This is a genomic window from Serratia grimesii NBRC 13537 (genome assembly GCF_001590905.1).
In the GTDB taxonomy this organism is placed as follows: Bacteria; Pseudomonadota; Gammaproteobacteria; order Enterobacterales; family Enterobacteriaceae; genus Serratia; species Serratia grimesii.
This window is the reverse complement of the sequence record NZ_BCTT01000016.1, coordinates 1-56,448: the sequence shown is the minus strand read 5'-3', so window position 1 is coordinate 56,448 and position 56,448 is coordinate 1. Positions and strand designations below refer to the sequence as shown.

The window sequence follows — 56,448 nt, the reverse complement described above, 5'->3', positions numbered from 1 at the left end:
GGTGATTACACTCGATTTTTCACTGTTTGATGGGCGACATGCCGGTTGGATTGCCACCATCGTTAATTTGCTGGTGGCGTTAAGCCTCTGTTTGGTGCTGGCCAGCAGCCGGCCATCGGAAAGCCCGGTGGATGCGCTGCCAGAACCGACGGAGGATATCACCGAGGATGAAGAGCGGCTGGCCGAGTGGTTTGCACTGGTGCAGCAACGGCTGCGACAGGATGATCTTTATCTGGAACCAGAGCTGAATCTGGCGCGGTTGGCGCGAAAAGTTGGCTTACCGGCACGCCGAGTGTCGCAAGCCATCAATCGGCATACGGGCATGAATGTGTCGCAATATGTTAATCAACTGCGTATCTGCCAAGCGGCGCAGTGGTTGCTTGCCGATGACCGTTCGGTAACCGAGATCATGCAGGCGGCGGGTTTTACCACCAAGTCGAACTTTAACCGCGAGTTTTTACGTATTTATGGTGTAAATCCGAGCGAATGGCGCAGGCAACAAACGCGTAGTTAAATAATAATTCGTTATAACTCTCACATTTATCATCGGATCTCATCGGGGTAAGCTGAGTACTGTTGCCTACCCCGTTCGATGCGAGCCACCTTCGATGACCGCAATCAGCTCCAAAGAAAACAATCTCCAACTGAATAAACGTATTTTATCGGTCGTGATGTTCACCTTCGTTTGTTACCTGACCATCGGCTTGCCGTTGGCGGTGCTGCCAGGGTTTGTCCATAACGACCTGGGCTACAACTCGGTGTTGGCCGGTTTGATCATTAGTGCCCAGTATTTCGCTACCTTGTTTAGCCGACCGCATGCCGGTCGCTATGCCGATCAGCTCGGACCGAAAAAAGTGGTTTTATTCGGGCTGGCTTGTTGCGGTGTGAGCGGTCTGTTTTATGCCATGGCTTTTTGGTTCACTGGTCTGCCGTTGCTGAGTTTAATTCTGCTGTGCATTGGCAGGGTGTTTCTCGGCGTCGGCGAAAGCTTTGCCAGTACGGGGTCTACCCTATGGGGGATTGGCCTGGTGGGGCCGTTGCATACCGCCCGAGTTATCTCATGGAATGGGGTGGCGACTTACGGTGCGATGGCTGCCGGGGCACCGCTCGGTGTTTACCTCAATCAGCACTGGGGGTTGGCCGGGGTGGCGGCGTTGATCGTGCTGGCGGTGGCGGTTTCGCTGTGGCTGGCGAGTGCGAAGCCCAACGTGACGATCGCCGCCGGTAAGCGCATTGCCTTTAGCGCAGTGTTGGGGCGTATTTGGACTTACGGTCTGGGACTGGCAATGGGTACCGTGGGGTTTGGGGTCATCGCCACGTTTATCACCCTCTACTATGCTGATAAAGGCTGGAGCGGGGCCGCGTTCTCACTGACGCTGTTCAGTGTTGCCTTTGTCGGTATCCGCCTGATATTTAGCCAGACGATTAATCGCCACGGTGGCTTAAAAGTCACCCTAGTGTCGTTCCTGATTGAGATTATCGGGTTGTTGTTGATTTGGCTGGCTACGGACCCGCTAATGGTGCAGGCCGGAGCGTTGTTGGCAGGTGCCGGTTTCTCGTTGGTGTTCCCGGCGCTGGGCGTGGAGGCGGTGAAGCAAGTGCCACAGCAAAATCAGGGCACAGCACTGGGCACATACTCGGCATTTCTCGATCTGGCGTTAGGGATCACGGGGCCGTTGGCTGGTTTGTTAATGAGCCACATGGGGGTGCCTTCGATCTATCTGGCGGCTGCGTTGATGGTGCTTATGGGCGCTTTGCTGACGCTGCGTTTACTGCTGCAAAACCGGCAAAATTTATGATTAAGGATTATTCCTAAACCCACATTCATACCGAAAAATTTATTGTTTCATCTCATGATTGCGGTAAGGTCGCTCAGCGGTCCAGAACGAGAGGAGAAATCGATGTATTTACGGCCGGATGAAGTGGCTAGAGTGTTGGAGAATACTGGCTTTGAGCGTGATTATGTCACCGACCAGTCTTATGGTTACCGCAAGGGTGAGCACTACGTGTATGTGAATCGTGAAGCGCGGATGGGCAGAACCGCGTTGGTGATCCACCCTGCACTGAAAGAGAAAAGCGTGCATTTTGCCACGCCGACCTCACCGGTGCGCACCAGCGATCAGTACCTTGAGTTTCCCCTGGATTTAAGCAGTGATGCCCCGAGTGCGCGTTACGGCATTCCACACGGCTTCAGCTCGCGTGATGCGCTTTCACGCTATATCTACAGCATGTTTCAGTAATGCCTCCCCCGCCTGCGGGGGACACCTTCACCAATTTGCGATAGCTTCCTGATTAAAACGCTCATTGTAAGCGCGGCGAAACTGCGCCAATTCAAAGGCATCTATATCCAGATCGGCAAAGTAGAACAGGGCAGCTTCAGTGTGTTCGGCATGCAGTTCCGGCGACAGCCCGGCGCGTACCAGCGTTTCCCGCCACAGCGCTATCTGGTGGTCATCCGCCTGTTTGATAAAGGTCAGATAAATAAACAGCAAATAGGCCGCCTGGTGCATCTCTTCGGTGTAACCGTTATTCAGCACGCGGATAAAAGTCTGGCTGTTGCGGCTGCCCATCTCCTGAATCATCGATTCAATCAACATCGGTTTTACTTTCAGCAAGTGGGCCAGAGAGTCGATGGCTTTGCGCGTATCGGAAGTCAAAATGCGGTAACCAATAATAAATACAACGATCAGGGCAGCGATGATGATCCAGGTCATTTATGATTTATTACACTCTCAGAACGCCAGTATTTGGCAGGAGGCGCTGCGTGACAGCGCCCGGTGTCAACGCTGTTCGCCGCTGAAGTTATCGGCTGCCCGCTGTTGATTGCGCAGGTGGTGGTTGAAAGTGGCAGCATCCTTGGCCAACGCGTCCAGATGGGCGCCCAGCATTTTGATTTGCTTCACTAACGCGTGCTGTTCCGGCACTGAGCTGGCGGTGCTCAGCTTGCGCACCAGTTGCTCATTTTGCATACGCAATGCGACTTCGCGCTGTTTAGCTTCTTCCAGCAACTGCTGCAGTGCCTGATAGCTGTGCTGCCATTCACGGTGCTGCCTTTCGAAGCTGGCCTGCAGCTCGCTCATGGCATTTTGAAACTGGGCTTCCAGCTCGCGCATTTTCATGGGATCGATCCTTTGCGGCACTCAATAATGGTTTGGCAGTATAACGAAAACTGCACAGAACCTCACCCGTTGACGACAATTGCGGAAAATTCCCGGCTTGCAACCGGGGCAAGCCGTCTTACAATCAGGTTCATCCCCGGCATTAAAGGCCCAGTCTAAGAGTGGCAGAAAGATGAGCAACCAGGACAAAGACTTTTTTGAACAGGCGATGGCGGATGTCATCCCGTTATCCAGCGCCCCCGAGACCCTGTACCTTAAACCGCAGGAGACGATGGATAAAAGTGCGCGGCGTGAGGCGCAGGCACTGCGGCAGGAAAACTTCCTCAGCACCGGCTTTCTCGAACTGATCCCTTGTGAAGTTCCGCTGGAATACAAAGGCGAGGGGATCCAGCAGGGGGTACTGGACAAGCTGAGCCATGGCCGCTATCCGTCGCAGGCCAGTCTGAACTTGCTGAAACAATCAGTGGAGGCTTCGCGACAAGCGCTGTTCCGCTTTATTTTGCAGGCAGAAAAGCAAAACCTGCGCTCGCTGCTGATTGTCCACGGGCGTGGGCGGGAAGAAGAGAGCCATGCCAATATCATTCGCAGCTATCTCGCCAAATGGCTGGCGCAGTTTGAACAGGTGCAGGCTTTTTGTCGGGCGTTGCCGCGTGATGGCGGCGAAGGTGCTTGTTATGTCACGCTGCGCAAATCGGCGCAGGCCAAGATTGATAACTTCGAGCGCCACGCCAAGCGCAGCCGTTAGGAAATAACAGCCGGCAGCGCTGCCGCCGGCTGGAGGAGGTTATTTATTGAAGAATTTGTAGTCCAGCGAATAACGCCCGGCACCGGTGACCGCCAACAGCAGCAGCCCGCCGATAATGCTGATATTTTTAAAGAAGTTTATTTCGTTGCCCATCATTTCCATGCCGGTCATTTTCCAGAATGGGTGACCGATAAAAGCGGTGCCGAGAACATAGACGGCAAAAATAACCGCGATAGGGCGGGTAAATAACCCGAGAATAAGCGCGATGCCAAAAAAGAACTCAACCACCACGGCGATAATCGCCGCCAAATACGGCATTGGCGTACCATAACCCTCCATTGCCGTCACGGTTGCACCAAAGCTGGTCAGTTTCATCCAGCCAAAAATGATAAACAGGATCATCAACAAGATTCGAGATAACAGAATAACGCCGTCTTTTGAGCTTTCACCCATTTTGAACTCCTCAGCCACTGTCACAATTATGTTGTGTTACTGATTAAATAATAGACTAATATCAGCATTGTTCTAGACCCGTCATCTTTCAAGCTGCAGCGTTGTTACCTGCACTAGCTCACCCCAGTTACTTACTAAAGTAAGCGCCTGGGGATGAGCGAGCTGGGCGCCTAGCTGCAGCTTGAAAGCTATAGGGTATAAATTTATGTATTTTTAAAATGGGATAAATTTATGGATCTTGAAATTCTGGCAGACGAGAAACGTTTTTATATAAACGATCGGCAGGGAAAAATGATCGCCGAGATATCCTTTGTACCGAGCGGAGACAAATTAACCATTATCGATCACACGTGGGTGGATGAGGTATTGAAAGGTCAGGGCGTCGGTAAAAAGCTGGTGGCGCTGGTGGTGGCGAAAATGCGGGCTGAAAACCGTAAAATTATTCCGTTGTGTCCATTTGCCAAACATGAGTTTGATACAACACCTGAATACCAGGATATCCGCGCGTAAAGGCCTTGCAGGCGTGAACGTGCATTAGGCGTTGTGGTGGTTGGCAGAATAATCGTTATATATTATTGTATATATCGATTATTAAAACAGAGAGATAACACCATAATGCCGGGACTATTGATGTTCTATGTGGGTGGTACGGCGCCGGGCGCCAATATCGAACTGCACGATGTACAGTTTGTTGCAGCAGAACAGCCTGAAGAGGCTTACCCTTTGCTGCGTGAGAAATGGTTTGGGGATAAGAGTAAGGTGCATATTGATGGCTATGCGCGCATTGAATGGGCGGATGGTTACGACGTAATGTTGTGTGCAGCACCCTTTCACGGTCCGGAAAAGCTGTTCTTTGTCAATGTGGGGGGCTACCGCAGTGACGAGCTGGCTGAACTGCATCAGTTTGGTTTGTTTGTGGCACACAGTGCCGATGAGGCCAAAGAGAAAGCCAAGCAGGTGCTGCTGACCGGCAGTTTCCAGCAGCATAAGGATGACTTGGCCGAAGTCGACGACTGCCTGCTGCTACATTCATTGCAGGGATATCATATCCATCTGAAGGCAAATGCGCTGGGGGAACCGGCACGACCGTTGTGGCAGGGATATTTGCCTATCGGTGAATAAGACGTCTATTACACGGCAAGTGCCTGCAACTGTTGCATAAGCCACTGACAAGCATCTGGTCGGCCATTTCTCTGGTGCAGGTAAATCTTGATTTTGTAATTGGGTACCGGGAACGGCAGAGGATGAATATCCAATTCCACTGACTGGCGTAATTTCTGCGCGGCGTAATGTGGGATGCTCATCATCAGTTCGCTATCGGCGATAATAAAAGGCGCACCCAACAGTGAGGGCGTGCGGATAGCGACATCGCGATGCAGCCCCAGCTTTTCCAACTGATAGTCGATCACACCGTGCTGTTCGTTCCAAGGCGTGACCACCAAATGGCGTGCCTGAAGGTAGTTCTCCAGTGTCAGTTTGCCGTGTTTTTTGCTCAAGGCCGGGGAACAGATCGCCACATATTTATCTTCCAGCCAGTCGACTTCGTCGATCTCCTGATAATTTTCGTCACCTGCCTCGGTAAAGCCCAGTGCAAAGTCTATTTTCCCGGCCAGTAAATCATTGAGCGCGACCTTACGTTCCGAGTAGCACAGCTGGAATGATAACTTTGGCGCTAACCGCTGCATCTGTGCCATTAGCGCAGGAAAAACGGCGAAGGCGGTGTAGTCGGTGATGGCGAAGGTGAAGCTTTCCTGGCTGTCGGCGGCGATAAAGCGTGGTCTGGGATGAAGACCTTTAGACAGTAGTGCCAGGCTTTCACTAATGGTCGGAGCCAGGCTTTCTGCATACACCGTCGGATGCATGTCGTTGCCGACGCGATAAAACAGTTCGTCTGCCATCGTTTTGCGCAGGCGAATTAGGGCATGGCTCAAAGCCGATGAACTGATAGCCAGCTCCGCAGCAGCGCGCGTGACGGAACGTAGACGATACACAGCTTCGAAAACCAACAGAAGGTTGAGATCCAGGCGTCTCAAATCCAGATGCATAATGTTCATTACCTGTTGATGAAAATGCAGTTCATACAGTATTTGTAACGCTATATGCTGGCAAGTAATACAAACAACAACTTTCAGGATGACCCATGACCATTGAGATTCACCCGGCGACAAAAAACGATGCCAAATTGATTCTGGATATGATTGTTGAGCTGGCCGTGTACGAAAAAGCACGTGATCAAGTGCTTGCCAGTGCGGCAGATATTGAACAAAGCCTGTTCGGTCCGGACGCCTGTTCTGAGGCTCTGATCTGTACCGTTGATGGTGAGCCCGCCGGTTATGCGGTGTTCTTTATGAGTTATTCCACCTGGTTGGGTAAAAACGGTATTTATTTAGAGGATCTGTACGTTGCACCGAAATTTCGCGGTGCCGGCGCGGGCAAAAAGTTACTGCGGCATATTGCCCAATTGGCCTGCGAGCGTCGCTGTGGTCGTCTGGAGTGGAGTGTGCTGGACTGGAATCAACCGGCTATCGATTTTTACCTGAGTATAGGTGCAGAGCCGCAGGGAGAGTGGGTCAGATATCGAATGGAAGGTGACGTATTGACGCAATTTGCGGCGCAAGGCACCGGCTTGGGGGCTAAATAAGCTCTGGGGGGAGGTGACCTCCCCAATATTGGATGCATAAAGATTTACAGCTGTGCGGGATCATGACATGGGTTTATGGGCCGCGAGAATAAAAATCATCGGGCGTTCTTTCTCTTCGTCGAGCGCCGGGTTTTCTGCGATTTGCTGCGCTGAAGGACCCCATTCATTGAGGTAGGTAACGACAAAACCTTTTTGTACCAACAGATTAATGTAGCTGCCGAGCATACGGTGCTGTTTGATCACGCCTTTCGCCAACCAGTTGGAGATCCGTTGGCCTTCTTTCTGATAACCATTGACCGGCCAGGATTTCTGTTCGTTCTGATCAACCAACCAACCCTGATGCTGCGGTGCGGTATAAATGGGATGTTCGGCGGTGAAGATAAACTGCCCGCCCGGTACCAGCGCCTGATAAACCGTAGCAAACAATCGCGCCAGATCGTCTATATAGTGCAGCGTCAGTGAACTATACGCAAAATCATAGGAAACAGGGGGAAGTTGAAGCTGCTCCAAATCCTGCTGGCAGTATTCAATGCCGTCATCTTGCGTCAATGCCCGCGCTTTATTGAGCATTTTTTCCGATAGGTCCAAGCCCAGGACGCTGGCAGCATTCTGTTCCCGTGCACTACGGCAAAACCAACCATAGCCACAGCCCAGATCGACCACTTTCTTTCCGTGTAAATCCGGCAATATGCTACGGATGGTCGGCCATTCCGGTGCGCCGTCCAGCCCATGCACCGAGCGGCTGAGCTGGGCATAACCGTCGAAAAACGCCTGATTGTCATAAATATTTTGTGTCATTACGATTCCTGTATGAGTAAACCACTTACCGCACTAGACCAAGCGATGCTCGTGTAGCTTGAAGGTCTCCATGATGCTGTCCATTAATACTTGTACCCGGTGAGGTAGCACACCACGCTGGCGGTAAATGAGATAAGCCTGCATATCAATGCACCGTTCACGTTCAATACAAGGCAGCAATGAGCCGGATTCCAATGCCGAGGCCACTGAGTAGTAGGGGGCATAGATAATGCCCAATCCTTGTTTGGCTAACTCGACGGCCGGTAAAATATTGTCACAGATGCTGGCACCATTGACCGCCACTTGTACTAACTGGCCTTGCGAATCATAGCTGCTCCAGGTGTTACGGCTGCCGCCTAACACTCGCAAGGTGATACAGCGATGCTGCGTCAGTTCCATCGGTTCGATAAGCGGTGAATGAGCAATGTAATCCGGTGATGCAAACAGCCCGACGCGGAAACGGGTCAACGGCCGGGCGATCAAACTCTCGTTTTGCGGCTGGAAGAGACTAATTAGCAGGTCACAGTCGCTGTCGAAAACCGTGCCATATTTCTTCTCCCGCTCGTCCGGATTACGAGTCACTAAATCAACGATCAGTTCAGGAGATTCACGTAGCAGGGGCGGCAACAGATAACGCGTCAAGAATGAATGAATGCCAATGGGCGCGCCGAGCGTCACCATGCCGTTCAGGCTGCGTTTATAGGTGCCGGACATGTCGAGCAAGTCGTTATGTTCATCAAGTAAAAAGGCGGCACGACGTAGAAATTGTTCACCGAACTCGGTTAAAGACAGAGTTCGCGGGCTGCGCAAAAAGATTTCCAGACCAAGCCGTCGCTCAAGTGCCGTCAGTGTGCGTGACACATTGGATTGCGGCATATCCAACAGCTGTGCCGCTTTGCTGACGCTGGCGGTTTCGGCGATGGTGCGAACGATCCTGAGTTCGTCGATCCTGAAGTCTTTTGCTTTCACGCGGTAAGCCATTCTGAGTTTGTATATCAAAAATGATATACATTTTTGCCGGTATTGTCATATGACTTATCACTGACCGGCGGGTATTCTTTTGGTCAATTATTTGCTATGCATTAAAATTGACATGGAAGATTATAATGAAAATAACCTGCGCGACCGTTTTACCTTTGACGTTAATGTTGACGGCTTGCTCGTCAGGGGTAACCGAAAAAGAAAAATATTCGACGTTCCTGCCTAGTTACAGTGATATTACCAAGAGCAAGTCAGCCTCTGGTAAAGATGTTTTATATTGGAAAGACAGTCACGTTGATTTCTCTAAATATAAATATTTAGTTTATCAGCCGATGATCTATTTCCCACGGCCAAAACCTAGCGAGATGGTGAGTCAGCAGGCGCTTGATAATATCCTCAGTTACACCAACAGACAGTTCAAGCTGGCAATGGGGTCGCATTTTACCCTGGAGGATGTGCCGCGTGAAAATACGCTGATTTTCCGTGGGGCTATCACGGCGATCGACATGCAGAAAAAGGGGCTACAAGTGTATGAGGTACTGCCGATTACGCTGCTGGTTGCCGCAACGCAAAGCGTGACCGGCCACCGTACCATGGAAAGCGCCGTTTATATGGAAGGTGAGTTTATCGACGCTTCAACCAACCAGCCGGTAATCAAAGTGGTGAGAAAGGCGTCCGGAGGGAATCTGAATAATGAAAAATCGCAGCTGAAAGTAACCGATGTCAAAAATGCCATCGATACCATTGCCAATGATATTAAAGACTATAAGACGTCATAGGCGTCACTCAATAAATTAGCATAATTAACCAGGGTGTTGCATGTTTCTAAATTACTTCGCTTTAGGCGTATTGATCGCCGTATTTTTAATTCTATTTTACGGTGTGATCATTATTCACGATATTCCTTATTTACTGGCTAAGAAACGGCAGCACCCTCATCAGGATGCCATTCATGTTGCAGGCTGGGTTAGCCTGTTTACCTTGCATGCCATTTGGCCACTGTTATGGATTTGGGCGACATTATACCGGCCGGAACGGGGCTGGGGAATGAGCGAAAAAGCTGAGCAACCTGATGTGTTGCAGGCACGAATTAATCAGCTCGAAAGTGAATTGCAGCGTATGCAGACGCAGGTTGCAGCTCAAAGCTCGTCGTCCAATAAAGGTTAAGCAAACAGTATGGATCTCTTAATTATTCTCAGCTACGTTGCGCTGAGCTACGGCGTATTCAAACTGTTCCGTATCCCGGTCAATAAATGGACGGTGCCGACGGCGGTGCTCGGCGGTATCTTCATTGTGGGTGCCTTAATCCTGGGGATGAATTACAACCATCCTTATACCTATCGGGCGCAGAAGATCGCGATATCCGTGCCAATTGTCCCGCAGGTCTCGGGGATGATTGTTGAAGTCACCGATAAAACCAACGTGTTACTGCGCAAAGGGGAAATTCTGTTTCGCCTTGATGATACCCGCTACCGCGCCCGACTGAACAAGCTGCAAGCGGAACTTGCTGGCGCACAAGCAGATGTGCGAGCACGGCAGGCTACATTGAATGAGTCCGCAGCGAATGTTCAGCGTGTAAATGCCGAGTATGAGCGTGCTCGTAAGGATTATCAGCGCTATGCCAAAGGCGCGACCATGACGGTCAATCCTTTTTCTGAGCAAGATATTAGCCATGCGCAGCAACAATATCAGGCACAATCTGCCGCATTGCAGGCCGCCAAAGCGCAGCACCAACAGGCGCAGGAGCAGCTTTCGGGCCACTACAATGGTGAAGATGCCCACATCGCCAGCCTGAAATCACAGATTGCAGAGGCAACGTATAATCTGGAACAAGCCACGGTACGTGCGCCAAGCGACGGTTATGTGACGCAAGTGTTGGCCAGACCGGGCACGACGGCGGTGCGGCTGCCTTTCAAGCCGGTGATGATTTTTATTCCACAGCAAAAGCGGCAGGTGGTGGCGGTATTCCGCCAGAACTCGATCCTGCGTTTAACCGAGGGCGATAAGGCCGAGGTGGTATTCAACGGCTTGCCGGGCAAAGTCTATGGCGGCTCGGTGACGCGGGTGTTGCCGGTGGTACCGGACGGCAGCTATCAGGCCAGTGGTGCATTGCAGGGATTAAATGTGGGTGCCCAGCAGGAAGGGGTTTACGTAATGATCGACCTGGCTCCCAGCCCAGAACTCGACAAACTGCCCGATGGCGTGACGGCGCAGACTGCGGTGTATACCGAGCACTTCGAGCATCTTTCCATCATGCGCAAGGTTCTGCTACGCATGACCAGTTGGCTGCACTACCTGTATTTGGATCACTAGCGGCTAGCTGTTTGGAAGGTTAGCGCCGCAGAAGCCAAAACCCGCAACCCAGGTTGCGGGTTTTTCGTTATTGCCGCCAGGCCTATTATCACTTTCAGTGATGCAGCATATCGTCGACAACCTGTTCCGTTGTCAGTTGGAATGGATAGTAAGTCGGCCAGTTATCCATTTCCGCCAGCAACGCTTCTTGGGATGTGCTTCCCATAAATATATGGAAATGAGCCGATTTGCGTGGAGCGATAGTGTGATCGCTGAATTGAACATATTTCGGCGCTTGGCTGCCGGCATCCTTACATTCAAACAGGTAGCGAACCCCTTTTTTGCCTGAGGTGTAGGTCAAGATTTTATATCCCACATAGTCGTACTTGCAGGAATTCTCTTCGTTGCCTTTATGGAACGCCATAACGCCGTTTTCAATCCCGATAGTATCTATATCGCTAGCGTATCCCTTGCGGTAATACTCTTTAATCTGCTCGAAGGTTTTACCCGGATCTTTTTCCGCCTTCTTCTTGAACACCGGGTCAAGGTCCCCATTCTGCAAATAAGGATAAACCGACTGCCATACACCATCCCAATCTGACAGGGTTCTATCCTTGACGTTCTTATCATCGAAAACGCCAGCAGCGGCCTTTTGCTCGATTTCCGTCATAGGTTTGCCATGCGAATGATGGCCATGGGCTGACGCGTAGCCACAAACCAAAAACGCGCCCAGCACCAATGAAAGCTTGCCAATATAGCTCCTCAAAATATCCTTCTCCTTAAGATCACTAAAAATAAAAAGTTACGATATAACATAACAATTAACAGTTCAATGTCTTCATCAGCATCGTGAGGTATTCGCCATTCATAAAGAGGCGTTTTCCAACGAACAAGTTATCAGGATTCTCTGTAAGACGAAGCAGGAGGCCTGGCATCAACCAGAGGCAAGGCTGTGTAAGTGCTGAGGCAGATCATGGCGCGTTTTTTACTGTTGGGAAGTTGGTAGTGGAAGCGCCACAGTTTCTTGCCGGTTGCTGGCTTTGACTAACAGCAACAGGCTGCCACCGTCATGCAAGGTGAGTTATTTTTTTGTACTTCGGAATGGGGGAGGGCGTGTAGTCCGCGCCATGCGGAGGGGCTTCCATAATTGGTATACCTAAACGTATACCAATAACTCACTGATTTAGCTGTGTATTTTCGGATTGCTACAGATACAAAAAAGCCCGCAACGTGAATTGCGGGCTTTTCCGTTATTGTCACCAGATCTATCTGGGGTCACCGGTGACCTATTTGGTGGAGCTGGGGGGATTTGAACCCCCGTCCGAAATTACTACACCGTCGGCACTACATGCTTAGTCCAATCTTTACATTCGCCGGTCAGCTGCGGATGGACACGCCACTAACAAACTAGCCTGATTGGATTTAACGCTTCAGCCCCAGGCAGGACATCCACGCGATCTCTTTTGGGTTTGACCTCTCTTGATCCCCGTCCTAAGAGCGGAGGCTAGGGAGAGAGGGCTCTTAGCAGGGTATTAAGCTGCTAGGGCGTAGTTTTCGTCGTTTGCGACTATTTTTTTGCGGCTTTTTACGAGGCCAACCGCCCCTCGGCATGCTCCTAGGGCTTCGCAAATCCCGTCGAATCCAGAATCAGCCCCAAGTAACTTTGTGCAGTATACCAGAAGTTTAGCCCGTTAAGCCAGAGGCTTATCGGTTTGCGTGCTTCATGATACGGGCTTTCGCCGTCTGCCATTCACGATCTTTGATGTCATCGCGCTTATCGTGTTCTTTCTTGCCTTTGGCTACGCCGATTTTGACTTTGACCCAGGCATTTTTCCAATACATGGACAAGGCAACCACGGTATAGCCTTCGCGGTTAACACGGCCGAATAAGGAATCCAGCTCGCGTTTGTTCAACAGCAGTTTACGGGTACGTATCGGATCGCAAACCACATGCGACGAAGCCACGCTAAGGGGCGTGATAGTGGCGCCAAACAGATAGGCTTCACCATCGCGGAATGTCACGTAGCTGTCGCTGAGGTTGGCTTTGCCGGCACGCAGCGATTTTACTTCCCACCCTTGCAGGGACAGGCCCGCTTCGATTTCTTCTTCAATGAAGTATTCGAAACGTGCTCGCTTGTTTTGCGCAATGGTGGCAGAACCGGGTTTGTGTGCTTTTTTCTTTGTCATAGTGTGTTCATTATACTGGATGCGCGAGCGAAAGAAATCCTTTACCGCTCAGCACCTGCGCAATTTTTCGCATTTTTGGCCCCTTCGTTGCATAGCAGATTTTTTGTTTGCTGATAGATAAATGGTATGATTTGTATGTTTTGTGTCTCACAGGAAATGTTATGCCCCAGATCAGTCGGTCTGCGTTGGTGCCGTTCAGCGCTGAGCAGATGTATCAGTTGGTTAACGATGTTCATTCTTATCCCGATTTTCTGCCAGGTTGCACCGGTAGCCGGGTGATTGACGCGTCCAACAATGAAATGACCGCCGCAGTAGATGTTGCCAAAGCCGGTATCAGCAAAACGTTTACTACGCGTAATACGCTGCTGGATAACCAGAGCATCAATATGCAACTGGTGGATGGTCCCTTCCGTAAGCTGATGGGGGGCTGGCATTTTACGCCGCTCAGTCCGGAAGCCTGCAAGGTTGAGCTGCACCTGGATTTCGAATTTACCAACAAACTGATCGAGTTGGCGTTCGGAAAGGTGTTTAAAGAACTGGCCGGCAACATGGTGCAAGCATTCACCCAGCGGGCAAAAGAGGTTTACAGTGTCAGATATACGGGTTGAGGTGGTTTACGCCCTGCCGGAACGTCAGTATCTGCGCAAAGTCACGCTGGCCGAAGGCAGCAGTGTTGAACAGGCAATTGTGGCCTCTGGTCTGCTTGAACTGCGTAGTGACATTGACCTGCAAAGTAACAAGGTGGGCATCTATAGCCGACCGGCCAAGTTGGGTGATGTACTCAACGATGGCGACCGGGTGGAAATTTACCGCCCCTTGATTGCCGATCCTAAAGAACTGCGCCGGCAACGGGCAGAAAAGGCAAAAAAATAAGGCGCTGAATGCGCCTTGTTTTTTATCAGAATTTTACCTTCCGAGTTGCAGCCTGTTACTGTCATGAAGAACGTGACGTATCCCTCATGGGCCGGACGATAATTCCTTCGCTGATTATTTGGTCAGCGCAGGTTTGTTCTGAATATCGGTCAACACGCCAGCGCTGTTGAAGGTCAACGTCAGGGTTTGCTGAGTGATATCTTCATGGCCTGGTTGCTGACGGAATACATAGAACCACGTCTGAGTACCGAACGGGTCTTGCAGCATTGGGGTGCCCAATGTGTACGCGACCTGTTGCTGGGTCATACCTTTCTGAATTTTAGCTACGTCGGTTGACGTCAGGTAGTTCCCTTGGTTGATGTCAGGCCGGTAAACCACCTTCTCAAAGGTAGAACAGCCTGCAGTCAGCATCACAAGAACTACAGCGGCGGCAGTCAGCGTTTTACAGCGCATAGTAATCACATTCCTTTAGGGCATAGGATGCCGATGATAATAGACCTTGCTGCTGTTGGAAACCCTTATACCCTTCATCTTTCAAGTTGTAGCTGTGTTGGCTGCCCTCGTTCACCCCAGTCACTTAGTTAACTAAGCTCCCGGGGATTCCCTTGGTTGCCGCCTTGCTACAACTTGAAATCTATTGGGTATACCCGTCATCCTTCAAATTGAAGCCGTATTGGCAGCCTTCGTTTATCCCTGTTACTGAGGAGACTAAGCTCCCGGGGAATCCCTTGGTTGCCGCCTTGCTACAACTTGAAATCTATTGGGTATACCCGTCATCCTTCAAGTTGAAGCCGTATTGGCACCTTTGTTCATCCCAATCGCTGAGTTGACGAAGTTTCCCGGAGGGTCTTAATTGTGGCCTGGCTACAGCTTGAGGTCTGTCGGGCAAACAGCGCCAAAGTCAGACCTCAGGAAAGTAAAAAAGTTGAGCTTTTTTATGCAGCAAGCAGTTCTTTTGCATTTGCCAGCGTGTTCCGAGTGACTTCACTACCACCAAGAAGGCGTGCCAACTCTTGCAAACGAGCTCGTTTATCCAATGGCGACATCTGTGTTTCGGTTTCTGTGCCGTCGGTCTGTTTACTGACGAACAGATGTTGATGCCCACAGCCCGCGACTTGCGGCAGGTGAGTGACGCACATAACTTGTGTGGATTCGCCTAATTGGCGAAGCAGGCGGCCAACAATGGCGGCAGTTGGGCCACTGATACCGACGTCCACTTCGTCGAAAATCAGTGCTGGTGTTTCCATTTTGCGGGCGGTAATCACCTGGATCGCCAGCGCGATACGGGACAATTCGCCGCCAGAGGCAACCTTCGCCAATGCCTGTAGCGGTTGGCCCGGGTTGGTGGACACACAAAACTCGGTGCGGGTCGCGCCTTCCGCACTCAAATATTGCGGTTCGAAGCGTACGTCGATATTGAATTTACCATGCGGCATGGAGAGTGCCTGCATGCTGTCGGTAATCAACGTGGTCAACTCAGCGGCATAATGCTGGCGTTTCTGATGCAGTTGCTCTGCCAACAACAGCGCTTGCTGATGATGCAGCGTAACCGCCTCGGTCAGGTGTTCGTGGTCGTTTTCTTGTTGTGACAGCAACTGTTGTTCATCCAGCATTTGCTGGTGCAACTGCGGCAGTTCTTCTGGCGCGACATGGTGTTTACGCGCCAGGTTAATTTGCCGCGACAGGCGCTGCTCGAGTTCTTGCAGGCGGTTGGGATCCAAATCCATGCGGTCGGCATAATGGCGCAGTTCATCGCTGGCTTCACTGATTTGGATTGACGCCTCTTCCAGCATATCCAGCAGGCCACTGAGTTTCTCATCCATGCCGATCAGCTCAACCAGCAGATGCTTAGCGGTATAAAGCTGGCTTAGCATGTTGTTTTCTTCGTCATCAGCCAACAATTGCAAGGTTTGTTGGCTGATCGTCAATAACTGGCCACTATTGGCCAGGCGTTTGAACTCAGTGTCGATTTGTTCAAATTCGCCAGCCTGAGGCGCAAACTCGTTCAGCTCTTTTAATTGATATTGCAGTAGCTGTTTGCGCGCGTCGCGCTCAATGGATTGCTGCTGATGGTGAGCCAGTTCGCGGCAGCTTTGGTGCCAGCGCTGGTAAGCTTGTTGCATTTGCGTCAGTAGAGCGGGTTCGTCTGCATAAGCGTCGAGCAGTTGTTTTTGGTGCTCTGGCTTGAGCAACAACTGGTGGGCATGCTGGCCGTGGATTTGAATCAGCCGCTGGCCGAGCTCACGCAACTGCGAAAGCGGTACAGCAGTGCCATTGATAAAACCGCGTGAGCGGCCATCTGCGTTGATCACCCGGCGCAGCAGGCACTCATTGCTGTCGTCTAATTGATTTTGCTCTAACCATTGGCGCGCAGACGGGGTGTCTGCCAGCGAAAAGCGAGCACAGATATCGGCACGGGCGGCTCCCAAGCGAACGACATTACCGTCGGCACGGTTACCGAGGCATAACCCCAGAGCGTCGATAGCGATCGATTTACCGGCGCCGGTTTCACCGGTAATCGCCGTCATACCCGGTTGAAAATCTATTTCCAACTCACGAACGATAGCAAAATTGCTGATGGTCAATTGCGCCAGCATGGGAACCTTCCTGTGTATAAACACATAACTGTAGTTTCATACAGTATAAACTGGTTTTATATACAGTAAAGGGGCTGGCGCAGTTTTTAGAATAATTTTTTTGACCAGCCCAGCTTGGTACTTAAGGTATTGAAATAGCTGTAGTCCTTTGGGTGAATAAGATTCAAATGGAAATCACTACGGCGTATCAAAACCTCTTCGCCTTCCTGGATAGGTAGCGCGATTTGGCTGTCGCAGCTGATTTCCAGATCGCTACCAATCTGCGAAAACTTCAGCCGAATGGTGCTGTTGCCGTTGATCACCAACGGGCGGGCTGAAAGGGTGTGCGGGAACATAGGCACCAGTGCAATGGCTTCCAGCGATGGCGTCAGGATCGGCCCACCGGCGGAAAGAGAGTAGGCGGTCGAACCGGTCGGGGTAGCGATTATCAGGCCGTCAGAGCGTTGTGAGAAGGCGAAGCGATCGTCGATATACACTTCGAACTCAATCATGTGCGCCACTTTACCAGGGTGCAATACCACTTCATTGATAGCGGTACTGATGCGGCACTGTTGGTTCTCTTTGTGCACGATGGTTTCCAGCAGGAAGCGCTGTTCATCGATGTACTCGCCTTCTAACACGTCGGCCAGTTGCTGTAATGCGTTATCGGGGTCTAGATCGGTGAGGAAACCGAGATTGCCGCGGTTAACACCGATCACTTTAATGTCGTAACGGGCCAACACGCGCGCAGCGCCAAGCATATTGCCGTCGCCGCCAACGACTACGGCCAAATCGGCCTTTTGGCCAATCTCTGCCAAGCTACCGGTTACGGCGTCTTTCAACCCTAAATCCTGGGCAATCTGCCGTTCAACCATCACTGAATAGCCTCGGGCGACCAACCAGTGAAATAACATCTCATGCGTTGCCAGCGCCGAAGGGTGACGCGGGTGGCCAACAATGCCAATACAGGCGAATTTTTTATTCATTGTTGTGATTTTCCTCACCGGGACCAGTTTATGCCCCACATTGTGACCGGTTGACTTGAAACCCCGGTTTTGATCCCCATAATAAGCCAAGTTGCGAGATTAATGCTAAAACGCGGAGATATTCATGAGTAGTAAAGAACAGAAGACGCCAAACGAGCAAGTCTCGGAAGAAATGGAACAGCAGGAAGCCCTGCCGGAAGCGGCTGAGGGCGTCGATCTGCGGGATGAGCGCATTGCTGAGCTGGAAGCTCAACTGGCCGAATCTCAGCAGCATGAACGCGACAGCCTGCTGCGTGCCAAAGCGGAGATGGAAAATGTCCGTCGCCGTACTGAACTGGATATCGAAAAAGCGCACAAATTTGCGCTGGAGAAATTCTCTGGCGATCTGTTGCCGGTGCTTGATAACCTGGAACGCGCGTTGGAAATGGCGGATAAAAACAATCCGGAATTGACAGCAATGATTGAAGGTATCGAACTGACGCTGAAGTCCCTGCAGGACGTTGTGCGTAAGTACGGGATCGAAATCGTTGGCGACATTAACGTGCCGTTCAACCCGGATGTGCACCAGGCGATGAGCCTGATGGAATCCGCCGATCACCAGCCGAACCATGTCATGATGGTGATGCAGAAAGGCTATACGCTGAATGGCCGCCTGTTGCGCCCAGCGATGGTTGCAGTTTCCAAAGCCAAGGCTTAAGCGAAATTAAGTAAAGAAAAGGCACCCTCGGGTGCCTTTTTTGCGTCTGGTGCTATGTCTGTGGTAGTCGAGGCATCCAGTCGATAGGTTTTAGTCCCTGTTGCTCCAACAATTGGTTGGTTTGCGAGAAATGGTGGCAACCGAGGAAGCCGCGATGGGCGGAGAGCGGCGAAGGGTGCGGCGCTTTCAACACGTGGTGGCGGTTACGATCGATAAAGTTGCCTTTCTTCTGAGCATGCGCACCCCACAGCAGGAATACCACGCCTTCGCGGTTTTCGTTTAGCGCAGCGATCACTCTGTCGGTAAAGGTTTCCCAGCCAAGCTTGGCGTGGGAGTGTGCCTGGCCGCCTTCCACGGTTAATACCGTATTCAGCAGCAGCACACCCTGTTCTGCCCAGCTTTGCAGGCAACCGTGGTTAGGGCGTTCAAAACCAGGGATATCCGTCGCCAGCTCTTTATACATATTAACCAACGACGGGGGAGCAGGGACGCCGGGCAGCACGGAGAACGATAAACCGTGGGCCTGGTTCGGACCGTGATAAGGATCCTGACCGAGAATCACCACCTTCACGTCCGCCAGTTCGGTAAAACGGAACGCGTTGAACACGTCTTTTTGCGGTGGGTAAATGGTCTTACCAGCCTGGCGTTCAGCGGCAACAAAGGCAAGCGTTTCATGAAAATAGGGCTGCTCTTTCTCCTTGCCGATGACGTCATGCCAGGTGAGGGAGGTGGACATAAACGCTCTCCTTTGTTTTCGTTAACAATTCACTGGGCATAGCTTACCGTTTAGCTTCACGCAGTGAAACCCGCTTTTATGTTTACGTTATCGTTGCGAATACAAATATTTTTGAAAATTTACAAAAATAATTGCTATGCACTTTATGGGGAAAATTGACATAAAACATAAACTTGCCCCTTTGCGCTGTGTGGGTACCCCGTGAAAATTGACTTTAATCAAAGAATTGCCCTGGCCAGACTGGTATACAGAACAACAAGACAACAATGGTTTTACCAAATGGCCGAAACCAACATTGGATTTTTTCGACGTAGAATTTTTCGCCCTTGTACGGAGGCAACAAAATGATTACTGGTATTCAAATTACTAAAGCAAACGACCAGGCGCTGGTGAACTCTTTCTGGCTGCTGGACGATGAAACATCAGAAGCTCGCTGTGTTTGCGCTAAAGCAAACTATACAGAAGACCAAGTTGTACCGGTCAGCGAACTGGGCCAGATCGAGTACCGTGAAGTACCGCTGGAAATGCAATCTACCGTGCGTGTTGAAGGTGGTCAGCACCTGAACGTGAACGTACTGCGCCGTGAGACGCTGGAAGATGCGGTGAAGCACCCAGAAAAATATCCGCAATTGACCATTCGTGTGTCCGGCTATGCAGTGCGTTTCAACTCGTTGACGCCAGAACAGCAGCGTGACGTGATTACACGTACCTTTACAGAAAGCCTGTAATTACTGTGTTATTAACAAGGGAGCCTCGGCTCCCTTTTTTTATTTCATTGCCTAACCGGACAGAAAGTGAATCCGGATCACATTCTTTGCAAAGATAGCCGCCTGCATTACAGAACTGCTCCGACCTGCCGATAGCTACAACAGCACACATTAGATGTGCTAATTAATCAGTCTATCGACAAGGAGTCGGCATGAGTATGTCTTTGAGCTTTACCTCTGCGGTCAGTCCTTCGGCCATTCAGCCTCCACTAACGCGTGCGGTGCAGGAACCGCTGAACTCCCCCCAGCCTGTTGAACCTACGTCTGTAAACGCCCCCACGGCTACACTGTCGTCGCACACTGTAAATGCACAGAACCTGCTGAATACGCTGGTGAGCGACATGTCGGCAACTGCACCGGTTGCTGCGCATTCGGGTGTGACGCGCGGTCAGCAATCGCAACAAGGGGATTACACGTTAGCGCTGTTGGCCAAAGACGTTTACAGCACCAATAGCCAGGGTGTTGATGGGTTCAGTCGATTGAGCGACAGCGCCTTGCTCGGCGCAGGTATTGATCCTGCCAGCCTGCATGACACAGCATCGGGTTTTCAGGCCGGGATCTACAGTGATAATCAACAGTACGTGCTGGCCTTCGCGGGCACCAATGACATGCGCGACTGGTTGAGCAATGTCCGTCAGGCGACGGGGTATGATGATGTGCAGTACAATCAGGCTGTCGCGGTCGCTAAAGGTGCCAAAGCGGCCTTCGGTGATGCTTTGGTGATCGCCGGCCATTCGCTGGGTGGGGGCTTGGCGGCAACGGCAGCACTGGCGACTGGCACGGTGGCGGTTACTTTCAATGCTGCGGGGGTTTCTGATTACACATTGAACCGTATGGGGATTGATCCTGCGGCAGCAAAACAGGATGCGCAAGCGGGTGGGATTCGTCGGTACAGCGAACAATATGACATGCTGACCGGTGCACAGGAATCCACTTCGTTAATTCCAGACGCCATCGGGCATAAAATCACGCTGGCCAATAACGACACGTTGAGCGGTATTGACGACTGGCGGCCGAGCAAACATGTCGATCGCAGTCTGACGGCGCACGGTATTGATAAGGTAATCAGTTCGATGGCGGAGCAAAAGCCATGGGAGACCAAAGCCAATGCCTGACAGGCGGCGGGCATGGCATACGGTGATTATTGCCATGCTGGCGCTGATCGCGATCGCCGGTTTGCTGATTATGGCTAAGGGACAACAGATGAATCAGGATATTACCCCGTTCAACGGGCGCAGTAATGTGGTGCTGGCTCAGGCGGTAGCACGTGGCGATGTAAAGGGTATTGCTGAACAGGCAACGCAGGCGCATTTGCGTGAGCAGGGCGATCATCAGATCACCTTATTGCAGTGGGCAATACTGTCACAACAACCGCAAAGCCTAAGCGCATTGCTGGAGCAGGGGGCCGATGTTTCTACTCCGGGGTTGGATGGAAACAGCGCGTTGCATACCGCCTCGGCGGTGCAGGACCCGCAGTATCTGCGCTTGCTGTTGTCTTATGGTGTGCCGATCAACCCGCGTAATGCGGTAACTGGAGCCACACCACTGTCCGTTGCGGTACTGGCGGGCCGAGAGGAGCAATTGCGGCTGTTGCTGGTGTCTGGTGCAGATGTCACGCTGAGCGATAGGTTAGGGGATACCCCTTTGCATGTCGCGGCAAAAATCAATGCACCGCAATTGGCGTTGATGTTGTTGCAGGCCGGGGCCGATGCTAAAGCCCGTAACCAGCAAGGGGTGACCTTCCAGTTCTATTTCTCTCAGACGCCAACAGCATTGCAGAGCGAAGAAATGCGCGATCGTTATCGTCAACTGAACGCCTGGCTGAAAGCTCATCAGCAGGCAACGCATTACGTACAGCAATAACAGGCATAAAAAAACCGCCTTCAGGTAAGTGGAGGCGGTTTTTATTTACAGCGGCAACATTACTTCGCGCCGTTGTCTTCAGGTTTGGCCTTTGGTTGGCGGCGTTTGCCCACGTTCTTCGCATCGCGATGACGTACTTTCACCTTGGCTTTTTCTTTGTTCTTTTCTTTGTCGGCTGCGCGTTTGGCAATCACTTTCTTCGAAGGCTTACCGTTGCTTTTCTCGCTTGGCACTTTGGTTGAAGGTCGCAGTTCTTCGATTACCCGCGCTTTCAATGGCTCGTTCAGGTAACGTCCGACTTTGCCCAACAACAGGTGGTCATGTGCTTCAACCAGCGAGATTGCAGTCCCCTTGCGCCCAGCACGACCGGTACGGCCAATACGGTGCAGATAGGTGTCCGCGGTGCGCGGCATATCAAAGTTGAACACGTGGGTGATATCCAGGATATCCAGACCACGGGCAGCAACGTCGGTGGCGACCAGTACGTTGACACGGCCATCCATCATGCGTTTTACCGCTTCGTTACGCTTGGCCTGCACCATTTCGCCTTCGAGGTAACAGATATTGATACCGGCCTCGCGCAGCCAGGCTGCCAGCTCATGCACGCGCTCACGTTTACGCACGAAGATGACGGATTTCTGTACGTCCGGTTGTTGCAGCAAGTGCACCAACAGAGCGGTTTTATGCTGCACGTCGTCGGCGCGGTAATACCACTGCAGGATCTTTTTGCGTTCACGGCGTGATGGATCTGCTTCGACTTCTACCGGTTCTTTCAGAATGCGTTCTGCGAATTCGCGGATAGCATCGCCTTCCAACGTTGCGGAGAACAGCAACGTCTGGTTGCGCCAGCGAGTCTCAGCAGAGATCGTTTCGATGTCCTGTGCAAAGCCCATGTCGAGCATACGGTCGGCTTCATCGAGGATCAGTGTCTCTACTGCGCGGCAGTCGAAGTTTTCTTCTTTAATGTATTGCAGCAGACGGCCAGTGGTGGCGACGACCACGTCCTGGTTTTCGCTGAAGACTTCCGCGTGGTTCATATACGCGACGCCGCCAGTGATGGTGGCGATATCCAGCGAAGTATGAGCAGCCAGTTCACGTGCCTGATCGGCTACCTGCATCGCCAGCTCGCGCGTCGGGGTGAGGATCAGTACGCGCGGTGGGCCGGACTTCTTGCGTGGGAAGTCGAGCAGATGCTGCAATACCGGCAGCAAAAATGCAGCGGTCTTGCCGGTGCCGGTCGGCGCCGAACCCAATACGTCGCGCCCATCCATCGCAGGCGGGATCGCCTCGGCTTGAATGGCGGTTGGGCGTTCGTAGCCTTTATCGCGCAGGGCGTTTATCAGGCGTTCATCGAGTTCGAGCTCGGAAAAATTGGTTACTGTCATGGTCTACCTCTACTTGGGGCGCCGATTATAGACGGGTTGGCCGCTTTCTTCACCTATTTAAGCGGAAAGCATCTCTTTTCCCAAAAATCAGATTGCCTTATGCTACGCCAGTTTTGTATCCAGGTGGTTATTGTGAGCACTCAATCGAAAGCGAATTTTACGCCACGTCGCGGTGGTTTTACCTTTAAACAATTTTTTGTTGCTCATGATCGCTGTGCAATGAAAGTGGGCACGGACGGTGTCCTGCTGGGGGCATGGGCACCCTTAGCACAGGCACAGAGAGTGCTGGATATCGGCAGCGGCAGCGGATTAATTGCGCTGATGTTGGCACAACGTTCAACCGACAGCGTACTGATCGACGCGGTAGAGCTCGATGAGGCCGCCGCTGCACAGGCGCGTGATAATGTTCTGGAGTCACCTTGGTCGCAGCGCATTCAGGTGCATGCGCAGGACATTCACGATTTCGCGCAGCATCATGCCGGTGAATACGAGTTGATCGTCAGCAACCCGCCGTACTTTGAGCCGGCGGTCGCCTGCCGCGATCAGGCACGCCACAATGCGCGTTATACGGAAACCCTGACCCACGATGCATTGCTGGCAAGTGCAGAGCAGTTGCTCGCTCCGAACGGTACTTTTTGCGTAGTGTTGCCGCATGATATCGGTGAAGCTTTCGAAAGCAATGCGCATGGGCGTGGTTGGCACACTGCGCAGCGGCTGAATGTCAGCGATCGCGCTGATACGCCATTGCACCGGGTATTGTTGGCTTTGACGCGTCAGCCGACAGACGCAAATGTAGAGCGGAAGCTGGCGATTAAGCTGGCCGATGGCGGTTATACGGATGATTTCCGCCGCCTGATTACTGATTTTTATCTGTTCTACTGAAATGAAAAGGGCGCCATTCCTGACGCCCTGGTAAAGCCATTATGGCTGCAGGATTGTCGGTAGTGCTTCCGGCAGTAGATCCGGGTAGTCCAACGTATAGTGCAGCCCGCGGCTTTCTTTACGTTCCATGGCACTGCGGACGATCAATTCCGCCACCTGCACCAAATTACGCAGTTCCAGCAAATTGTTAGAGATGCGGAAATTAGCGTAGTACTCGTCAATTTCAGCCTGCAAGGTATTGATGCGGCGCAGTGCGCGCTCCAGCCGTTTGGTGGTGCGCACGATCCCCACGTAGTCCCACATAAACAATCGCAGCTCATGCCAGTTGTGTTGGATCACGACCCGTTCATCGGCATCGTCTACGCGGCTTTCATCCCACTGCGGCAGCTGTTTCGCCAGTTTGATAAACGGCAGGCGCATTTTGATGTCCTCCGCTGCTGACCACCCGTAGACCAGACATTCCAGCAGTGAGTTGGATGCCATGCGGTTAGCGCCGTGCAGGCCGGTATAGCTGACTTCGCCAATGGCATACAGCCCGTCAAGGTCGGTACGGCCATGCTGATCGACCATTACGCCGCCGCAGGTATAGTGCGCGGCAGGGACGATAGGGATCGGCTGGCTGGTCAGGTCAAAGCCCAGCGTCAGCAGTTTTTCATGGATCATCGGGAAATGCTGGGTAATGAATTCAGCTGGTTTATGGCTGATGTCCAGATACATGCAGTCCGCACCCAAGCGCTTCATTTCGTGGTCGATGGCGCGCGCAACGATGTCACGGGGTGCCAGTTCGCCGCGCGGGTCAAAATCGGGCATAAAGCGGCTGCCATCCGGGCGTTTCAGATAGGCACCTTCACCGCGCAACGCTTCGGTTAGCAGGAAGTTACGCGCCTGCGGATGGAACAGGCAGGTCGGGTGGAACTGATTGAATTCCAGGTTGGCGACCCGGCAACCTGCGCGCCAGGCCATGGCGATACCGTCGCCGGATGAGATATCCGGGTTGGTGGTGTATTGATACACCTTGGCTGCGCCGCCGGTAGCCAGCACCACTGTTTTGGCACGGTAGGTTTCTACCTGCTCCAGCTCGCGGTTCCACACATAGGCGCCGACCACCCGACGAGTGCCCGGCAGGCCGATTTTGTTCGAGGTGATCAGATCGACCGCATTACGGCGTTCCATCACGCAAATATTCGGGTGGTTGCTTGCTTTCCCCACCAGGGTAGTCTCTACTTCTTTACCTGTAGCATCAGCGGCATGCAGGATACGGCGGTGGCTGTGCCCCCCTTCCCGCGTCAGGTGGTAATGTGCTTCGCCCTGAGCGTTGACCTCGGTGTCGAACAATACCCCCTGATCGATCAACCACTGTACGCAGTGGCGCGCATTGCCGGCGATAAATTCAACGGCGTCTTTGTCACACAGGCCGGCTCCGGCAATCAAAGTGTCATCAACGTGTGAGGCAATGCTGTCCGTTTCATCGAAAACCGCGGCGATCCCGCCTTGGGCATAAAATGTGGCGCCTTCGTTGAGAGGCCCCTTGCTGAGTACGGTAACCTTGCAATGCTGCGCTAGACGCAACGCCAATGACAGGCCTGCAGCGCCGCTGCCGACAATCAGTACATCGCTAACATGTTCAGATGATGGTTGCATAACGTATGATGTGTGCAGAAGAAGAGTGAAATTCATGTTAGCCTAATTGTCCGGGCAAAAGCCACGGATGGGTGACATCAACATAAAAAACAATGGCAATACGGAACTTCGTGTTCTGTATGAACTCCAAGCGAGTGCTTGCTCAGGAAAATAATGTATGGCTGGCAGTACAATTTTACGCGTGGAGACGGATTTGGGGAGAGTTTACCTCGGATGAGCGAGCAGTTAACGGATCAAGTTCTGGTTGAGCGGGTCCAAAAGGGCGATCAGAAGTCGTTTAACTTACTGGTAATTCGTTACCAGCACAAAGTTGCGAGCCTCGTTTCCCGGTATGTACCGCAGGGCGATGTGCCGGATGTGGTGCAGGAGTCGTTTATTAAAGCCTATCGCGCACTGGAATCATTCCGTGGGGATAGCGCTTTCTATACCTGGTTGTATCGAATTGCTGTGAATACGGCAAAGAATTATTTGGTGGCTCAAGGTCGTCGTCCGCCATCCAGCGATGTGGATGCCAACGACGCCGAAAATTACGAAAGTGCGGGCGCACTAAAAGAAATTTCGAACCCTGAGAACTTAATGTTGTCAGAAGAGCTGAGACAGATAGTTTTCCGTACCATTGAGTCTCTCCCTGAGGATCTTCGCATGGCGATTACCCTGAGGGAGCTGGATGGTCTAAGCTACGAAGAGATAGCTGCCATCATGGATTGCCCGGTCGGAACCGTACGTTCGCGTATTTTCCGCGCCAGGGAGGCTATCGATAATAAAGTTCAACCGCTGATTCAACGTTAGCAATGGCGGACACAGGAAGGGTACTTAGGCATGCAGAAAGAAAAGCTTTCCGCTCTGATGGATGGAGAATCGCTCGACAATGAGCTACTGAGTTCATTGTCTAAAGACAGAGCGCTTCAACAAAGCTGGCAGAGCTATCACCTGATACGTGACACACTACGGGGTGATATCGGACAAGTGATGCATTTCGATATCGCAGATCGTGTTGCTGCTGCGCTAGAGAAAGAACCGGCACGTCTGGTTCCTTCTGCAGTTCCGGAATCTCAGCCGCAGCCACATACCTGGCAGAAAATGCCGTTCTGGGACAAAGTCCGTCCTTGGGCCAGCCAGATCACACAGATTGGCATGGCGGCCTGCGTGTCGCTGGCAGTGATTGTAGGCGTACAGCAATACAATCAACCGGCTGCCCAATCTGGTGCTGCTGAATCACCGGCGTTCAATACCCTGCCGATCATGGGGCAGGCGTCACCGGTTAGCCTTGGCGTACCGGCAGACAGTTTCTCAACCGGCAGCGGGCAACAGCAGCAGGTGCAGGAACAACGTAAACGCATTAACGCTATGCTGCAAGATTATGAGTTGCAACGCCGTTTGCATTCTGATCAACTGCAGCTTGAGCAAAGCACACCACAACAGGCTGCCGTCCAGGTTCCCGGAACTCAGTCTTTAGGAATGCAACAGCAGTAATGAAGCAACTTTGGTTCTCCGTCTGTCTATTGACGGGCAGCCTGCTCTACTCAAACATCGCCCCGGCGCAGCCCACTGCGTCCGGGGCGTTGTTACAACAGATGAGCAGTGCTAGCCGTTCGCTCAATTATGAACTCGCCTATATCAGCATTAGCAAGCAGGGGATTGAGTCGCTGCGTTATCGCCATGCGGTGATTGATCAGCAGCCTCTTGGCCAACTGCTGCATATGGACGGCCCACGTCGCGAAGTGCTGCAGCGTGGTGGTGGGATCAGCTATTTTGAACCCGGTCTGGAACCCTTTACGTTATCCGGCGATCATATCGTCGATGCGTTACCGGCCATTGTTTATGCTGATTTTAACCGTCTGGCGAAATACTACGATTTCATCTCCGTTGGCAGCACACGCATTTCCGATCGTCCTTGTGAAGTGCTCCGCGTGGTTGCACGCGATGGTTCTCGCTACAGCTATATTGTCTGGATGGACGAAGATACCAAGCTGCCGCTGCGGGTGGATCTGATCGATCGCGACGGCGAAACGCTGGAGCAATATCGGGTGATTTCGTTCGTAGTCGGGCCGCAAGTGCAAAGTGCCATGCAGGGGCTCATCAAGGCCAACCTGCCGCCGTTGCTATCACTCCCAGCGGTAGAGAATATCAAGTTGGGATGGAGCACTGGCTGGTTACCGGCGGGTGTCGATGAAGTCGCGCGCAACCGCCGTAAACTGCCGAATGTGTCAGAACCGGTTGAGTCACGGCTATACAGCGATGGCCTGTTTAGCTTCTCGGTCAATGTCAGCCCCGCGGGGAGTGGTGCTGGCCAGCAGTATTATCGCCAGGGGCGGCGCACTATCCAGACCGAAGTGCGTAGCGGCAACGAGATCACCATCGTTGGCGAACTGCCGCCAGCGACGGCTAAACGCATTGCTGACAGTATTTCCTTCAAGGTATCACCATAATGATGAAAGAGTGGGCCACGGTGGTTTCGTGGCAACAGGGCGTGGCGCTGCTGCGCTGTGAACCGAAAGCAGGGTGTGGCAGTTGTACTGCCCGCTCTGGTTGCGGCGCACGTGCGTTGAATGAGCTGGTGCCGGAACCCGAACACCAGCTGCAAGTGCGTATCGAGCAACCACTCGAGCCGGGCCAGCGGGTTGAGGTGGGGATTGCCGAAGGCAGTCTGTTGCGTTCGGCAATGCTGGTTTATCTGACGCCGTTGCTGGGCATGATGCTCGGTGGCAGTTTGCTGCAATATTGGCTGGGCACCGACGCTTCAGCCGCGCTTGGCGCACTGCTTGGTGGTGGCGCAGCCTTTATGCTGGCGCGCAGCTTGGCGCATCGCCTCGGCGAGCAAGCGAATTACCAACCCATCGTTCTGCAAATTGGTTTGCCGCCAGGGGCTATGCGCCTGCAAGCGGACAGCGAACCTCTGCGTTAAAACTGCTGCCGCGTCATCGCCGGGTTATGGTAGGCGGGGATGCGGTTGTAGATCATATGCTCCAGCAGTGCCATAAACAGATCGGCACTGAGCAGCGAAAAATAGCCTATCGTTAACAATGCATTGCCCTGGTTATCCAGCAGGCGAATGGTGCCGCGTTGCGGGTTGTTTTCCATTTCGCGTATCTGCTCCATCGGAATAGCCCCCTGTGATGTGATTAGCGCCGTAGCACTCAGCCTTAGCGTTTGGGCTGATTGCCCTTTTCGGTAACCAGGAAACATGTGATTTAACCAACGAGCGCCGCAACGGAGATAGTGAAAGGACAGTACTTCCCCCTGATACAGTGCATTTAACGCCTGTGGCCCACGTTGCTGGATCTGCTGATTGATAATGGTATCTGCCAGCCGCCAGGAGTGAGACAGGTTGCTGAATACCGGACACCAAGGCTGATCGGCTGAGGTGCGAAATGCCATCACGTCGAACAATCCGCCAAACAGACGCCCTCCCCGGAAACGATAAATATCCCCAACTTTTTCAAAGGGGATAAACCGTTCTTTGTGACTATGGTCATTAATCACCCGAACACCATGTTCGTACAGGCGATAGGTTAGCGCTGGCCGCAGATAGTGGCGCAGCGCCAGCAGAATACAGCCGAGTAAAATAGTGACTGCGCCGGTTTGCAGTAAGGTCAGTACCGCACTTTCATCCATATTGCTCAGTAACGGCAACAAAATCAGTGCCGCACCGATGGTTAACAGCAGCGCTGCGGCTGCGAGAATGCCCCAATTGACCTTTGAAAAATCGTGCCGGCTCAGCATTTGCCCTTTATCGATCATTGTGCACCTTCCAATCAACATGCAGAGATATGCTGGTGAACCCCGGTGGGCGTGCCGATGTAGTGCCCTGAATTATGTTTTATCGCGGTGTTCACCCCCATTTCTATAGAAGGCGCTGGGAAGCGTATATGGGTTTTTTCCTAAACCCCTTGAGTCAGATTACAATTCTAAGATGTTGATCCAGATATTATTTTATCCAGAATTAGGAGGGGGTTTATTGCGTTATTGGCGGTTATGTATTAGCGCGGGATCCTGACGATAGTCAGTGAGGGAAGGGGGGCGATATCGGTTGCTGAAACTTACCGTTATAACGGCGTTGGGTTTTGTTAACATCCGCTTTCATAACCCGGAGCGCTCTGTAACATTAAAGTCTACATAATAGAATGCCTTCACTGCACCGATCGCTAGGTTTTCAGTGTTGTGACATGTAGAATGCAGCGATTCAGGCGCAAGACGGCCGAACCCATTCACTGTCGCTTTAGGTCCATGCGGGTTTCTATAGGCGAGTAATTCAGAAATACCAAGGCAGAAAAACTTTTATAATGAAGCATATACGAAATTTCTCCATTATTGCCCACATTGACCACGGTAAGTCGACGCTGTCCGACCGTATTATCCAAATTTGCGGTGGCTTGACTGAACGTGAAATGGCTGCGCAGGTGCTCGATTCTATGGATCTGGAGCGCGAGCGTGGCATTACCATTAAAGCCCAAAGCGTGACGCTGGACTACAAAGCGCAAGACGGCCAAATCTACCAACTCAACTTTATCGATACGCCAGGGCACGTTGACTTCTCCTATGAAGTTTCTCGTTCACTGGCTGCCTGTGAAGGTGCACTGCTGGTAGTTGATGCTGGGCAGGGCGTAGAAGCTCAGACGTTGGCTAACTGCTACACCGCGCTGGATATGAATCTGGAAGTGGTGCCAGTACTGAACAAAATTGACTTGCCGGCTGCCGATCCCGATCGCGCTGCGCAGGAGATTGAAGACATCGTGGGTATCGATGCGACCGACGCAGTGCGTTGCTCGGCTAAGACCGGCGTTGGTGTGCCAGAAGTCCTCGAACGCTTGGTACGCGATATCCCTGGGCCAGAAGGCGATCCAGAAGCGCCATTGCAGGCACTGATCATCGACTCTTGGTTTGATAACTACCTGGGTGTTGTTTCCTTGGTGCGTGTCAAGAACGGCACTATGCGTAAGGGCGACAAGATCAAGGTCATGAGCACCGGCCAAACCTATAATGCCGATCGTCTGGGTATCTTCACGCCAAAACGTGTCGATCGTGACGTATTGAACTGCGGCGAAGTAGGCTGGTTGGTTTGTGCCATCAAAGACATTCTTGGCGCGCCAGTAGGCGATACCTTGACGTTGGCACGTCAGCCGGCAGACAAAGCGTTGCCGGGCTTCAAAAAAGTGAAGCCACAGGTTTACGCGGGTCTGTTCCCAATCAGCTCTGACGACTATGAGTCCTTCCGCGACGCGCTGGGCAAACTGAGTCTGAACGACGCTTCACTGTTCTATGAGCCAGAGAGTTCCACTGCGCTGGGCTTCGGCTTCCGCTGTGGCTTCCTCGGCCTGTTGCACATGGAGATCATCCAGGAACGTCTGGAACGTGAATACGATCTGGAACTGATCACCACCGCGCCAACGGTAGTGTATGAAGTGGAAACCACCAGCAAAGAGACTATCTACGTTGATAGCCCATCCAAGCTGCCACCGCTGAATAACATCGAAGAGTTGCGTGAGCCGATCGCCGAATGTCACATGCTGATGCCGCAGGAGTTCCTGGGTAACGTCATCACCCTGTGTATCGAGAAACGCGGCGTGCAGACCAACATGGTTTATCACGGTAACCAGGTTGCGCTGACTTATGAAATCCCGATGGCAGAAGTAGTACTCGACTTCTTCGACCGTCTGAAGTCCACCTCGCGTGGTTATGCGTCGCTGGATTACAACTTCAAACGTTTCCAAACATCGGACATGGTGCGTGTTGACGTGTTGATCAACAACGAGCGTGTGGATGCGTTGGCGCTGATTACTCACCGCGACAATGCGCAATACCGTGGCCGTGAGCTGGTGGAAAAGATGAAAGAGCTGATCCCACGTCAGCAGTTCGATATCGCCATCCAGGCCGCTATCGGCACGCATATCATCGCGCGTTCAACGGTGAAGCAGCTGCGTAAAAACGTGTTGGCAAAATGCTACGGCGGTGACGTTAGCCGTAAGAAGAAACTGTTGCAGAAACAGAAAGACGGTAAGAAACGCATGAAGCAGGTTGGTAACGTTGAGTTGCCGCAAGAAGCGTTCCTGGCCATTCTGCACGTTGGCAAAGACAGTAAGTAACAGCGACAAGTTCGCGTAACTAGGGAGTTTGCATGGCGAATATGTTTGCCCTGATCCTGGCACTGGCAACGTTAGTCACCGGGATCATTTGGGCCTTTGAGCGCTTTAAATGGGCGCCGGCTCGCCGGGCGAAAATTGCGGCGGTGAATGCACAAACTGCAGGCGCTGTAGACGATAAAACGTTGGCGAAAGTGGCGAAGCAGCCAGGCTGGATTGAAACCGGTGCATCGGTTTTCCCGGTATTGCTGTTGGTCTTTGTGGTGCGTTCATTTATTTACGAGCCATTCCAGATCCCGTCAGGCTCAATGATGCCTACGTTGTTAATTGGCGATTTTATTCTGGTGGAGAAATATGCTTACGGCATTAAAGATCCTATTACCCAGACGACGCTAATTGAAACTGGTCATCCGAAGCGTGGTGATATTGCGGTATTTAAATATCCATTGGATCCAAAGCTGGATTATATCAAACGCGTCATTGGTTTGCCGGGCGACCGTGTAAGTTACGATCCCGTCAATAAGCGTGTGACCATCCAGCCTTCGTGTAATAGCGGTCAGTCATGCAATACCGCATTGGCGGTGACTTACAACGATGCGCAACCAAGTGACTTTGTGCAGCTGTTTAGTCGCAGCGGCATGGGCGAAGCCAGCAACGGTTTCTACCAGATTCCGCTGAGTGATAACGTACCGCAGGGTGGCATCCGTCTGCGTGAGCGCCAGGAAACACTGGGGACTGTTTCTCACCATATTCTGACCGTGCCGGGCACGCAGGATCAGGTGGGGGCTTATTACCAGCAGCCAGGTAAACAATTGGCAGAGTGGGTTGTGCCGGCAGGTCATTACTTCATGATGGGTGATAACCGCGACAACAGCGCTGACAGCCGTTATTGGGGCTTCGTACCGGAGAAAAATCTGGTGGGTAAAGCCACAGCTATCTGGATGAGTTTTGAAAAGCAGGAAGGCGAATGGCCTACCGGCGTAAGATTTAGCCGCATCGGTGGAATTCATTAATCCAGTGTTTCTACCCTATGAATTTCAAGCTGTAGCCAGGCGACCAGCTTGCTTATCCCCAGGTGCTTACTCAAGTAAGTAACTGGGGGGAGCGAATACAGGTAACAACGCTATAGTTTGAAAGGCGACGGGTATATTAACGCAGCATTATATTTCCACTCGTTGTAGAATACCGGCTCGAGCGATAAAAAGTTGGCTCCCTGTTGGGAGCCACTGCAAACGAAACAGCTTTGGATTGGCTTTCGGCGAAGCAGGCCTGTTCCGTATGCTGCAAGTTTTTGACGCATTCTTGATCTATTGGTAACTCATGAACCCCATCGTAATAAATAGGCTGCAGCGGAAGCTGGGCTACACTTTTCAACAGCAGGAGCTCTTACTGCAAGCGTTAACTCACCGTAGCGCCAGCAGTAAACACAATGAACGTCTTGAGTTTCTGGGTGACTCTATTCTTAGTTTTGTCATCGCCAATGCGCTCTACCATCGTTTTCCTCGCGTAGACGAGGGCGATATGAGCCGCATGCGTGCCACGCTGGTGCGTGGTAATACGTTGGCGGAGATGGGACGCGAGTTCGATCTGGGAGAATGTCTGCGTCTGGGCCCGGGTGAGTTGAAAAGCGGTGGGTTCCGCCGCGAATCAATCCTGGCGGATACGGTTGAGGCATTAATTGGCGGCGTGTTCCTGGATAGCGATATCCAAACTGTTGAACGACTGATTTTGGACTGGTATCGCAGCCGCTTGGACGAAATCAGCCCTGGTGATAAGCAGAAAGACCCAAAAACCCGTTTACAGGAGTTTTTGCAAGGTCGCCATCTGCCGTTACCTTCTTATCTGGTGGTGCAGGTTCGCGGTGAGGCGCACGATCAGGAGTTTACTATCCACTGTCAGGTGAGTGGTTTGAGCGAACCCGTAGTGGGAACAGGCTCAAGCCGCCGTAAAGCTGAACAGGCGGCAGCGGAACAAGCGCTGAAAAAGCTGGAGCTTGAATGAGCGAAGAAAAACAATACTGTGGTTTTATCGCGATAGTTGGTCGTCCCAACGTGGGCAAATCCACGTTGCTGAACCAACTGTTGGGGCAAAAAGTCTCCATCACCTCGCGTAAACCGCAGACGACCCGTCACCGTATCATGGGTATCGACACCGATGGCGCCTATCAGGCGATCTACGTCGACACCCCGGGTCTGCACATCGAAGAAAAGCGCGCCATCAACCGTTTGATGAACCGCGCAGCCAGCAGCTCAATCGGCGACGTCGAGCTGGTGATCTTCGTTGTGGAAGGGACTAACTGGACCGCTGACGATGAAATGGTGGTCAATAAGCTGCGTAGTTTGAAATGTCCGGTACTGCTGGCGATCAACAAGGTCGACAACGTTACTGACAAATCCAAACTGTTGCCGCATATCGCGTTCCTTAGCCAACAGATGAATTTCCTCGACGTGGTACCAATCTCTGCCGAGAAAGGTATGAACGTGGACACTATCGCGGCTATCGCACGCAAGCTATTGCCGGAAGCGGAACACCACTTCCCGGACGATTACATTACCGACCGTTCCCAACGCTTTATGGCGTCGGAAATCATCCGTGAAAAGCTGATGCGTTTTCTGGGTGAAGAACTGCCTTATTCTGTGACGGTTGAGATCGAACAGTTTGTGCCGAACGAGCGCGGTGGTTACAACGTGCACGGGCTGATTCTGGTCGAGCGCGAAGGCCAGAAGAAAATGGTCATCGGCAACAAAGGTGCGAAGATCAAAACGATCGGCATCGAAGCCCGCCAGGATATGGAACAGATGTTTGAAACCAAAGTGCATCTGGAACTGTGGGTAAAAGTGAAATCGGGTTGGGCGGATGACGAACGTGCGCTGCGTAGCCTGGGCTATACCGACGATCTGAAATAACGTATCCAATGGACGGCTGGGAGCGCGCTTTCGTCCTGCATGGACGACCGTACAGTGAAACCAGTCTCATGCTGGATATGTTCACAGAAGGTCATGGGCGGGTGCGCTTGCTGGCAAAAGGCGCGCGCAGCCGCCGCTCCAATTTAAAGGGTTGCTTGCAACCCTTTACTCCTCTCTTAGTACGCTGGGGTGGCCGTGGCGAAGTAAAAACGCTGCGTAACGCCGAAGCGGTCTCCCTTGGTTTACCTCTCAGTGGCATGATGTTGTACAGCGGCTTGTACGTGAACGAACTGCTGTCACGAGTGTTGGAACAAGAAGCCAATTACTCGGTATTGTTCTTCGACTACCTACAATGTTTGCAGGCGCTGGCGGCAGAAGACGTTTCGCCGGAGCAGGCGCTGCGTCAGTTCGAATTGGCTTTGCTGAACCATCTGGGATATGGACTGGACTTTCTGCATTGTGCTGGCAGCGGTCTGCCGGTGGATGATGGCATGACCTACCGGTATCGCGAGGAAAAAGGTTTTATCGCCAGTCTGGTGGTGGATCATTACAGCTTTACCGGCCGTGAACTACGTGCGTTGGCAGAGCGCCAGTTCCCTGATGTGTCAACGTTACGTGCGGCCAAACGTTTCACGCGTATGGCACTCAAGCCCTATCTGGGCGGAAAGCCGTTGAAGAGTCGTGAGCTATTTCGTCAGTTCGTCCGTAAACAGCCGGATACACCGGTCGACGACGCCTGACCTTTTCCTCTTTTGCCGCACAGTCCCCACGTGTAAACTACGGCCACTGAAAATCAATTCTTTAGAGGGTTGTCATGGCTGATTTGCTGCTGGGCGTCAATATCGATCACATCGCCACGTTACGTAACGCGCGCGGAACCCAATACCCGGATCCGGTTCAGGCAGCATTTATTGCCGAGCAAGCAGGAGCCGATGGGATCACTGTACACCTTCGTGAAGATCGCCGTCATATCACCGACCGCGACGTTCGCATTTTGCGCCAGACCATTCAAACGCGCATGAATCTGGAAATGGCAGTGACGGATGAAATGCTGGATATCGCTATTGAGTTGAAGCCGCATTTTTGTTGCCTGGTGCCGGAAAAACGTGAAGAAGTGACCACTGAAGGTGGGCTGGATGTTGCCGGGCAACAAGACAAAATGTCCGTTGCGGTTGAGCGATTGGCACAGGCCGGTATTCTGGTATCGCTGTTTATCGATCCGGACCATCGACAGATAGATGCAGCGGTAGCGGTGGGTGCTCCTTACATTGAAATCCACACCGGCGCTTATGCGGAAGCCGAAGGCGAACTGGCGGTGAAAGCAGAGCTGCATCGTATCGCGGTTGCTGCAACTTACGCGGCAGAAAAAGGCCTGAAGGTGAATGCCGGACATGGTCTGACTTACCATAACGTTCAGCCTATCGCTGCACTGCCGGAAATGCATGAGTTGAATATCGGTCACGCGATTATCGGGCAGGCGGTGATGTGCGGTCTGCCTGCTGCGGTCACGGATATGAAACTGCTGATGCGCGAAGCACGTCGCTAATGGCCGTGCTGGGATTGGGTACCGATATTGTCGAAATGGCACGTATCGAAGCGGTAGTAGAGCGTAGTGGTGATCGGCTGGCGCGTCGTGTACTCAATGATACTGAATGGGCATTGTACCAGCAGCATCAGCAGCCAGTACGTTTCCTGGCCAAACGGTTTGCGGTGAAAGAGGCCGTTGCCAAGGCCTTTGGTACCGGTATTCGCAATGGGTTGGCGTTTAATCAGTTTGAAGTCTTTAACGACGGTCTCGGCAAGCCGAATATCCGTCTGCATGGTCGCGCCGCCGAGCTAGCCCAGGAAATGAGGGTGACATCTATCCACGTTTCGCTGGCAGACGAGCGTCGTTATGCCTGCGCCACGGTGATTATCGAAGGATAATAGGCTGGCTTTGCGACAAAACAAAAGGGCGCCAATTGGCGCCCTTTTCGATCTGAACGTGGCCGTTACAGCTGTTCGGCATGGTGCAGCACCACAAACTTGTCCCACAGCTGTTCATTGGTTTCGCGGTGCTGAGGATTAACCACGATGGTATTGTCGATTGGGCACACCTGCTGGCAGGTTGGCGTATCGTAATGACCGACGCATTCGGTACAGCGATCAGTATCAATCTGATAGATATCATCGCCCATCGAAATAGCCTGATTCGGGCATTCCGGCTCGCACATATCGCAGTTGATGCATTTGCGCGTGATTAGCAGGGCCATGATTTATCTCTCAACGTTAATAGGGGTATTTTTTGCAGCGCCGATTATACCGTTTAAACCAGTTTTTTCACTAATTGTTCGCTGTGTTTGATACGGTCACGTGCGTGATCGAGATCGTGCTGAATTAAGGCCATGAACATCAGGTCGGTAAGCGCATATTGAGCGGTGCTGGAGGAAATAGCGGCGCTGCGGGTGTTGGGTTCTTCGGCGATAGTATACAAACAGTGGTCAGCGCGTTGCTGCAATCCATTGGGGGAGAAACTGGTCAACGCCAACACTTTAGCGCCAGCCAGGCGAGCTTCTTCGGCTGCCAGATTGATTTCCCTGCGTTCGCCGCTAAACGAAATGGCCAGCAATAAGTCCCGTTTATCCAGTGCCTGAACTGCCGCCAATTGGACGTGCATATCCGGCTCGGCCACCGCCATAACGCCAATTTTTAGCAGCTTGTAAGAGAAATCTTTGGCAACCAGCCCGGAAGCGCCAATTCCCAGCAAAATAACCCTTCGCGCCTGGCGCAGCATTTCCAGCCCCTGATGAAGGCGCTCTTCACTGTTGATATCCAGTGTTGCGCGTAGTGCCGCTTGCTTTTCTACCAACAATTTTTCACCGACGGTTTTCAATGCATCACTGCTAAGGATCTGGTTATGCACCGTAACGACAGGTTCTGCTTGCGGGTGGGCCAGCGTTTCGCTCAATGCCAGTTTTAGTGCCGGAAAGCCTTTATAGCCCATTTTTTGAGCAAACTTAACGACGCTCGACTGACTGACCCCAGCCAACTGGGCCAGCTTTTGTGAACTAAGATGGCGTGCCTGCTCGGCGTTATGCAGCAGAAAGTCCGCCAACTTGCGGTCATTTTGAGCCAGCGTTGGGTACATCTGGCGAATACGGAGAAGGGTACTCATAAGGTGTGTCTCATCATTGACCGTGGCGCCGTCGCAGACCCAAAACCGTAATCAAGGCGATGGGTACAGAGCATAGCGAACCTCTGTTTCGGCCCGATAACGCGGAGTTCGGGTTTTTGAGGCGCAACCAATATTTCCTGAAAACCAGCCGACATTCTGCCACGGCAGTGACGAAAACGCGCAGTGAAAATTTTTGTGACCAAGTCTTTAAAATAGCAAAAAATGCTCGCTTTGTTGAATAAAATATTCAAATAATGATTTTAGTTTGTGAATTAAAAATTCAAAGGTGAAAAAATGAATTTAGGCGCATTGGTGTCCGAAACCCGCAACCCAGCCACTATGGGGCTGGATGAAATGTCGACGCTGGAGATGGTGGGTTGTTTTAACCGGGAAGACCGAAAGGTGCCAGAGGCAATTGAAAAGGTGTTGCCTGCTATTGCACAAGCGGTGGATCTGGCTGCGGCGGCGCTGAAGGCTGGTGGTCGGCTGATTTATCTGGGCGCGGGTACCAGCGGTCGTCTTGGCGTGCTGGATGCTTCTGAATGTCCGCCGACATTCGGTGTGCCCCATGGCATGGTGATCGGGCTGATTGCCGGTGGCCCTGGGGCATTACTGAAAGCGGTAGAAGGAGCGGAGGACGATGCCACGCTGGGCGAGGCCGATCTCCTTGCACTGAATTTAACGGCGACCGACATTGTGGTGGGGTTGGCGGCGTCAGGGCGCACACCTTATGTGATTGGTGCATTGCGTTACGCAAGACAACTGGGTTGCCCAACGGTAGCTATCTCGTGCAACCCGGACTCACCGATCGCTCATGAGGCACAGGTGGCGATTTCGCCGGTCGTGGGGCCAGAAGCCTTGACCGGCTCGACGCGCATGAAATCCGGTACTGCACAAAAGCTGGTGCTGAATATGTTGTCGACCGGTGCGATGGTCAAGCTCGGTAAGGTTTATGAAAATCTGATGGTGGATGTGAAAGCCACCAACGTAAAACTGGTGGATCGTGCTTGTCGTATCGTGGTGGAAGCTACCGGCGCCGAACGCAGTCAGGCTGAAGCCGCGCTAAAGCAAACCCGCTTTGAGGTCAAACCGGCAATTCTGATGATTCTGGCTGGCGTTGATGCTGAAGAGGCGCAGCAGCGCTTACAGCAACACGACGGCTATTTGCGCGCGGCATTGACGCGCTAAACCACACCTGGGGCGGGCGATGGACAAAACAACGGCACTGGCAACACAGATTCTGGCGGGGATTGGCGGTGAGGGAAATATCCTCCGGCTGGAAAACTGCATGACAAGGGTTCGTGTTGAGGTTAACGATGAGCAACGTCTTGATTTAGCGCTGCTCAAGCAGTTACCGGGCATTAAGGGCTATATCAAGCAGGGCGAGCAGCATCAATTCATTGTTGGTCCTGGTGCCGCCGCCAAAGTGGTGGATGCTATGCGTACATTACTCAGTTGCGCCCCTGCGGCTGTTGAGGACAATATCGCTCGCAACAAGGCACAGGCTAAGCAAAAGTATTCTGCACCAATGAGCGGTGCGCTGAAAAAACTGGCTGATGTCTTTATTCCCCTGATACCGGCGTTTATCGCCTCCGGTCTGATTACCGGCATTATCAACGTGCTGAAGAGGCCGGATATTGCCGGTGAGCTGGCGGTGAATTACCCCAACGTGCTGGGACTGCTGGCGATTTTCGGCAGCGCAGTGTTTGCCATTATGAATATTCTGGTGGGGGTTAATGCAGCACGGGTGTTTGGCGGTTCGCAAGCCATGGGCGGCGTAATGGCCGGCATTCTCTCAAGCCCTGCGTTGGCTCAAATCACCCTGTTTGGTGAGGCATTGCAGCCTGGGCGCGGTGGGGTGATTGCGGTGCTGCTGGTAGTGGCGCTCATGTGCTGGGTGGAAAAGCGCCTGCGCAATTGGCTGCCGGAATCGATTGAACTGATCCTCAATCCGCTGATCACCACCCTGGTGACCGCATCCTTGGCCATTGTGATCCTGCAGCCGCTGGGCGGTTATATTTCGGATGCCATTGCCCATGGCGCCAATCTGGCGATCGACAAAGGCGGCTTGCTGGTGGGCGCAGTGCTATCCGGGCTGTTCTTGCCGCTGGTGTTGTCCGGTTTGCATCAAGGGTTAGTGCCGATCCACGTCGAGTTGGTGCAGGCTCATGGTTCCAACCCACTGTTGCCGATTTTAGCGATGGCAGGAGTAGGGCAGGTCGGGGCTGCGCTGGCGGTATTAATGAAAACCCGTAATGCGCGTCTAAAAAAGGTGATCAAAGGGGCGTTGCCGGTTGGTATTCTCGGCATTGGCGAGCCGTTGATTTTCGGCGTGACGCTGCCGTTGGGTAAGCCCTTTATCGCGGCTTGTCTTGGTGGTGCGGTAGGTGGGGCACTGATCAGCTACTGGAAAGTGGCGACGGTGATCACCTTCGGCATCTCGGGTTTACCTTTGGCGTTAACCATTGTCTCGGGTAAGGTGATGTTGTATCTGGCTGGTCTGGTGATTACCATTGCCGCTGGATTTATTTTCACCTGGATAATGGGATTCAACGATCCTGAGGAGTAGCGTTTGAGCGAGAAGCAGAGCCAACAGGCCGTGGAAGGCCGTCGCGTGGTGTTCTTTGATCTGGACGGTACGCTGCATCAGGAAGATATGTTTGGCAGTTTTTTACGTTTCTTGTTACGTCGTCTGCCGCTGAATCTGTTGCTGGTGGTGCCCTTATTGCCGATCGTTGGGCTAACGATGCTGGTGATGGGGCGTGCCGCTCGTTGGCCCATGAGTGTGCTGCTGTGGTCGATTACCTTTGGTCGCTCAGAGGCCAGCCTAAAGGCGTTGGAATTGCGTTTTGTCAGTGATTTCCGGCAGAAAGTGACAGCTTTTCCTGTGGTGCAAATGCGCTTGCGGCAATACCTTGATGCTCATGATGCGCAAGTATGGTTGATCACCGGCTCGCCAGAACGACTTGTTAAGCAGGTTTATCAGGACTCGGCTTTCCTGCCGCAGGTTCATTTGGTCGGTAGCCGTATTATACGGTGTTACGGAGGTTGGGTTCTGACGCTGCGTTGCTTGGGTGAACAAAAAGTCACCCAGTTGGAACAGCGTCTTGGCGCTCCGCTCAAGTTATACAGTGGCTACAGCGACAGCAAGCAGGATAACCCATTGCTCTATTTCTGTGAGCATCGTTGGCGGGTCAGTAAGCAGGGTGAGTTACAACAGTTGGAATAACTAAAGGGCGGATATTCCGCCCTTTAGTATTTTGGATGTTTACATTGCCGCGCGGAAGATGGCGACAATTTGCTCGTGGGTGGCTTGTATTGGGTTGGTGAAGCCGCAAGCGTCTTTCAGTGCGTTGGCTGCCAGCGTATCGAAGTCCTGTTCTTTCACCTTTAAATCACGTAGGCCAGCCGGAATACCGACGTCTTGCGCCAGTAAACGGATGGCAGCAATACAGGCGGCGGCACCCTGTTGGTCATTCAGGTGTGTCACGTCGAGGCCCATGGCGGCGGCGACATCTTTTAGCCGTGATGCACATACGCTCGTATTGAACTCCTGCACGTGCGGTAACAGCACGGCATTACACACCCCGTGTGGCAGATCGTAGAAGCCACCGAGCTGATGCGCCATGGCATGCACATAGCCGAGTGAGGCGTTGTTGAAAGCCATACCGGCCAGGAACTGGGCATAGGCCATGTTTTCACGTGCTTGCATATTGTTGCCGTCGGCGACTGCGTCACGCAGAGATTCGGTGATCATGGTGACGGCTTTCAGTGCGCAAGCATCGGTAATCGGGTTAGCTGCGCTGGAAACATAAGCCTCTATCGCGTGGGTTAGCGCATCCATCCCGGTCGCGGCGGTTAATCCTTTTGGCATGCCGGCCATCAGGTGTGGATCGTTGACCGACAGGATTGGGGTGACGTGTTTGTCGACAATCGCCATTTTGATGTGACGCGCTTCATCAGTAATGATGCAAAAACGGGTCATTTCAGAGGCGGTACCTGCGGTGGTGTTAATAGCAATCATCGGTAGCTGCGGTTTTGCAGAACGATCAACACCTTCATAATCCTTAATGTCGCCACCGTTAGTCGCCAGCAGTGCAATGCCTTTGGCACAATCGTGTGGTGAACCCCCACCGAGAGAAACGACGCAATCGCACCGGTGTTCTTGCAGTAAGGCCAGGCCTTGCTTCACGTTCAGAGTGGTTGGATTAGGATGTGTGCCGTCATAAACGCAGCTTTCGATTTGCTGTGCGGCGAGTAATTGTTGAACCTGGGCGACCACACCAATGTTATTCAACACTTTGTCGGTCACGATCAATGCGTAACCTAGCCCCTGCTGTTTCATGGTGTTCGCTGCTTCTTCCAGACAGCCAGAACCAATCATATTGACGGAGGGGATAAAGAAAGTTGAAGCAGCCATAACTCACTCCTTGATAAAAGCTTTATTGCTTGCCTCAAACACTACTATGCTAATTATTAAATTATCATGATCTATCGCAATATCGGGGTGGATAAGCCAGGTGATTGATTTGATTTTAATTTAACCACTTTAACCTTGTGGATTTGGCTCGGTCTGAGCTCAATCCAGCAGTAAGTTTAACCGTTAAACAGAAGCTTTAATCATCGGTTTGATCATGGGGTTTGCGGCCCAATTGCCAGATCTTCTCTGCGTAATGCCCCAAGGCCCACAGACTGAGACCGAGTAGCACAAAGAAAATAGCCTTCGGCATGGCACCCCAGAAAAACTCGAAAAAACGCGTGTAAAGGTTAATACCAAGAAACGTCAGGCCGAATCCGCGGAGCATGCCGTCGTCGCGTTTCAACCCCAGCCAAATGCAGCCGACGGCGACAAGGCCGAACAACAGGCTCCAGTGAAACAGTTCGATCTGGCGTGCATTGTACCAACTGTCGAGATCGCTATAGTTGCCAAAGATCGACAGTAACCAGAGGGCTATAAATAGGTATAACAGCCCCATCGCCAATGAAACCCGCTCCAGACCACGGCGAGCGAGTAGTGGCTGCAACAGCAACGCAGCCGCGATCAGTACCGCACCGAAGGCGATAAAGCGAATCGGAAAACTCATCCCGAGCCAATAGGCGCCCCAGCCCGACATATAACCGGTTTCGGCGCCGAAGGCGTTACCGAGCGACAGCAGAGCAAACCACCACACCAGCCCTGAGCGGCTGAACCAGCCAATCACGCCATACAGCAGGGCAGCGAACATCAGTAGCAGTGAGATTCGGCCGCTGCCGTTATCCAGCCAAACGCCCATCTGCCACAGGGCACAGGCAGTCAGCAGTACGGCAACGAATAACGCCGCCTCATTGCCGTAACGTTTTTCCGGATACCGGTGGCGTCGGCGCAATGCCCACACATAGCCAAGAGCGGCGAGTATGGCGGCAATTGTCATACGTACGGGGGCATCGAAGCGGAACAGCTCACTGAGTCGGTATAGCAGTGCGCTGTCGGCGAACAGGCTACTGATGGCGATCACCAGCGAAGCCAGTGCGGCGAGAAACGCATAGCGTGCCAGCCGTCGCCAGTCGAAGGGCTGTACCTCGACATGTTGCATCAGTTGTTGCTGTTGCTGTGTCGTCAGTGCGCCTTCAGCTACCCAGCCGTCCAGCGCTTTACGCACTACGGCGGCATTCTTTTTATTGAATTTCATGTTTCCTGTCCCTGAAAAACACTGTTATTCGGCCAGTATAGTCGAGTGGCTGCGATAAAAGGGGCTACTGTGTATAATGCCCGCCGCAAAGTGCACGAGGAATGATGCAATGACTGAATATAACGATGAATACTGGATGCGTCAGGCATTGCAGCTGGCCTTGCGTGCGCAAGAAGAAGGTGAAGTGCCGGTGGGGGCATTGCTGGTGTTGGATAATCAGGTGATTGGCGAAGGCTGGAACCGGCCGATTGGCCGCCACGATCCAACCGCGCATGCAGAGATCATGGCTCTGAGACAGGGTGGCTCGGTATTGCAGAATTACCGTCTGCTAAATGCCACGCTGTATGTGACACTGGAACCTTGTGTGATGTGTGCAGGGGCGATGGTGCATAGCCGCATTCGCCGGTTGGTATACGGTGCGCCCGATGTAAAAACCGGTGCAGCAGGATCACTGGTGGATATTTTGCGCCATCCAGGCATGAATCATCAGGTGGAAATCCTGTCCGGCGTGCTGGCCGAGGAGTGCGCCGCTACGTTGAGCAACTTTTTCCGCATGCGCCGTGAACAGCAAAAGGCGTTGAAACTGGCACAGCGCGCAGGTCTGGATAAGAACCCAGATTAATCAGAAGTTAAGTGCCAGTTCCGGTGTGACGGCCGGGTAGCCTTTCCCCATTTCAGCCTGTTCGGCGGCTTCCTGCGCTGCCTTTCTCTCTTTTTCCAGTAGATAACCCACCAAACTGACCTGATAACGTCGGATGTTCTCTACATAGTTATAAGCTTCACGCCCGCGTGCATAGCCGTAGGTCAACTGCGGGTAATAGCGCTTTTGGCTGAGCATCGGCAGGCGCTGTTTGACGTCTACCCAGCTGTCCGGATTGCCTTTTTGCATCTTGGTCAGCTTGCGGGCATCGAGCATATGGCCCCAACCCATGTTGTAGGCCGCCAGTGAGAACCAGATGCGTTCATCTTCCGGCACGCTGTCGGGTACCTTGGCCATCAACCTTTGCAGGTAGAGTGCGCCACCCTGGATACTTTCCTCAGGATCGAGACGATCATTAACTCCGAGACCGTCGGCAGTGGCTCGCGTTAGCATCATGAGTCCGCGTACACCCGTCGGTGAGGTTGCCTGGGGATTCCAGTGTGATTCCTGATAGGCAATAGCTGCCAGCAGTTTCCAGTCGATCTCATTGGCATACTTTTCAAACAGCGAGCGAAATGTTGGCAGGACGGAGTCGATGGCTGACAGGAAGGTCTTGGTATCAACGTAATCGAAACTGCCGACGTGACCGAGATATTTTTCCTCAAGCCGTGCCAACGTCCCGTCGTCAACCATTTGACTGTAGAAGTCCAGCATTGCTGCATACAGACTGTCGTCGGTGCCGCGCTTCAAATACCAGGTGACGGGTTCTTCATCAGTCACGTCGAAGGCGACCGCCAGCTGCGGGTGGATACGTTGCAGCAGGGCAATGGTCACTGAATCACCGAGGGTATAGTCCAGTTTGCCGTCAGCTACCTGCTCCAACAGCTCTTTTGAGGTGAGATCGCTGGAGGATTCCCAGCTGAGGTTCGGGAACTTGCTTTGCTTAAGCTGTTTCAGCGTGCTGACGTGGGCAGAGCCAGAAGCAACGGCCAGTTTACCTTTAATATCGGCAAAGGTTTTTGGCCGAGCGGTTCCCAAACGGTAGACCAACTGCTGGGAGACCGAATAATAAGCTGGACCGGTGCGTGCGCGGCTGAGCCGATCCTGATTGTAGATCAGGCCCGCGGCCAGCAGGTCTGCATCGTCATCATCTAAATCGTCAAAAAGGTCATTGATATTCTTATGCGGGATCACCACCAGTTTCACACCCAGATAGTTGGCGAAGCGTTTTGCCAACTCATAGTCGAGACCACTCGGTCCCTGTTTGGTCGTGAAATAGGTTAACGGCGAGTTTAGCGTACTGATACGCAACTCCCCGCGGGATTTAATCTCTTCGAGTTGCCCGCCCTGACCGCCGCGCCAGGTAATATTGGGCCACAAGGCGAGCGCCAGAAGCAAGGTAACAACACCGATTAGAATGTAGTTTATTTTAAGGCGTTTCAAATAGTTATCCAGTGGTGGCACACGTGCACTGCCGACAGCAAACCAGTCTTTTCTTATGGTTAAATCACCAGTGCGGGGGCATTTTGCGCAACAAAACGCCAGCGTGCAACTTTATTGACACGTTATGACAATTCAATGGCGCAAACAGCTTTTATCAATAATAGCTACGCAAACGGTTTCGTCTGCGGCGTAGATTCTCTATAATGGCGCGCGTTTTCCCCCTGTTGCGCCCAATGAAGTGCTGAAGTCAGTTGCTTCGAAGACGAGAGAACTTTGATTATGGAAATACTGCGTGGTTCGCCCGCTTTGTCGGCTTTTCGTGTTACCAAACTGCTGTCCCGCTGTCAGGACGCTCAACTTCCTGTTAGTGATATCTACGCCGAGTACGTCCACTTTGCTGATGTTAGCGCGCCGCTAAACGCCGAAGAGCATGCCAAGCTTCAGCGTCTACTCAAGTACGGCCCCTCTCTCGCCGAACATGCCCCTGAAGGTCGCTTGCTGTTGGTGACGCCGCGTCCGGGTACTATTTCTCCGTGGTCTTCTAAAGCCAGCGATATCGCCCATAACTGCGGTTTGAAGCAGGTACTGCGATTGGAGCGCGGCCTGGCGTTTTACGTTAAGGCGCCGACGCTGACTGAAGCGCAATGGCAGCAGCTTGCTGTACTGTTGCACGATCGCATGATGGAAACCGTCTTCAGCAGTTTGCAACAGGCGGAACAACTGTTCGCTCAACATCAGCCTGCGCCTTACCAGGCCATCGATATGTTGGGTGAAGGGCGCAGCGCGCTGGAACAGGCCAACATCAAGTTGGGCCTGGCGCTGGCTGAGGACGAAATCGACTATCTTCTGAATGCCTTTACCGGTTTGGGGCGCAACCCGACGGATATCGAACTCTATATGTTCGCGCAGGCCAACTCTGAGCACTGCCGCCATAAAATTTTCAACGCCGATTGGATTATCGACGGTGAACAGCAGCCGAAGTCGCTGTTCAAAATGATCAAAAATACTTTTGAGCAGACGCCGGATTATGTGCTGTCGGCTTATAAAGATAACGCCGCAGTAATGGAAGGCTCGCAGGTAGGGCGTTTCTTCGCTGAGTCGGAAAGCGGTCAATATGATTATCATCAGGAAGAAGCACATATTCTGATGAAGGTGGAAACTCATAACCACCCGACAGCAATCTCCCCATGGCCAGGCGCAGCTACCGGTTCCGGCGGTGAGATCCGTGACGAGGGTGCTACCGGTCGCGGTGCCAAACCCAAAGCGGGCCTGGTGGGCTTCTCTGTCTCCAACCTGCGTATTCCTGGCTTCGAACAGCCGTGGGAACAGGATTTCGGCAAACCTGACCGCATCGTTACTGCTCTGGACATCATGACCGAAGGTCCATTAGGCGGTGCAGCGTTCAACAACGAATTTGGCCGTCCGGCACTGGTGGGTTACTTCCGTACTTATGAAGAGCAGGTCAACAGCCATAATGGCGTGGAACTGCGTGGCTACCACAAGCCGATCATGCTGGCGGGCGGTATTGGTAACATCCGCGCCGATCACGTGCAAAAAGCGGAAATCACCGTAGGCGCCAAGTTGGTGGTGCTGGGTGGCCCGGCGATGAACATCGGTCTGGGTGGTGGTGCAGCCTCTTCCATGGCGTCCGGCCAGTCTGACGCCGATCTGGATTTCGCCTCGGTACAGCGCGACAACCCGGAAATGGAGCGCCGTTGCCAGGAAGTGATTGACCGCTGCTGGCAATTGGGCGCACAAAACCCAATTCTGTTTATTCACGATGTGGGTGCTGGTGGCTTGTCTAACGCCATGCCTGAGTTGGTTAGCGACGGTGGCCGCGGTGGTCGTTTCGAACTGCGCGATATTCTGAACGACGAGCCGGGCATGAGCCCACTGGAAGTCTGGTGTAACGAATCGCAAGAACGTTATGTCATGGCGATTGCGCCAGCGCAGATGGCGCAGTTTGACGAGATTTGTCGCCGCGAACGTGCCCCTTATGCCGTGATTGGTGAGGCTACCGAAGAACAGCATTTGACGCTGAACGACAGTCATTTCGACAATCAACCGATCGACATGCCGCTGGACGTGCTGCTGGGCAAAACGCCGAAGATGACGCGTGACGTAACGCGCCTGCAGGCCAAAGGCGAGCCGGTGCAGCGTGACAATATTACTCTGGCTGATGCAGTCAACCGTGTTCTGCATTTGCCGGCTGTTGCCGAGAAAACCTTCCTGATCACCATTGGCGACCGTACCGTGACCGGTATGGTGGCGCGTGATCAGATGGTTGGTCCATGGCAGATCCCTGTAGCGGATTGTGCAGTAACGACCGCCAGCCTGGACAGTTACTATGGTGAAGCGATGTCGATCGGCGAACGTGCGCCGGTCGCTCTGTTGGACTTCGCCGCTTCTGGCCGCCTGGCGGTAGGGGAAGCGTTGACCAACTTGGCTGGAACTGAGATTGGTTCACTCAAACGCGTGAAGCTTTCCGCTAACTGGATGGCAGCAGCAGGTCACCCGGGTGAAGACGCCGGTCTGTATGAAGCCGTGAAAGCCGTTGGCGAAGAGCTTTGTCCTGCACTGGGTATTACGATTCCCGTGGGCAAAGACTCAATGTCGATGAAAACTCGCTGGCAGGAAGGTAATGAACAGCGTGAAATGACCTCGCCGTTGTCGTTGGTTATCACCGGTTTTGCTCGCGTAGAAGACGTACGCCATACCGTGACGCCACAGTTGCGTACCGATAAGGGCGACAGCGCGCTGCTGTTGATCGACCTGGGTAATGGACATAACGCGCTGGGCGCCACCGCATTGGCACAGGTTTACCGCCAGTTAGGTGACAAACCGGCCGACGTGCGCAATGTCGAGCAATTGGCGGGCTTCTTTAATGCGATGCAACAGTTGGTGGCCGATCGCGCACTGCTGGCTTACCACGACCGTTCTGACGGTGGCCTGTTGGTCACGTTGGCAGAAATGGCGTTTGCCGGTCACTGCGGCGTGCAGGCGGACATTAACGCGTTGGGTGATGATGCACTGGCCGCATTGTTCAACGAGGAGTTGGGGGCGGTAATTCAAGTATCTGCTGACCAGCTTGAAGCTGTAAAACACGTATTTGCTCAGCAGGGTCTGATCGACAATGTGCACCATATCGGCAGCGTACAGGCTGGCGATCGCTTTGTGATTACTCAGGGCGATAAAACGGTGTACAGCGAAAGCCGTGCGACGTTGCGTACCTGGTGGGCAGAAACGACCTGGCAGATGCAGCGCCTGCGTGATAATCCTGAGTGTGCCGATCAGGAACACAAGGCCAAACAGGACGAGCGCGATCCTGGCCTGAACGTCAAATTGAGCTTCGCGCCAGAAGAAGACATTGCTGTGCCGTATATCGCCAAGGGTGCACGCCCTAAAGTGGCGGTGCTGCGTGAGCAGGGTGTTAACTCCCATGTTGAAATGGCAGCAGCATTCCATCGCGCCGGTTTTGATGCGGTAGATGTGCATATGAGCGATTTGCTGGAAGGGCGTCGCGATTTGCAGGACTTCCATACGTTGGTCGCCTGTGGTGGTTTCTCGTACGGCGACGTATTGGGTGCCGGTGAAGGTTGGGCGAAATCGATTCTGTTCAACGATCGCGTTCGCGACGAATTCGAATCTTTCTTCCATCGTCCGCAAACCCTGGCATTGGGTGTGTGTAACGGGTGCCAGATGATGTCGAACCTGCGTGATCTGATCCCAGGTGCAGAACATTGGCCTCGCTTTGTACGTAACCTGTCTGACCGTTTCGAAGCGCGTTTCAGTCTGGTGGAAGTGGCGGCTAGCCCGTCACTGTTCATGCAAGGTATGGCGGGTTCTCGCATGCCGATCGCCGTGTCACACGGTGAAGGGCACGTCGAGGTGCGGGATGCTGCACACTTGGCGGCGTTGGAGCACCATGGTCTGGTTGCTTTGCGATTTGTCGATAATGCGGGCCATGTGACAGAAACCTACCCAGCGAACCCGAATGGTTCGCCGAACGGTATCACCGCTGTGACCAGCGCTAATGGCCGTGCGACGGTGATGATGCCGCATCCAGAGCGTGTATTCCGCACTGTCAGTAACTCATGGCACCCAGAAGAGTGGGGCGAAGACAGCCCGTGGATGCGCATGTTCCGTAACGCTCGTAAGCAGCTGGGCTAAGTAAGCATTCAGCAGTGGACTGCGGGGCGCAAGAGATTGCGCCCCTTTTTATTGGGTGGGGAGGGTTATTGTCTGCATTTTGCGACAGAGGCTACTTTCACTGTCTCTAAAAAGAGACACATAACTCGTTGTTTTATAATGGTGTAAAATTAATTGAGTTAAGTTGTCGGGTTTTGGAGACAGGGCGGTGTTTTTTTATTCATCGAATGCCGTGATAAAGCGACCACTTTAGCCGCGATTAAAATTATTTTTATTTAATTTCAATGTGTTAATAAATATATTGAAAAATTGGCACGATAAGTGCATTATTCTCTCCAGTTGCTCATTCACCTTTTTATGACGGCCCCGTATTTAGACGGAATAGTTGCCTCATAAGCCTCCGAATGATGCCAAAGAAATGGTGCCTATCGTCCAACCAAACCGATAACAGACGCGCAAGCGCTTTATCAAGCATCGGGCGACACGTGGAGTGAGGCACCGCCTGTATCCAACTGTGATGAGTATTCATCAAATCCGGATACTTACGGATGCTATTCGTCCTATTCGATGCCAGCTTAGTGCTACATCACCCTGGGGACGAGGTTTAAGGGCATCCACACTTTCTTGCGATGGGGCAGTCCTGCCCCAACGTCAATTCGTTAAAGTCATGTTTACCTCTCTTTCATTACGACAGACCCAAACACAAATTCCTGCCCAAGGCCCGCTTGCCTGTATTTTCCTGACGCTCCGCTGAACGCCGGGCTTTCCTCTCATCGGCGACTCAGTTAGCATCGAAGCAGACTAGAGACAATGAGATGATTTCGTTGAAAAGATGGCGTTTATTTCCCCGCTCGCTGCGCCAACTGGTGCTGATGGCGTTCCTGCTGGTGCTGTTGCCGCTGTTGGTGCTGGCTTATCAGGCTTACCAGAGCCTGGATCACCTGAGCGCGCAGGCGGCAGACATCAACCGCACCACGCTGGTGGATGCGCGACGCAGCGAGGCCATGACCAGTGTGGCGCTGGAAATGGAGCGCAGCTATCGCCAATATTGCGTATTGGTCGATCCCACTCTGGAAAAGCTGTACCAGAACCAACGAAAACAGTATTCGCAGATGCTCGACGCGCATGCACCAATCCTGCCTGATGAACGTTATTATCAAACGTTGCGTAATTTGCTGACCCAGCTTGCGGCGATTAAATGTCAAAGCAGTGGGCCGGACTCACAGGCTTCGGCTCTGTTGGAGTCGTTTTCACGCTCTAATGCCGAGATGGTGCAGGCCACGCGTGCCGTGGTGTTTTCACGGGGTCAACAGTTACAGCAGGCGATTGCTGAGCGTGGCCAGTTCTTCGGCTGGCAGGCGTTGATGCTGTTTCTGGTCAGTGTGATGTTGGTGGTGCTGTTCACCCGGATGATTATCGGCCCGGTAAAAGCGGTTGAGCGGATGATCAACCGTTTAGGGGAAGGGCGAGCATTAGGTAGTACGGCATCTTTTAAAGGACCGCGAGAACTACGTTCGTTGGCGCAACGCATTATTTGGTTGAGTGAGCGGTTAGCGTGGTTGGAATCGCAGCGCCATGAGTTTTTACGCCATATATCGCATGAGTTGAAGACGCCGCTGGCCAGCATGCGTGAGGGTACCGAGCTGCTGGCGGACGAAGTTGCCGGTCCGTTGACGTCCGATCAAAAAGAAGTGGTGACCATTCTCGATCAAAGTAGCCGTCACTTGCAGCAGCTGATTGAACAACTGCTGGATTACAACCGTAAACTGGCCGATGGCCCGGCGGAACATGAGAATGTTGCGTTGGAAGAAATGGTTGAAATGGTCGTTGCTGCGCACAGTTTACCGGCTCGGGCAAAAATGATTCGCACCGAGATCCAGCTGGATGCGGAAATCTGCTGGGCAGAGCCTACGCTATTAATGCGCGTACTGGATAATCTCTACTCCAATGCGGTGCACTACGGTAAGGAATCCGGTAACATTTGGATCCGCAGCCGTCAGGTTGGGCAACGGGTGCAGATTGATGTCGCCAATAGCGGCACGCCGATCCCCGAAGCTGAGCAAACCATGATTTTTGAGCCTTTTTTCCAGGGTAGTCACCAGCGAAAAGGGGCGGTAAAAGGAAGCGGTCTTGGGCTAAGTATCGCGCAGGATTGTATCCGCCGGATGCGCGGCGAGCTGCAACTGGTCGAAGTTGCTGGCGCAGACGTCTGCTTCCGTATTGAATTGCCATTAACCGCCGAGAATGAATAATAATGTACACATGGTCTAAACGCCTTCGTCTCTCACAGACCGAACGTTCACCGCGTGCCACACAGGGTACGCCGCTCGGCAAGCGTCGATTTTCCTTTTTAGGCAGCGTTCTTTTTGTGCCCTTTCTACTGGCTGGCTGTGTTGATCGCGCGGTCAGCGGTGGCTTAAGCCAGCCGCAGCAGGAAGCGATCCCGGACACAAAAGTGGTGGATTACCGCATTGCAGCGTGTGACACCCTGTGGCCGCTCGACGAAAAAGATGCGTTGAATAACTCTCTTTACTGGCTGCGAGCCATGGATTGCGCCGATCGTATCGGTTCCACCCAGGCGCGTGCGCTGGCGAAAACGCTGCCTGGTGACAGTTGGTATGGGATTTTCAAACAAAGCATCCTGTTGGGTAGCGCTGAGCCAACCTCTGGCGAACGTCGCCAGATGATCGATCGCCTGAACAGTTATCGTCTGGAGTTCCCAAGTTCACTGCGCCCGTTGTTGCAATTGTGGCGTCAGCAGCAGGTGCTGCAGATCACTCTGTTTGATGAAAAGGCACGCTACCAACATCTGCAGGAAAGTTCTGACAGCCAGATAGATCAGTTGCGCCAGAGCCAAATACGTTTGCAGGCACAGTTGCAGGACACGTCACGTAAGTTGGAAAACCTGACTGATATCGAACGCCAGCTCTCTTCGCGCAAGCAGTTGCAAACTGAGATTCCGGACAACAGTGCGACGCAACAAAAAACCGACGCCGTGAAGAAAGTGGCACCAAACAAAGCCGCAGAACCGGACGCGGAACCGGAGAAGGGCACAGCCCTGCCGGTGGAGCCGGAAGATACCTATGCGCCGTCCCCTGCTAACAAGGAGTCCCACGCGCAATGACAGCACGCAAACCGGCCAATTTATTATTGGTTGACGACGATCCCAGCCTGCTCAAGCTGTTGGGAATGCGCCTGACCAGCGAAGGTTTTCATGTCACCACTGCAGAAAGCGGTCAGGAAGCGTTGCGCCTGTTAGGGCGCGAAAAGATTGATCTGGTGATAAGCGATTTACGGATGGATGAGATGGACGGCATGGCGTTGTTTGCCGAGATCCAGAAACATCAGCCGGGCATGCCGGTGATCATCCTTACCGCCCACGGCTCGATCCCGGACGCGGTGGCTGCCACACAGCAAGGGGTGTTCAGCTTCCTGACCAAGCCGGTGGATCGCGATGCGTTGTATAAGGCCATCGACGAAGCGCTGTCATTGTCGTTGCCTGCGGGTGATGACAGTTGGCGTGAAGAGATCGTTACCCGCAGCCCGATTATGCTGCGCCTGCTCGAGCAGGCAAAAATGGTGGCACAGTCCGATGTCAGCGTCTTGATCAACGGCCATAGCGGTACCGGTAAAGAGGTGCTGGCGCAAGCGATTCATGGTGCCAGCCCACGTGGTAAAAAGGCGTTTATTGCCATTAACTGTGGCGCGTTGCCGGAGCAGTTGCTGGAGTCAGAACTGTTTGGCCATGCAAAAGGGGCGTTTACCGGCGCAGTGAGTAGCCGTGAAGGGCTATTTCAGGCGGCAGCCGGCGGCACGCTGTTCCTTGATGAGATCGGCGATATGCCGCTTTCGCTCCAGGTTAAATTGTTGCGCGTGCTGCAAGAGCGCAAGGTACGTCCGTTGGGCAGTAACCGTGATTTGGACATTGACGTACGCATTATTTCCGCCACTCACCGCGATCTGCAAAAGGCGATGGCGAAAAACGAATTCCGTGAGGATTTGTACTATCGCCTGAATGTGGTGAACCTGAAAATCCCTGCACTGAATGAACGCGCCGAGGATATTCCATTACTGGCCAATCATCTGCTGCGCGAATCCGCCAAACGCCACAAGCCGTTTGTCCGTAGCTTCTCTTCGGACGCCATGAAACGCCTGATGACCGCCAGCTGGCCGGGTAACGTGCGCCAACTGGTGAACGTTATCGAACAGTGTGTGGCCTTGACCTCTGCGCCAGTGATCAGCGAAGCGCTGGTGGAACAGGCGCTGGAAGGGGAAAATACCGCCTTGCCGACCTTTGTCGAGGCGCGTAATCAGTTTGAATTACATTACCTGCGCAAGCTGTTACAGATCACCAAAGGTAACGTGACGCAGGCCGCGCGTATGGCAGGCCGTAACCGCACCGAGTTTTATAAATTGCTGTCGCGTCATGAACTGGACGCCAACGATTTTAAAGAATGATATTTTCCGCTGCGGCCTGCGCACGCAGGTTCTCAACAAACGCAACGGAATGATTTACACTCCGTTCTCTTGTTTGTGGCGTGGCCCAACACAGAGAACCATGGAACGTATTAAGCGGGATCCTAAACAATGAGCAGATCACTATCCATCGCATTGGCCCAGTTAAACCTGCTGGTCGGTGACATTGAAGGCAACACCGAGCGCATGTTGCAAACGGTGCAAGAGCAGCAGAAGGCGGGAGCCGATCTGGTCATGTTCACCGAACTGGCGCTGTCTGGTTATCCGCCGGAAGACCTGTTGTATCGCAATGATTTTTATCAGCGCTGTGACGCGCAGTTGCATCGTTTGCAACAGGCGTCGGTCGATGTAGCCATTCTGGTCGGCCACCCGTGGCGTGAAGGCGATAAACTCTATAATGCGCTGTCGCTGTTCTCCGAAGGGAAGTTGCTGGCGCGTTACTTCAAGCAGCAGTTGCCGAACTATGGTGTTTTCGATGAGAAACGCTACTTCCAGGCGGGCAATGAAACCTGCGTGGTTGAGCTGAAAGGCTATCAATTGGGCCTGCTGATTTGTGAAGATCTGTGGTTCCCTGAGCCGGTCGATGTTGCCAAGGCCGCTGGCGCTGAAATGATTTTGTCTATCAATGCCTCGCCGTACAACCGTGAAAAGCCGTATATCCGCAAAACGCTGATGGCTGGCCATTGCCAACGCACCCATTTGCCTCTGGTGTACCTGAACCAGATCGGTGGGCAGGATGAACTGATTTTTGACGGCTGCTCGAAGGTATTCGACGCCGCTGGCAACATGACCCACCGTCTGGCGGCATTTGCCGAACAGGTCACGTTACTTGAGTTCAATGAGCTGGACGTCGTGCCAATGACGGCACCGGCTGCTGAGTTACCACAGTTAGCGCAGGTGTATGAAGCCCTGGTGCTGGCAGTGCGCGATTACGTCACCAAAAATGGCTTTAAGGGCGCAGTGCTGGGGTTGTCTGGCGGTATCGATTCGGCGCTGACGCTGGCAATTGCCGTCGATGCATTGGGCAAAGATAAAGTGCAGGCACTAATGATGCCGTTCCGCTACACCGCGGATATCAGCATTGCCGACGCCAAAGAAGAAGCCGAAATCCTGGGTATTGAATTTGATATCGTCTCCATTGAGCCTATGTTTGATGCCTTTATGGGCCAACTGACGCCAATGTTTGCCGGTACCGAACGTGATACCACGGAAGAAAACTTGCAGGCACGCTGCCGTGGTGTGGTGTTGATGGCGCTGTCTAATAAGCGCCGTAGCATCGTGTTGACGACCGGCAATAAAAGCGAGATGGCGGTAGGTTATGCCACGCTGTATGGTGATATGGCGGGTGGTTTCGACGTACTGAAAGACGTACCGAAAACACTGGTATTCAAGTTATCCGAATACCGCAATACCGTTTCTTATGTGATCCCTCAGCGCGTTATCGATCGCCCGCCGTCCGCAGAGCTCGCACCGGATCAGCTCGATCAGGACAGCTTGCCGCCGTACGACATTCTGGATGCGATTCTGGAAGGTTATGTCGAACGCGATAAGTCGGTTGCCGATCTGGTGGCCGAAGGTTTCGACGAGGCGATCGTGCGCAAAGTTATCCGTCTGGTGGATATCAACGAATACAAACGGCGTCAGGCTGCCGTCGGGCCGCGTATTACCGCCCGCAATTTCGGCAAAGACCGCCGCTACCCAATCACATCCGGCTTTGGCCGCAAAAATTGGTAATTAAGTGCCTATTCAATAGGCGTTATCGTCGCCGTTAATTTGGGTTCGGACAGCACGCAGGGCCCGGAGCGTATAGGTAGTACGTGAGGAGCCCGAGTACTGCCCGGGCGCAAAATGACAAGAAAAATAGCCTAGTGAATAGGTGCGAGGAAACAAGATGAAAAAGATCGACGCCATTATCAAGCCGTTCAAACTGGATGATGTCCGTGAAGCGCTGGCTGAGGTTGGCATTACCGGGATGACCGTCACCGAAGTGAAAGGCTTCGGCCGCCAGAAGGGCCACACCGAGCTGTACCGTGGCGCGGAGTATATGGTCGATTTTCTGCCAAAGGTGAAAATTGAGATCGTGGTGGCCGACGATATCGTCGATACCTGCGTCGAGACCATCATGCAGACCGCGCAAACCGGCAAAATCGGCGACGGCAAAATCTTTGTCTTCGATGTGGCGCGTGTAGTGCGTATTCGTACTGGCGAACAAGACGAAGAAGCGATTTAATGTGATCGTCTACCGGGCACCGCTAGCTTGAGCTTGGGCAGTGCTCGGCCTCCTCGCGTACTACGTGTACGCTCCGGGG

58 protein-coding genes and 1 other RNA gene (1 of these 59 only partly in view) are annotated in these 56,448 nt (G+C 52.8%); 38 read left to right on the top strand and 21 right to left on the bottom strand.

Annotated features, from left to right (window positions below):
- The 3 genes from SGR01S_RS19800 to SGR01S_RS19790 form a co-directional block, all read left to right on the top strand.
- On the top strand, positions 1-514 hold the 3' portion of the coding sequence (locus SGR01S_RS19800) for a helix-turn-helix domain-containing protein (protein WP_037422200.1). The gene continues 500 nt to the left of window position 1, outside the view; the window shows 514 of its 1,014 coding nt (coding positions 501-1,014); the start codon falls outside the window, past its left edge; the stop codon is at positions 512-514.
- A gap of 94 nt (positions 515-608) precedes the next feature.
- The gene (locus SGR01S_RS19795) at positions 609-1,799 is read left to right on the top strand and encodes an MFS transporter (RefSeq protein ID WP_061808361.1); all 1,191 of its coding nucleotides are present in this window, start codon (positions 609-611) and stop codon (positions 1,797-1,799) included.
- Positions 1,800-1,901: 102 nt separating this feature from the next.
- Positions 1,902-2,240, top strand: coding sequence for a DUF2002 family protein (locus SGR01S_RS19790; RefSeq protein ID WP_037422190.1), 339 nt, complete (start codon positions 1,902-1,904; stop codon positions 2,238-2,240).
- Positions 2,241-2,267: 27 nt separating this feature from the next.
- Here the strand turns inward: SGR01S_RS19790 and SGR01S_RS19785 are convergent, their stop codons facing one another.
- Together SGR01S_RS19785 and SGR01S_RS19780 are read right to left on the bottom strand one after the other, a co-directional pair.
- Entirely contained in the window at positions 2,268-2,714 is a 447-nt protein-coding gene (locus tag SGR01S_RS19785; RefSeq protein WP_037422188.1) for a DUF1198 family protein, read from the bottom strand.
- Between the two features lie 66 nt (positions 2,715-2,780).
- Complete coding sequence (locus tag SGR01S_RS19780; RefSeq protein WP_037422186.1) at positions 2,781-3,119, bottom strand: MbeD/MobD family mobilization/exclusion family protein; 339 nt, start codon at positions 3,117-3,119, stop codon at positions 2,781-2,783.
- Positions 3,120-3,291: 172 nt separating this feature from the next.
- Here SGR01S_RS19780 and smrA point away from each other — a divergent pair, with 172 nt between their 5' ends.
- Positions 3,292-3,864 (top strand): DNA endonuclease SmrA, encoded by a 573-nt coding sequence (gene smrA / locus SGR01S_RS19775; protein WP_037422184.1) that lies wholly within the window; start codon positions 3,292-3,294, stop codon positions 3,862-3,864.
- Between the two features lie 39 nt (positions 3,865-3,903).
- Here the strand turns inward: smrA and SGR01S_RS19770 are convergent, their stop codons facing one another.
- The gene (locus SGR01S_RS19770; protein ID WP_037422180.1) at positions 3,904-4,317 is read right to left on the bottom strand and encodes a DoxX family protein; all 414 of its coding nucleotides are present in this window, start codon (positions 4,315-4,317) and stop codon (positions 3,904-3,906) included.
- Between the two features lie 231 nt (positions 4,318-4,548).
- Between SGR01S_RS19770 and SGR01S_RS19765 the strand changes: the two genes are divergently transcribed.
- Both SGR01S_RS19765 and SGR01S_RS19760 read left to right on the top strand, forming a co-directional pair.
- Positions 4,549-4,827, top strand: a complete 279-nt coding sequence (locus tag SGR01S_RS19765) for a GNAT family N-acetyltransferase (protein ID WP_012146411.1) — start codon at positions 4,549-4,551, stop codon at positions 4,825-4,827.
- 105 nt (positions 4,828-4,932) lie between these two features.
- Positions 4,933-5,439: a DUF1543 domain-containing protein gene (locus SGR01S_RS19760; protein ID WP_037422177.1), complete on the top strand. Its 507-nt coding sequence runs from the start codon at positions 4,933-4,935 to the stop codon at positions 5,437-5,439.
- Positions 5,440-5,447: 8 nt separating this feature from the next.
- On the opposite strand, the gene SGR01S_RS19755 is transcribed toward SGR01S_RS19760, so the two are convergent.
- Positions 5,448-6,371, bottom strand: coding sequence for a LysR family transcriptional regulator (locus SGR01S_RS19755; protein WP_037422174.1), 924 nt, complete (start codon positions 6,369-6,371; stop codon positions 5,448-5,450).
- Between the two features lie 86 nt (positions 6,372-6,457).
- On the opposite strand from SGR01S_RS19755, the gene SGR01S_RS19750 reads away from it, so the two are divergent.
- On the top strand, positions 6,458-6,958 hold the full coding sequence (locus SGR01S_RS19750) for a GNAT family N-acetyltransferase (protein WP_061808360.1): 501 nt from the start codon (positions 6,458-6,460) through the stop codon (positions 6,956-6,958).
- A gap of 60 nt (positions 6,959-7,018) precedes the next feature.
- Here SGR01S_RS19750 and SGR01S_RS19745 read toward each other — a convergent pair whose 3' ends face one another.
- Both SGR01S_RS19745 and SGR01S_RS19740 read right to left on the bottom strand, forming a co-directional pair.
- Positions 7,019-7,756 carry a class I SAM-dependent methyltransferase gene (locus SGR01S_RS19745; RefSeq protein WP_061808359.1) on the bottom strand — a complete coding sequence of 246 codons (738 nt, stop codon included), beginning with the start codon at positions 7,754-7,756 and terminating at the stop codon, positions 7,019-7,021.
- 33 nt (positions 7,757-7,789) lie between these two features.
- Positions 7,790-8,725, bottom strand: coding sequence for a LysR family transcriptional regulator (locus SGR01S_RS19740; RefSeq protein ID WP_115185224.1), 936 nt, complete (start codon positions 8,723-8,725; stop codon positions 7,790-7,792).
- A 137-nt stretch (positions 8,726-8,862) separates the two neighbouring features.
- On the opposite strand from SGR01S_RS19740, the gene SGR01S_RS19735 reads away from it, so the two are divergent.
- The 3 genes from SGR01S_RS19735 to SGR01S_RS19725 are packed head-to-tail and all read left to right on the top strand — an operon-like array spanning position 8,863 to position 11,050.
- Positions 8,863-9,516: a DUF3313 domain-containing protein gene (locus SGR01S_RS19735; protein WP_061808357.1), complete on the top strand. Its 654-nt coding sequence runs from the start codon at positions 8,863-8,865 to the stop codon at positions 9,514-9,516.
- A 40-nt stretch (positions 9,517-9,556) separates the two neighbouring features.
- Positions 9,557-9,904: a DUF3302 domain-containing protein gene (locus tag SGR01S_RS19730; protein WP_061808356.1), complete on the top strand. Its 348-nt coding sequence runs from the start codon at positions 9,557-9,559 to the stop codon at positions 9,902-9,904.
- Positions 9,905-9,913: 9 nt separating this feature from the next.
- Positions 9,914-11,050 (top strand): HlyD family secretion protein, encoded by a 1,137-nt coding sequence (locus tag SGR01S_RS19725; protein ID WP_061808355.1) that lies wholly within the window; start codon positions 9,914-9,916, stop codon positions 11,048-11,050.
- Positions 11,051-11,144: 94 nt separating this feature from the next.
- Here SGR01S_RS19725 and zinT read toward each other — a convergent pair whose 3' ends face one another.
- The 3 genes from zinT to smpB all read right to left on the bottom strand — a co-directional run bounded on the left by zinT (position 11,145) and on the right by smpB (position 13,216).
- A complete protein-coding gene (zinT, locus tag SGR01S_RS19720) occupies positions 11,145-11,795 on the bottom strand; it encodes a metal-binding protein ZinT (RefSeq protein WP_061808354.1) in 651 nt (216 codons plus the stop codon).
- Between the two features lie 525 nt (positions 11,796-12,320).
- Positions 12,321-12,684: a transfer-messenger RNA gene (ssrA, locus tag SGR01S_RS19715) on the bottom strand.
- Positions 12,685-12,733: 49 nt separating this feature from the next.
- On the bottom strand, positions 12,734-13,216 hold the full coding sequence (gene smpB / locus SGR01S_RS19710; RefSeq protein ID WP_061808353.1) for an SsrA-binding protein SmpB: 483 nt from the start codon (positions 13,214-13,216) through the stop codon (positions 12,734-12,736).
- Positions 13,217-13,377: 161 nt separating this feature from the next.
- Between smpB and SGR01S_RS19705 the strand changes: the two genes are divergently transcribed.
- Together SGR01S_RS19705 and SGR01S_RS19700 are read left to right on the top strand one after the other, a co-directional pair.
- Positions 13,378-13,824: a type II toxin-antitoxin system RatA family toxin gene (locus SGR01S_RS19705; protein WP_037422140.1), complete on the top strand. Its 447-nt coding sequence runs from the start codon at positions 13,378-13,380 to the stop codon at positions 13,822-13,824.
- Positions 13,805-14,089 (top strand): RnfH family protein, encoded by a 285-nt coding sequence (locus SGR01S_RS19700; protein WP_037422137.1) that lies wholly within the window; start codon positions 13,805-13,807, stop codon positions 14,087-14,089. The genes SGR01S_RS19705 and SGR01S_RS19700 overlap by 20 nt, the downstream gene beginning before the upstream one ends.
- A gap of 114 nt (positions 14,090-14,203) precedes the next feature.
- Here the strand turns inward: SGR01S_RS19700 and bamE are convergent, their stop codons facing one another.
- The 3 genes from bamE to nadK form a co-directional block, all read right to left on the bottom strand.
- A complete protein-coding gene (bamE, locus tag SGR01S_RS19695; protein ID WP_037422134.1) occupies positions 14,204-14,542 on the bottom strand; it encodes an outer membrane protein assembly factor BamE in 339 nt (112 codons plus the stop codon).
- 482 nt (positions 14,543-15,024) lie between these two features.
- Entirely contained in the window at positions 15,025-16,686 is a 1,662-nt protein-coding gene (gene recN / locus SGR01S_RS19690) for a DNA repair protein RecN (RefSeq protein WP_037422132.1), read from the bottom strand.
- 86 nt (positions 16,687-16,772) lie between these two features.
- Positions 16,773-17,651 (bottom strand): NAD(+) kinase, encoded by an 879-nt coding sequence (gene nadK, locus SGR01S_RS19685; RefSeq protein ID WP_012146391.1) that lies wholly within the window; start codon positions 17,649-17,651, stop codon positions 16,773-16,775.
- 124 nt (positions 17,652-17,775) lie between these two features.
- Between nadK and grpE the strand changes: the two genes are divergently transcribed.
- On the top strand, positions 17,776-18,348 hold the full coding sequence (gene grpE, locus SGR01S_RS19680; protein ID WP_037422128.1) for a nucleotide exchange factor GrpE: 573 nt from the start codon (positions 17,776-17,778) through the stop codon (positions 18,346-18,348).
- 52 nt (positions 18,349-18,400) lie between these two features.
- Here grpE and ung read toward each other — a convergent pair whose 3' ends face one another.
- Positions 18,401-19,084 carry a uracil-DNA glycosylase gene (gene ung, locus SGR01S_RS19675; RefSeq protein WP_061808352.1) on the bottom strand — a complete coding sequence of 228 codons (684 nt, stop codon included), beginning with the start codon at positions 19,082-19,084 and terminating at the stop codon, positions 18,401-18,403.
- A 344-nt stretch (positions 19,085-19,428) separates the two neighbouring features.
- Between ung and grcA the strand changes: the two genes are divergently transcribed.
- From grcA to SGR01S_RS19660, 3 genes are all read left to right on the top strand, one after another.
- A complete protein-coding gene (grcA, locus tag SGR01S_RS19670) occupies positions 19,429-19,812 on the top strand; it encodes an autonomous glycyl radical cofactor GrcA (protein WP_037422124.1) in 384 nt (127 codons plus the stop codon).
- A 191-nt stretch (positions 19,813-20,003) separates the two neighbouring features.
- Positions 20,004-20,966, top strand: coding sequence for a Tle-like phospholipase domain-containing protein (locus SGR01S_RS19665; protein WP_061808351.1), 963 nt, complete (start codon positions 20,004-20,006; stop codon positions 20,964-20,966).
- Complete coding sequence (locus SGR01S_RS19660) at positions 20,959-21,714, top strand: ankyrin repeat domain-containing protein (RefSeq protein ID WP_061808350.1); 756 nt, start codon at positions 20,959-20,961, stop codon at positions 21,712-21,714. The genes SGR01S_RS19665 and SGR01S_RS19660 overlap by 8 nt, the downstream gene beginning before the upstream one ends.
- 59 nt (positions 21,715-21,773) lie before the next feature.
- On the opposite strand, the gene srmB is transcribed toward SGR01S_RS19660, so the two are convergent.
- Positions 21,774-23,099: an ATP-dependent RNA helicase SrmB gene (srmB, locus tag SGR01S_RS19655; RefSeq protein ID WP_061808349.1), complete on the bottom strand. Its 1,326-nt coding sequence runs from the start codon at positions 23,097-23,099 to the stop codon at positions 21,774-21,776.
- Between the two features lie 99 nt (positions 23,100-23,198).
- Here srmB and trmN point away from each other — a divergent pair, with 99 nt between their 5' ends.
- On the top strand, positions 23,199-23,981 hold the full coding sequence (gene trmN, locus SGR01S_RS19650; RefSeq protein WP_061808348.1) for a tRNA(1)(Val) (adenine(37)-N(6))-methyltransferase TrmN: 783 nt from the start codon (positions 23,199-23,201) through the stop codon (positions 23,979-23,981).
- A 39-nt stretch (positions 23,982-24,020) separates the two neighbouring features.
- On the opposite strand, the gene nadB is transcribed toward trmN, so the two are convergent.
- On the bottom strand, positions 24,021-25,622 hold the full coding sequence (gene nadB / locus SGR01S_RS19645) for an L-aspartate oxidase (RefSeq protein WP_172479789.1): 1,602 nt from the start codon (positions 25,620-25,622) through the stop codon (positions 24,021-24,023).
- A gap of 213 nt (positions 25,623-25,835) precedes the next feature.
- Here nadB and rpoE point away from each other — a divergent pair, with 213 nt between their 5' ends.
- The 4 genes from rpoE to rseC are packed head-to-tail and all read left to right on the top strand — an operon-like array spanning position 25,836 to position 28,527.
- Positions 25,836-26,411 carry an RNA polymerase sigma factor RpoE gene (gene rpoE, locus SGR01S_RS19640; protein ID WP_012146382.1) on the top strand — a complete coding sequence of 192 codons (576 nt, stop codon included), beginning with the start codon at positions 25,836-25,838 and terminating at the stop codon, positions 26,409-26,411.
- 30 nt (positions 26,412-26,441) lie between these two features.
- The gene (gene rseA, locus SGR01S_RS19635) at positions 26,442-27,095 is read left to right on the top strand and encodes an anti-sigma-E factor RseA (RefSeq protein ID WP_037422105.1); all 654 of its coding nucleotides are present in this window, start codon (positions 26,442-26,444) and stop codon (positions 27,093-27,095) included.
- Positions 27,095-28,051, top strand: coding sequence for a sigma-E factor regulatory protein RseB (gene rseB, locus SGR01S_RS19630; RefSeq protein WP_037422102.1), 957 nt, complete (start codon positions 27,095-27,097; stop codon positions 28,049-28,051). The genes rseA and rseB overlap by 1 nt, the downstream gene beginning before the upstream one ends.
- On the top strand, positions 28,051-28,527 hold the full coding sequence (gene rseC / locus SGR01S_RS19625) for a SoxR-reducing system protein RseC (RefSeq protein WP_037422098.1): 477 nt from the start codon (positions 28,051-28,053) through the stop codon (positions 28,525-28,527). The genes rseB and rseC overlap by 1 nt, the downstream gene beginning before the upstream one ends.
- Here rseC and SGR01S_RS19620 read toward each other — a convergent pair.
- Positions 28,524-29,363: a hypothetical protein gene (locus tag SGR01S_RS19620; protein WP_061808347.1), complete on the bottom strand. Its 840-nt coding sequence runs from the start codon at positions 29,361-29,363 to the stop codon at positions 28,524-28,526. The two genes, rseC and SGR01S_RS19620, sit on opposite strands and share 4 nt — an antisense overlap.
- Before the next feature lie 542 nt (positions 29,364-29,905).
- Here SGR01S_RS19620 and lepA point away from each other — a divergent pair.
- From lepA to acpS, 7 genes are all read left to right on the top strand, one after another.
- On the top strand, positions 29,906-31,705 hold the full coding sequence (gene lepA, locus SGR01S_RS19615; protein ID WP_061808346.1) for a translation elongation factor 4: 1,800 nt from the start codon (positions 29,906-29,908) through the stop codon (positions 31,703-31,705).
- A 32-nt stretch (positions 31,706-31,737) separates the two neighbouring features.
- Entirely contained in the window at positions 31,738-32,715 is a 978-nt protein-coding gene (lepB, locus tag SGR01S_RS19610; protein WP_037422089.1) for a signal peptidase I, read from the top strand.
- A gap of 307 nt (positions 32,716-33,022) precedes the next feature.
- Complete coding sequence (gene rnc, locus SGR01S_RS19605; RefSeq protein WP_037422087.1) at positions 33,023-33,703, top strand: ribonuclease III; 681 nt, start codon at positions 33,023-33,025, stop codon at positions 33,701-33,703.
- Positions 33,700-34,608, top strand: coding sequence for a GTPase Era (gene era / locus SGR01S_RS19600; protein WP_037422084.1), 909 nt, complete (start codon positions 33,700-33,702; stop codon positions 34,606-34,608). Before rnc ends, era begins: the two co-directional genes overlap by 4 nt.
- Before the next feature lie 8 nt (positions 34,609-34,616).
- On the top strand, positions 34,617-35,348 hold the full coding sequence (recO, locus tag SGR01S_RS19595; protein ID WP_037422081.1) for a DNA repair protein RecO: 732 nt from the start codon (positions 34,617-34,619) through the stop codon (positions 35,346-35,348).
- 74 nt (positions 35,349-35,422) lie between these two features.
- Positions 35,423-36,154 (top strand): pyridoxine 5'-phosphate synthase, encoded by a 732-nt coding sequence (gene pdxJ, locus SGR01S_RS19590; RefSeq protein WP_037422078.1) that lies wholly within the window; start codon positions 35,423-35,425, stop codon positions 36,152-36,154.
- Positions 36,154-36,534 carry a holo-ACP synthase gene (gene acpS / locus SGR01S_RS19585; RefSeq protein WP_037422074.1) on the top strand — a complete coding sequence of 127 codons (381 nt, stop codon included), beginning with the start codon at positions 36,154-36,156 and terminating at the stop codon, positions 36,532-36,534. The genes pdxJ and acpS overlap by 1 nt, the downstream gene beginning before the upstream one ends.
- Before the next feature lie 65 nt (positions 36,535-36,599).
- Here acpS and SGR01S_RS19580 read toward each other — a convergent pair whose 3' ends face one another.
- Together SGR01S_RS19580 and SGR01S_RS19575 are read right to left on the bottom strand one after the other, a co-directional pair.
- The gene (locus tag SGR01S_RS19580) at positions 36,600-36,860 is read right to left on the bottom strand and encodes a YfhL family 4Fe-4S dicluster ferredoxin (RefSeq protein ID WP_037422071.1); all 261 of its coding nucleotides are present in this window, start codon (positions 36,858-36,860) and stop codon (positions 36,600-36,602) included.
- Positions 36,861-36,913: 53 nt separating this feature from the next.
- Positions 36,914-37,762 carry a MurR/RpiR family transcriptional regulator gene (locus SGR01S_RS19575; protein WP_037422068.1) on the bottom strand — a complete coding sequence of 283 codons (849 nt, stop codon included), beginning with the start codon at positions 37,760-37,762 and terminating at the stop codon, positions 36,914-36,916.
- 294 nt (positions 37,763-38,056) lie between these two features.
- Here SGR01S_RS19575 and murQ point away from each other — a divergent pair, with 294 nt between their 5' ends.
- From murQ to yfhb, 3 genes are read left to right on the top strand one after another with little or no spacing between them, the layout of a single operon-like run.
- Complete coding sequence (murQ, locus tag SGR01S_RS19570) at positions 38,057-38,950, top strand: N-acetylmuramic acid 6-phosphate etherase (protein WP_061808345.1); 894 nt, start codon at positions 38,057-38,059, stop codon at positions 38,948-38,950.
- A 19-nt stretch (positions 38,951-38,969) separates the two neighbouring features.
- Positions 38,970-40,331, top strand: a complete 1,362-nt coding sequence (locus SGR01S_RS19565; protein WP_061808344.1) for a PTS transporter subunit EIIC — start codon at positions 38,970-38,972, stop codon at positions 40,329-40,331.
- Between the two features lie 3 nt (positions 40,332-40,334).
- Positions 40,335-40,991 carry a phosphatidylglycerophosphatase C gene (yfhb, locus tag SGR01S_RS19560; RefSeq protein ID WP_037422061.1) on the top strand — a complete coding sequence of 219 codons (657 nt, stop codon included), beginning with the start codon at positions 40,335-40,337 and terminating at the stop codon, positions 40,989-40,991.
- 39 nt (positions 40,992-41,030) lie between these two features.
- On the opposite strand, the gene yiaY is transcribed toward yfhb, so the two are convergent.
- Positions 41,031-42,182 (bottom strand): L-threonine dehydrogenase, encoded by a 1,152-nt coding sequence (yiaY, locus tag SGR01S_RS19555; RefSeq protein WP_061808343.1) that lies wholly within the window; start codon positions 42,180-42,182, stop codon positions 41,031-41,033.
- Between the two features lie 196 nt (positions 42,183-42,378).
- On the bottom strand, positions 42,379-43,431 hold the full coding sequence (locus tag SGR01S_RS19550; protein ID WP_061808342.1) for a DUF2339 domain-containing protein: 1,053 nt from the start codon (positions 43,429-43,431) through the stop codon (positions 42,379-42,381).
- Positions 43,432-43,540: 109 nt separating this feature from the next.
- Between SGR01S_RS19550 and tadA the strand changes: the two genes are divergently transcribed.
- Positions 43,541-44,053, top strand: a complete 513-nt coding sequence (gene tadA / locus SGR01S_RS19545) for a tRNA adenosine(34) deaminase TadA (RefSeq protein WP_037422049.1) — start codon at positions 43,541-43,543, stop codon at positions 44,051-44,053.
- Here tadA and mltF read toward each other — a convergent pair whose 3' ends face one another.
- Positions 44,054-45,514 carry a membrane-bound lytic murein transglycosylase MltF gene (gene mltF / locus SGR01S_RS19540; protein WP_037422319.1) on the bottom strand — a complete coding sequence of 487 codons (1,461 nt, stop codon included), beginning with the start codon at positions 45,512-45,514 and terminating at the stop codon, positions 44,054-44,056.
- A 276-nt stretch (positions 45,515-45,790) separates the two neighbouring features.
- On the opposite strand from mltF, the gene purL reads away from it, so the two are divergent.
- The 6 genes from purL to glnB all read left to right on the top strand — a co-directional run bounded on the left by purL (position 45,791) and on the right by glnB (position 56,369).
- A complete protein-coding gene (gene purL / locus SGR01S_RS19535; protein ID WP_172479818.1) occupies positions 45,791-49,684 on the top strand; it encodes a phosphoribosylformylglycinamidine synthase in 3,894 nt (1,297 codons plus the stop codon).
- A gap of 794 nt (positions 49,685-50,478) precedes the next feature.
- Entirely contained in the window at positions 50,479-51,915 is a 1,437-nt protein-coding gene (locus SGR01S_RS19530; protein ID WP_037417456.1) for a sensor histidine kinase, read from the top strand.
- Positions 51,916-51,917: 2 nt separating this feature from the next.
- Entirely contained in the window at positions 51,918-52,787 is an 870-nt protein-coding gene (qseG, locus tag SGR01S_RS19525) for a two-component system QseEF-associated lipoprotein QseG (protein WP_061808340.1), read from the top strand.
- Positions 52,784-54,121, top strand: a complete 1,338-nt coding sequence (gene glrR / locus SGR01S_RS19520) for a two-component system response regulator GlrR (protein WP_037417458.1) — start codon at positions 52,784-52,786, stop codon at positions 54,119-54,121. The genes qseG and glrR overlap by 4 nt, the downstream gene beginning before the upstream one ends.
- 129 nt (positions 54,122-54,250) lie before the next feature.
- Positions 54,251-55,873 carry an NAD+ synthase gene (locus tag SGR01S_RS19515; protein WP_061808339.1) on the top strand — a complete coding sequence of 541 codons (1,623 nt, stop codon included), beginning with the start codon at positions 54,251-54,253 and terminating at the stop codon, positions 55,871-55,873.
- 157 nt (positions 55,874-56,030) lie between these two features.
- Positions 56,031-56,369, top strand: coding sequence for a nitrogen regulatory protein P-II (gene glnB / locus SGR01S_RS19510; protein ID WP_004847623.1), 339 nt, complete (start codon positions 56,031-56,033; stop codon positions 56,367-56,369).
- The last annotated feature ends 79 nt before the right edge of the window (positions 56,370-56,448 follow it).

Coding starts and splice junctions, on each gene's coding strand:
- SGR01S_RS19735 (WP_061808357.1), top strand. CDS start 8,863: ATGAAAATAACCTGCGCGACCGTTTTACCTTTGACGTTAATGTTGACG.
- smrA (WP_037422184.1), top strand. CDS start 3,292: ATGAGCAACCAGGACAAAGACTTTTTTGAACAGGCGATGGCGGATGTC.
- SGR01S_RS19580 (WP_037422071.1), bottom strand. CDS start 36,860: ATGGCCCTGCTAATCACGCGCAAATGCATCAACTGCGATATGTGCGAG.
- nadK (WP_012146391.1), bottom strand. CDS start 17,651: ATGAATAAAAAATTCGCCTGTATTGGCATTGTTGGCCACCCGCGTCAC.
- SGR01S_RS19565 (WP_061808344.1), top strand. CDS start 38,970: ATGGACAAAACAACGGCACTGGCAACACAGATTCTGGCGGGGATTGGC.
- rpoE (WP_012146382.1), top strand. CDS start 25,836: ATGAGCGAGCAGTTAACGGATCAAGTTCTGGTTGAGCGGGTCCAAAAG.
- pdxJ (WP_037422078.1), top strand. CDS start 35,423: ATGGCTGATTTGCTGCTGGGCGTCAATATCGATCACATCGCCACGTTA.
- SGR01S_RS19515 (WP_061808339.1), top strand. CDS start 54,251: ATGAGCAGATCACTATCCATCGCATTGGCCCAGTTAAACCTGCTGGTC.
- acpS (WP_037422074.1), top strand. CDS start 36,154: ATGGCCGTGCTGGGATTGGGTACCGATATTGTCGAAATGGCACGTATC.
- rseB (WP_037422102.1), top strand. CDS start 27,095: ATGAAGCAACTTTGGTTCTCCGTCTGTCTATTGACGGGCAGCCTGCTC.
- SGR01S_RS19575 (WP_037422068.1), bottom strand. CDS start 37,762: ATGAGTACCCTTCTCCGTATTCGCCAGATGTACCCAACGCTGGCTCAA.
- smpB (WP_061808353.1), bottom strand. CDS start 13,216: ATGACAAAGAAAAAAGCACACAAACCCGGTTCTGCCACCATTGCGCAA.
- murQ (WP_061808345.1), top strand. CDS start 38,057: ATGAATTTAGGCGCATTGGTGTCCGAAACCCGCAACCCAGCCACTATG.
- SGR01S_RS19755 (WP_037422174.1), bottom strand. CDS start 6,371: ATGAACATTATGCATCTGGATTTGAGACGCCTGGATCTCAACCTTCTG.
- SGR01S_RS19620 (WP_061808347.1), bottom strand. CDS start 29,363: ATGATCGATAAAGGGCAAATGCTGAGCCGGCACGATTTTTCAAAGGTC.
- SGR01S_RS19665 (WP_061808351.1), top strand. CDS start 20,004: ATGAGTATGTCTTTGAGCTTTACCTCTGCGGTCAGTCCTTCGGCCATT.
- grcA (WP_037422124.1), top strand. CDS start 19,429: ATGATTACTGGTATTCAAATTACTAAAGCAAACGACCAGGCGCTGGTG.
- qseG (WP_061808340.1), top strand. CDS start 51,918: ATGTACACATGGTCTAAACGCCTTCGTCTCTCACAGACCGAACGTTCA.
- SGR01S_RS19765 (WP_012146411.1), top strand. CDS start 4,549: ATGGATCTTGAAATTCTGGCAGACGAGAAACGTTTTTATATAAACGAT.
- nadB (WP_172479789.1), bottom strand. CDS start 25,622: ATGCAACCATCATCTGAACATGTTAGCGATGTACTGATTGTCGGCAGC.
- lepA (WP_061808346.1), top strand. CDS start 29,906: ATGAAGCATATACGAAATTTCTCCATTATTGCCCACATTGACCACGGT.
- tadA (WP_037422049.1), top strand. CDS start 43,541: ATGACTGAATATAACGATGAATACTGGATGCGTCAGGCATTGCAGCTG.
- recO (WP_037422081.1), top strand. CDS start 34,617: ATGGACGGCTGGGAGCGCGCTTTCGTCCTGCATGGACGACCGTACAGT.
- era (WP_037422084.1), top strand. CDS start 33,700: ATGAGCGAAGAAAAACAATACTGTGGTTTTATCGCGATAGTTGGTCGT.
- srmB (WP_061808349.1), bottom strand. CDS start 23,099: ATGACAGTAACCAATTTTTCCGAGCTCGAACTCGATGAACGCCTGATA.
- glnB (WP_004847623.1), top strand. CDS start 56,031: ATGAAAAAGATCGACGCCATTATCAAGCCGTTCAAACTGGATGATGTC.
- SGR01S_RS19705 (WP_037422140.1), top strand. CDS start 13,378: ATGCCCCAGATCAGTCGGTCTGCGTTGGTGCCGTTCAGCGCTGAGCAG.
- grpE (WP_037422128.1), top strand. CDS start 17,776: ATGAGTAGTAAAGAACAGAAGACGCCAAACGAGCAAGTCTCGGAAGAA.
- SGR01S_RS19530 (WP_037417456.1), top strand. CDS start 50,479: ATGATTTCGTTGAAAAGATGGCGTTTATTTCCCCGCTCGCTGCGCCAA.
- SGR01S_RS19750 (WP_061808360.1), top strand. CDS start 6,458: ATGACCATTGAGATTCACCCGGCGACAAAAAACGATGCCAAATTGATT.
- SGR01S_RS19760 (WP_037422177.1), top strand. CDS start 4,933: ATGCCGGGACTATTGATGTTCTATGTGGGTGGTACGGCGCCGGGCGCC.
- SGR01S_RS19550 (WP_061808342.1), bottom strand. CDS start 43,431: ATGAAATTCAATAAAAAGAATGCCGCCGTAGTGCGTAAAGCGCTGGAC.
- SGR01S_RS19725 (WP_061808355.1), top strand. CDS start 9,914: ATGGATCTCTTAATTATTCTCAGCTACGTTGCGCTGAGCTACGGCGTA.
- recN (WP_037422132.1), bottom strand. CDS start 16,686: ATGCTGGCGCAATTGACCATCAGCAATTTTGCTATCGTTCGTGAGTTG.
- SGR01S_RS19795 (WP_061808361.1), top strand. CDS start 609: ATGACCGCAATCAGCTCCAAAGAAAACAATCTCCAACTGAATAAACGT.
- ung (WP_061808352.1), bottom strand. CDS start 19,084: ATGTCCACCTCCCTCACCTGGCATGACGTCATCGGCAAGGAGAAAGAG.
- SGR01S_RS19785 (WP_037422188.1), bottom strand. CDS start 2,714: ATGACCTGGATCATCATCGCTGCCCTGATCGTTGTATTTATTATTGGT.
- SGR01S_RS19790 (WP_037422190.1), top strand. CDS start 1,902: ATGTATTTACGGCCGGATGAAGTGGCTAGAGTGTTGGAGAATACTGGC.
- SGR01S_RS19730 (WP_061808356.1), top strand. CDS start 9,557: ATGTTTCTAAATTACTTCGCTTTAGGCGTATTGATCGCCGTATTTTTA.
- SGR01S_RS19745 (WP_061808359.1), bottom strand. CDS start 7,756: ATGACACAAAATATTTATGACAATCAGGCGTTTTTCGACGGTTATGCC.
- rseA (WP_037422105.1), top strand. CDS start 26,442: ATGCAGAAAGAAAAGCTTTCCGCTCTGATGGATGGAGAATCGCTCGAC.
- SGR01S_RS19780 (WP_037422186.1), bottom strand. CDS start 3,119: ATGAAAATGCGCGAGCTGGAAGCCCAGTTTCAAAATGCCATGAGCGAG.
- glrR (WP_037417458.1), top strand. CDS start 52,784: ATGACAGCACGCAAACCGGCCAATTTATTATTGGTTGACGACGATCCC.
- yiaY (WP_061808343.1), bottom strand. CDS start 42,182: ATGGCTGCTTCAACTTTCTTTATCCCCTCCGTCAATATGATTGGTTCT.
- rnc (WP_037422087.1), top strand. CDS start 33,023: ATGAACCCCATCGTAATAAATAGGCTGCAGCGGAAGCTGGGCTACACT.
- trmN (WP_061808348.1), top strand. CDS start 23,199: ATGCTACGCCAGTTTTGTATCCAGGTGGTTATTGTGAGCACTCAATCG.
- SGR01S_RS19660 (WP_061808350.1), top strand. CDS start 20,959: ATGCCTGACAGGCGGCGGGCATGGCATACGGTGATTATTGCCATGCTG.
- bamE (WP_037422134.1), bottom strand. CDS start 14,542: ATGCGCTGTAAAACGCTGACTGCCGCCGCTGTAGTTCTTGTGATGCTG.
- rseC (WP_037422098.1), top strand. CDS start 28,051: ATGATGAAAGAGTGGGCCACGGTGGTTTCGTGGCAACAGGGCGTGGCG.
- SGR01S_RS19770 (WP_037422180.1), bottom strand. CDS start 4,317: ATGGGTGAAAGCTCAAAAGACGGCGTTATTCTGTTATCTCGAATCTTG.
- lepB (WP_037422089.1), top strand. CDS start 31,738: ATGGCGAATATGTTTGCCCTGATCCTGGCACTGGCAACGTTAGTCACC.